This is a genomic window from Streptomyces sparsogenes subsp. cuspidosporus, from assembly GCF_039532705.1.
Classification (GTDB): domain Bacteria; phylum Actinomycetota; class Actinomycetes; order Streptomycetales; family Streptomycetaceae; genus Streptomyces; species Streptomyces sparsogenes.
Genome location: NZ_BAAASD010000019.1, coordinates 1 through 55933, shown reverse-complemented (window position 1 = coordinate 55933; position 55933 = coordinate 1). Strand labels below are relative to the sequence as shown.

Genomic DNA, 55933 nt, shown 5'->3' with positions numbered 1-55933 from the left:
CCGCCGCCAGCCGGTCCCGTACGGAGGTGTCCGGCTCCTCCTCACCGGGCTGTTCCTCCGCCACCGCCAGCCGCTCGGCCAGCTCCTCGGCCTCCTCGGTGGCCCTGGCCAGCGCCTCCTCCGCCTTGGCCACGGCCGCGGCCATCCGCTCGGCCTCGCCCGCCGCGGCCCGCGCCTGACCGCCCAGCCGCCCCAGCGACTGGGCGACCTGCGACTTCTCCCGGTCGGCCGCGCTGCGCCGGGCCGCCAGCTCCTCGACCCGCGCCGCGCACTCCGTCCGCCGCTCCGCCGCCGCCCGCTGCGCGCCGGTCAGCTCCTCGCACCGCACGGCGAGCTCCTCCAGCTCCGCCGCCGCCTCGTCGACCGAGGCCTGCACCTCCAGCAGGCTGGGCGCCCCGGCGGACCCGCCCTGGGCAAAATGCGCCCCCAGCAGATCCCCCTCGGCGGTCACGGCCGTCAACTCCGGCCTCTGCTCGACCAGTTCCTCGGCGTCCTCCAGCGTGGTGACCACCACCACGTCCCGCAGCAGCCACCGCACGGCCGACACCAGCCCCGGGGGGCCGCTCACCAGGTCCGCCGCGCGCGGCGCCGCCGGCCCCCCGGCCGCCCCGGCCGCCCCGGCCGCCGCCCGGCCCCCGCCCGGGCCGCCGGCCGCCGCCGGCGCGCCGAGCAGGAGGGCCGCGCGGCCCGCGTCCTGTTTGCGGAGGAGGCGGATGGCGTCGGCCGCGGTCCGGGGGTCCGCGACGGCGATCGCGTCGGCCGCGGCGCCCAGGGCCGCGGCCACGGGGACCTCGAAGCCGGGGGTGACCGTCAGGAGTTCGGCGGCCGGGCCGAGGAGGCCGGTCAGGCGGTCGGCGGCGCCCAGGAGGGCGCCCGTGCCGTCCTTCCGGCGCAGGCCGAGGGCCAGCGCGTCATGGCGGGCGGCGGTCGCGGCGCGCTCGCGCTCGGCGGCGGTCAGGGCCTCGCGGGCCGCCCGGTGGGCGGTCTCCGCCTCGGCCAGCTCCCGCTTGGCGGCCTCGTGGCGGTCGGCCAATTCCGCGTCGCCCGCGTCCAGTCCGTCGACCTCGGCGCGCAGCGCTTCGTACTCCTCCTGCGCGGCGGCCGCCCGCTGCCGGGCCTCGTCGCGGGCGGAGGCCAGCCGGTCGATCTCGGCCCGCGCCGAACCCGCCCGGCCCCGGGCGGCGTTCACCTGCCCCTGCAGCCGGGCCAGCCCCTCACGGCGGTCGGCGATGGCGCGGGCGGCGTCCTTCAGCCGGCGCTCCTCCATCGCCAGCTCGCGCTCCAGTTCGGCACGGTGCGCGACGGTGTCGTCCAGCGCCCGGCTCGCCGCCTCCAGCGCGGCCTCCAGCTCCGCCTCCTGTTCGCGGATCCGGGCCGCCTCGCGCTCCATGTCCTCCGGGTCGCGTCCGCGCCGCTCCTCGCCGGGGGCGGAGGTGGCGCTCTTGACCCGGGCGTCGGCGAGGCTGATCGTGCCGCGCACCCGCTCGGCGAGCTGGGAGAGCTCGTACCAGGTCTGCTGGGCGTCCCGCAGCCGGGGCGCGAGCTGCCGGACCTGCTCCTCCAGGGCCGCCTCCCGCTGCTGCGCGGCGCGCAGCTCGGCCTCGGCCGCCTCCTTGCGCTGCTTGAGCGCGGCCTCGTCGGCGATCTCGGCGCGCAGCGCCTCGCGCAGGGTCACCAGGTCGTCGGCGAGCAGCCGCAGCCGGGCGTCGCGCAGATCGGCCTGGATGACCGCGGCCCGCCGGGCGACGGCGGCCTGCCGGCCGAGCGGTTTGAGCTGGCGTCGCAGCTCGTCGGTGAGGTCCTGGACGCGGGCCAGGTTGGCCTGCATGGCGTCGAGCTTCCGCAGCGCCTTCTCCTTGCGCTTGCGGTGCTTGAGCACCCCCGCGGCCTCCTCGATGAAGGCGCGGCGCCCGGTCGGGTCGGCGTGCAGGACGGAGTCGAGCTGGCCCTGGCCGACGATGACGTGCATCTCGCGGCCGATGCCGGAGTCGGAGAGGAGCTCCTGGATGTCCAGGAGCCGGCAGGTGTCGCCGTTGATCTGGTATTCGCTGCCGCCGTTGCGGAACATGATCCGCGTAATGGTCACTTCGGCGTATTCGATGGGCAGCGCGCCGTCGGAGTTGTCGATGGTGAGGGAGACCTCGGCGCGGCCGAGCGGGGGGCGGCCGGTGGTGCCGGCGAAGATGACGTCCTCCATCTTCCCGCCGCGCAGCGACTTGGCGCCCTGCTCCCCCATGACCCAGGAAAGCGCGTCCACCACATTGGACTTGCCCGAACCATTGGGGCCGACGACGCAGGTGATACCCGGCTCGAAGCGCAGCGTCGTGGCGGAGGCGAAGGATTTGAAGCCTCGGAGGGTCAGGCTCTTGAGATGCACGCCTTTGGACTTTACCTCCCGTGTCTCACCCGGCACCCTCGTTCGGCCGTGGCGCCACGCGGCGGTCCCCTCCGTGTTCTCCCCGGTAGTTCCCCCCGGCGATCTTCCCGGATTGCTTTCCTCGGTTTCACCGGTGAGGGGGAGGGGCACATCAGACGGTAAGGAAGCGCGGCCGGCCGCCGCGGAAACGACGAAGGGACGCCATCGGGCGTCCCTTGCAGATTCTCAAGCGGCTGACGGTGCAGCCCGACCGGCCCGGGGGCCGGGTCAGGCGAGCGCAGGCTCCGCCTGGGATACGTCGATGCTTTCGAGCAGCGAGTCGCCGTGGTGCGCGGCGGCGGACAGAGCGTCGTTCTCGGCCTGGATCCGGATGATCTCGGATTCGAGGTCCTGGACGCGCTGCTGAAGCCGTCGCATCTCGGCGAGGACTCGGGGGTCGGAGCCGCCGACGTAACCGAGAAGCGCCTTTGCCATGATGGATGGTCCTCCACATTGAGTGACCGACCGAAGCGGTGGTGGGTCGTGAGGGATTTTCGCACCCGCGATGCCTGCCGTTACTACCGTGCTGAGTGGCAAACAGTTAAGGTGCGCGGGGCTTCCAGCGTCTCACCAAATGGTTTGACGGTCAACACGATCACAGGCCGACGAGGCCCTGCGGCCGGGGGCTTACCGAGTGGCGAAAGGCGCCGAGCCCGCACAGATGAGGCCGCCGAGGCGAAGGGATCATCCCTTACGCCGCAGCCTTCCACGGACCGGCCGCATTGGCAACCATCAGCTTGTTTTCGCTCACAGGCGGTGCGAGAGGCGCGCCCGGCGAGGGTCCGGCGGGGCGGGTGCGGCGGGGTGCCTCAGCGGATCTCGAAGGTCTCGTAACCGCCCCGGGGTGTGTCCCAGATCTCGGTGACACCGTCGACGCGGCCGGGCGTGTCGTCGCCCCGCAGCCAGTCGAGCAGTTGTTCGCAGTTCGTACGTTCGCCTTCGGCGACGACCTGGACCCGGCCGTCGGACAGGTTGGAGGCGAACCCGGCCAGCCCTCCGATGCGCAGCGCGTTTGCCCTGGTGAACCAGCGAAAACCGACACCTTGGACTCGACCGCGGACCCACGCGGTGAGGCGCACTCTCTCGTTCATGGGTGGCACGCTAGCCGAGCAATTTGCTCCCCGGACACCTCGGCCGCCCCGTCATGGCGTACAGTCCCGGCTCAACGCACTACTCACCCGTACGAGTGACGCACGTGACCCCGATCTTGCAAGGAAGGCAGGAGATGGGCCGCCATCGACGATCCGCCCCCGGATCCGCGCCGACACCCCCCGCCCCCGGCGCCGGACGCCACCGGGGAGCCCGCCGAAGCCCTCTGGCTCCGGTGCGGACCGGGCTGCTGAGCGTGTCCGCCGCCGTCGCGGTGGGCGCGGTGGCCATGGCCACCGGGCTGCTGCCGGGAGGCCCGCCCCTTAGCGGAAGCAACGACCCGGCCGGAGGGGTGCGCGCCGACGCCCCGTCGGGCTCGGCCCTGGAGACACAGGGCACCCCCTCGGCGTCACCGGTGGACCGCGGCACGCCCCCCGCCGACCGGGGCGATGACCGTCCGCACGCGCCGTCCACCACCCCCTCGAAGACCCCGGGCGAGTCCTCCGCCACCCCCTCCACCACTCCCCCGAAGCAACCGGGCTCCTCCGGATCCGGCCACGGGAACGGAAACGAAGGCGGCAGCGGGAACGGGAAGGGCGACGGCCGGGGCAACGGGAACGGAGGCTCCTCCTCCGCCCACCGGCCCACCACGCCGCCGGGCCGGAGCACGGACCCCACGACCACCCCGGGGAACTCCGAGAGCGCCGCCGAGCGGCAGGTCCTGGCGCTGGTCAACCAGGAGCGGTCCAAGGTCGGCTGCGAGCCCGTGACCGCCGACCCGAAACTGGGGCAGCTGGCCCAGGACTTCAGCGACGACATGGCCCTGCGGGGCTTCTTCGACCACCTCGACCCGGACGGCGACACCCCCTGGGAGCGTGCGGAGCAGGCCGGCATCCTGAACCTGGGCGGGGAGAACATCGCGCGCGGCCAGGAGGACGCACAGGCCGTGATGGACTCCTGGATGGACAGCCCCGGCCACCGCGCCAACATCCTCAACTGCGGATACAAGACCCTGGGCGTCGGCGCGCACTTCGGCGAGGGCGGCCCCTGGTGGACCCAGGACTTCGGCTACTGAGCCGGCGCTGAGCCCCGGGCCACGGTCCTGAGCCCCGGGACAGGGCCCTGAGCCCGGGCCCGCCGCCCCTGGCCGTCAGCCGCGCCCCGCCGCCGCCCCGCCGCGCCCCCGCCGTCAGGCGGCGAGGGCGGCGCGGCCCGCCACGGCCACCTTGGCGCTCTCGGCGACCCGGCGGCCGAGGTGCTCGGCGGTGGCGATGTCGGCCTTGTGCACGCCCTCCGGGCCCTGGTCGTTGTTCGACTGGGCGGCGGCGCCGAGGAAGAAGCCGAGGCGGTTGAGGTCGTTCTCGGAGGCCTCGGAGCTGTTCCAGCCCGGGTGCAGTCCCAGGCTCACCCAGCTCATGCCGTGCTGGGCCGCGAGCACCGTGAAGAACTGGAGCGTGTGCAGCTTGTCGCCGCTCTTGGACGCCGAGTTGGTGAAGCCGGCCGCGAGCTTGTCCTTCCACGCCTGGGTGAACCAGCGCTTGGAGGACTCCTCGGCGAAGGCGTGGAAGGCGCCGGACGCGGTGCCCATGTAGGTGGGCGAGCCGAAGACGATCGCGTCCGAGGCGTCGAGCAGGGCCCACTGCTCGTCGGTGATCTCATCGACCTTGATCAGGTGGACGGTGGCGCCCTCGGCGGCCGCGCCGTCGCGGACGGCCTCGGCGAGGACGGAGGTGTGGCCGAAGCCGGAGTGGTAGGCGATGGCGATGACGGGGGTGGTCACGGTGGGCGCTCCTGAGGCGTCGTACACGGCGAAATGACTCCCCCAGAGAAGCACTAACTTATCGAAAGCGCAACCTAAGAGTTAGCGCTGCAGGGAGGTATGCTCATGTCATGGAGAGTGACTGCGTCGCGCCGACGAGCGCCGGAACGGCAGCGGACGACCTGGCCTTCGACGTGTTCGCCCGCGCCTGCCCCTCACGGGACACGCTGGAGCACATCACCGGCAAATGGGGCGGACTGACCCTGGGGGCCCTCAAGGAGGGCAGCCTCCGCTTCAACGAGCTGCGCCGCCGGGTCGACGGCGTCAGCGAGAAGATGCTGTCCCAGACGCTGCACGCGCTGGAGCGCGACGGCCTGGTGCACCGCGAGGCCCAGCCGGTCAACCCCCCGCGCGTGGACTACGAGCTGACCCCGCTGGGCCAGGCAGTCGCCGAGCGGCTGCTGGCCCTGATCGACCTCGTCGAGGACCGCATGCCGGAGGTGCTGACCGCCCGGGCGCGCTACGACGAGGAGCGCGACGCCACGGCGCGGGGCGCGGCCACCACCGGGCGCGGCGGTCGCTGACAGCGCGGGCAGAAGTAGCTGGAGCGGTTCATCCACGGGCGGCGCCGCAGCGGCGTGGCGCAGCGGCGGCAGGGCTCGTTCTCCCGGCCGTACGCGTCCAGGGAGCGCTCGAAGTACCCCGACTCGCCGTTCACGTTCACGTACAGGGAGTCGAAGCTGGTGCCGCCGACCGCCAGGGCGGCGCTCATGACCTCGCGCACATGGTCGAGGAGTTCGGCGCTGCGCGAGCGGGTGAGGGTGGCCGTCGGCCGGTCGTAGTGCAGCCGGGCGCGCCACAGCGCCTCGTCGGCGTAGATGTTGCCGACCCCGCTGATCAGCGACTGGTCGAGCAGCGCCCGCTTGAGGGTGGTGCGGCGGCGGCGCAGCGCGGCGTGGAAGGCGGCCTCGTCGAAGGCGGGGTCCAGCGGGTCGCGGGCGATGTGCGCGATGGCGGCCGGCAGCCCGTCGGCCGCGCCGGGGACGGCCTCGTGCAGCGAGAGGCCGCCGAAGGTGCGCTGGTCGACGAAGCGCAGTTCGGTGCCGACGGAGTCGGCGAAGCGCACCCGGATGCGCAGGTGCTTCTCGTCCGGGGCGTCGTGCGGCTGGACCAGCAGCTGGCCGCTCATCCCGAGGTGGGCCAGCACCGACTCCTCGCCGTCCTCCAGCGGCAGCCACAGGTACTTGCCGCGGCGGCGGGCCACCCCGGGGCGGCGGCCGCCCAGGCGGGCGGCGAAGTCCTCGCCGCCGCCGAGGTGGCGGCGCACCGCGCGCGGGTGCAGCACCTGCACCTCGGCGATCGTCCGGCCGCTGATCCAGCGCTCCAGACCGCGGCGGACCACCTCGACCTCGGGCAGCTCGGGCAACGGGGGCCTCCCTGTACGACGAAGACCTCGCCCTCCCCGCGGCCGTCGCGGCCGGGCCGCGCTCGGTCACGGGGAGGGCGAGGAGGGTTGGTTCAGTGTGCCGCGCCGGCCGGGTCGGCGGCCTCGCCGTCCGAGGCCACGGCGGTGCCCTCGGCCGCGGCCGCCTCGGCCTTGGCCTTCGCCTCGTCCGCCGCGGCGCGGATCGCGCGCCAGGCGGCCTCGGCCGCCTGCTGCTCGGCTTCCTTCTTGCTGCGGCCGGTGCCGGTGCCGTACGCGACACCACCGACGCGGGCGGCAGCCGTGAAGGTCTTCTCGTGGTCGGGTCCGGTCTCGGAGACCAGGTACTCGGGGACTCCGAGCCCCTCGGTGGCGGTCAGCTCCTGGAGGCTGGTCTTCCAGTCCAGGCCCGCGCCCAGGTTGGAGGACTTCTCGATCAGCGGGTCGAAGAGCCGGTGCACCAGCTCGGCGGCGGCGTCGAGCCCCTTGTCGAGGTAGACGGCGCCGATCACCGCCTCGAGGGTGTCCGCGAGGATGGATGCCTTGTCCCGGCCCCCGGTGCCCTCTTCGCCCCGGCCGAGCCGGATGAAGGCGCCGAGGTCGAGGCCGCGGCCCACCTCCGCCAGCGCGCGCGAGTTGACCACGGCCGCCCGCAACTTGGCCAGCTGGCCTTCCGGCAGGTCGGGGTGGATGCGGTACAGCGTGTCGGTGACCACCAGGCCGAGCACGGAGTCCCCGAGGAACTCCAGGCGCTCGTTGGTGGGCAGCCCGCCGTTCTCGTACGCGAAGGAGCGGTGGGTGAGCGCACGCACCAGAAGGGCGGACTCGAGCTGGTACCCGAGCCGCCCTTCCAGAATCGTGTGGGACGAGGCCGTGTCCGCCTTGGCCGGTTCTCCCGCGCGCTTGCGGGGAGTCGTGTGGGCGTCCGACATAGAGCCTGTCACCCGCCGATCAGACCTCGAGGACCTGGCGGCGGTTGTAGGTGCCGCAGCTCGGGCACGCGATGTGCTGCAGCTTCGGCTCGTGGCAGCGCTCGCACGCCACCAGGGTGGGGACCGCAGCCTTCCACTGCGACCGGCGGTGGCGCGTGTTGCTGCGCGACATCTTCCGCTTCGGAACAGCCACGGCTACTTCTCCTGTGGGTCGTCCCCGCGCTCGCGGGGTGCGTTGTCCTTCTCGCCGTCCGACATGGCCTCGGCGAGTCCCTGCAGTGCCGCCCAACGGATGTCGGCGGCGTCGTGATGGTGGTCCGGGTCATCCGCGAGCCGCGCGCCGCATTCGGCGCACAGCCCGGGGCAGTCCTCCCGGCACACCGGCTGCAGCGGCAGTGACAGCACCACCGCGTCGCGCAGCACGGGCTCGAGGTCGAGCAGGTCGCCCTCGAGGAAGAGAGTGTCCTCGTCTTCGGCGTCGTCGCCGGTGTCCGCGAAGCGGCTCCGGTCGTCGGCGTCGGGGTAGGAGTACATCTCCTGGAAATCCGCTTCGAGCTCCCGCTCCAGCGGCTCCAGACACCTTACGCACTCCCCTGTCAGCGGCGCACGGGCGGTGCCTGTGACAAGCACCCCTTCCATGACCGACTCCAGGCGGAGGTCGAGCTCGACGGTCACGCCCTCCCGGACCCCGATGACCTCGATGCCGAGATCCTTGGAGGCCGGGACCGAGCGGGAGAGCTTTTTGAGCGCACCGGGACGACGGCCCAGCTCGCGTGTGTCGAACACGAGAGGGGCGCGGTGGTCGAGGCGGGCGTTCAGGGCTTCCTGCTTTCTACGGCTGTGGCGGGCCACCCGATGCTGGTATGAAGCGGGCAGCCGAGATCGCGGACGTAGCGCGACCGAACAGCCAGGATACTGGACCGGCCGCCGTAGACCCAATCCGCCTCCGGAGCGGGGGCTCTCCGGGGCGGGGATCCCCGGGGCGGGCGGGGGTCAGCGGCCCTGCTCGTACTGACGCAGCTGATCGAGGTCGATCATGCTGGTGTCGAACAGGCTGGTCTCGTCGAGGGCCGCGGCCGGCTGCTGGTGCTGCTGCTGATGCGACTCGTGGTGCTGGTGCTGGTGCTGCGGCTCGTGGTGCTGCGGCTCGGGGGCGTAGCCGCTCGGGTCGTACTGGGGCTGCTGCTGCCAGCCGTACGCGTCCTGCTGCTGATAGCCGCCCTGGGCCGCGTACGGGTCCTGCTGCTGCACATAGCCCTGCTGCTGGTAGCCGTACGCCTCCTGCTGCTGGTATCCGGCCGTGGCCGCGTAGTACGAGGCGTCTGGCGCCGGCTCGGGGCGCGCCACGGGCACCTGCGCCTGGGACTGGGCCAGGTCCGCGAGGTAGTCGTCGTCGCTGGTGCGGTGGCCGAGCGGGGCGGAGGCATCCTGGGCGGCCAGGTGCGCGCCCAGCTCGTCGATCGCCCGCGCCCCGAGCAGCTTCTGCCGGCCCCGGCCGACCGCCTCCAGCGTCTTGCTGAGCACCGCCGAGACCGCGCCGAGCTTGGCGTCCACGTACTCGTCGGCGCGCTGCCGCAACGTCTGGGGGTCGGCGCTGCGCTCCGGCCCGTCCTCCAGGCCCTGGGCCCCGTCCTGCTCCCCGCCCGGGGAGGCGTGGCCCAGCAGCTTCTCGCGGCCCCGGTCGACCGAGCCGATGGTCTTGGTCAGCACGACCTCGAAGTTGGCGAGCTTGCTGTCGACGTAGTCGTCGGCCTCGGCGCGGATCTCCTCGGCCTCCCGGCGGGCCTCCTCCAGGATCCGGTCGGCCTCCTCCTGGGACTTCCTGGCCACCTCGGTGTCCGAGACCAGCGAGCCGCGCTGGGCGTGCGCGGACTCGATGATCCGCTGGGCCTCCTGGTGGGCCTCCTCGACCATCCGGTCCCGGCCGCCGATCAACTCCTGGGCCTGGGCCAGGGAGTCCGGAAGCGCGGCGCGCACCTCTTCGAGCATGGCGAGCAGCTCGGCGCGGTTGATCACGCACGAGGCCGACATGGGCATGGACCGGGCGTTGCCGACGGTCTCGACGATCTCGTCGAGCTTCTTCTGCACGTCCACCTTGGGTGCTCGCCACTCTCTCTTGACGGAACTTGCCGGGGGGGCCTGACGGAACTCGCCGCCGGAGCCCGAGGGAACTCGCCGGGGCCTGACGGAACTTGCCGGCGCTTGACGGAACGAACGGGAACGGACGGGAACGACCGGGGACGACTGTACGGCCAGCGGGCCCCGCCCGACACCCGCCGGCCCGGCCGTCAGCCGATCAGCGCCGGCCCAGCCGCTCGGTCAGGGCCTGGAGCACCACCGGGGGCACCAGGTGGGAGACGTCGCCGCCCCAGGCCGCGACCTCCTTGACCAGGCTGGAGGAGAGGAAGCTGTAGGTGGGGTTGGTGGGCACGAACAGCGTCTCCACCCCCGACAGACCGTTGTTCATCTGGGCCATCTGCAGCTCGTAGTCGAAGTCGCTGACCGCCCGCAGGCCCTTGACGATGGCGGGGATCTCACGCTCCTTGCAGAAGTCGACGAGAAGCCCGTGGAAGGACTCCACCTGGACGTTCCCGTACTCGGCGGTGACCTGGCGGAGCAGGTCCATCCGCTCGTCGACCGTGAACAGGCCCTGCTTGGACTTGTTGATCATCACGGCGACGTGGACGACGTCGTACAGCTTGGACGCTCGGGCGATGATGTCGAGGTGCCCATTGGTGACGGGGTCGAAGGACCCCGGACAGACTGCGCGGCGCACTGGTGGTTCCTCGCTCTCGGGTCCGGTCATGACGCGTTGTCGCACGTCGAGGCGGCGCGACCGTACCAAAGCGTGCCCTCGCCGTACCGACGGGCCCGCAAGCCCTCGAAACCGGCAGGCCACCCGAATTCCCCGCCTCGTGTGCTCCGCTCCACCGTGGCCAGCGCGTCGGGCGCGAGCCACCGGTTACCGGCGAGTGTGAGGAGTATCTCGCGGAGTTCCTCGTCGGTGACGGCGTACGGCGGGTCGAGGAACACCACGTCGTACGGGCCCGTCCCGGGGGCCGGGCCGGCGATCGCCTGCTCGGCCCGGCCGGTGCGCAGCTCGGCGCCGGGCAGGCCGAGCGCCCGGATGTTCGCGCGGATCGTGCGGGCGGCGCGCGGGTCGGACTCCACCAGCAGCACATGCTCGGCGCCGCGCGAGAGCGCCTCCAGGCCGACCGCGCCCGAGCCGCCGTACAGGTCGAGCACCCGGGCGCCGCGCAGCGAGCCGAGCAGCGACTCCCAGGTGGAGAAGAGGCCTTCGCGCGCCCGGTCCGAGGTCGGTCGGGTGCCGTTTCCCGGCGGCACTGCCAGGCGGCGGCCGCCGGCGGCTCCGGCGATCACGCGGGTCATCGGTGACGCAGTCCTTCGCGGTGGGAGGGCAGCGGCGGACCGTGTGGTGGCCGCCGCCCCTCCACGATATGGCGTCCCGGGCACTGGTCACGGCCCCCGGGTCCGTCCGGCTCCCGGTCGCGGCTTCCGGCGCCGGCCGGGCGGTCAGCCCTTGTCCAGGTACTCCTCGCGCTCCTCGTCCAGGAACGCGTCAAGCGCGGTGCGCAGCTCCGGATACCCGGTCAGCTCGGGGTCGGCGGCGACGAGGGCCGTGGCCTCCTCCCGGGCGGCGGCGATGACCTCCTCGTCGTCGATGACCGCGAGCACCCGCAGCGAGGAGCGCGCCCCGGACTGGGCCTGGCCCAGCACATCGCCCTCGCGCCGCTGCTCCAGGTCGATCCGCGACAGCTCAAAGCCGTCCAGCGTGGCCGCGACCGCGCCGAGCCGGGCCCGGGCCGGGCTCCCCTCCGGCATCTCGGTCACCAGCAGGCACAGCCCGGGGGCGGAGCCGCGGCCGACGCGGCCGCGCAGCTGGTGCAGTTGCGAGACGCCGAAGCGGTCCGCGTCCATGATCACCATCGCGGTGGCGTTGGGGACGTTGACGCCGACCTCGATGACGGTCGTGGCGACCAGCACGTCCACCTCGCCCGCGGCGAAGCGGCGCATCACGTCGTCCTTGGCCTCGGGCTGCATCCGGCCGTGCAGCACCTCCACGCGCAGGTCGCGCAGCGGGCCCCTGGCGAGCTGCTCGGCGATGTCGAGGACCGCGAGCGGCGGCCGCTTCTCGGCCTCGTCCTCGGGGGACTCGGCGGCGGACTTGTCGGGCGACCTGTCGGCGGACCTGGCGGAGGCCGAGGACGGGGCCGACGCGCGGGCCGCGTCCTTGGGTTCGTCCGCCTCCTCGCCCGTCTCGTCGCCGATCCGCGGGCACACCACGTACGCCTGGTGGCCGGCCGCCACCTCCTCGCGCACCCGCTCCCAGGCCCGCGCCAGGAAGTGCGGCTTGTCCTTCGCGGGGACCACATGGGAGGCGATCGGGGAGCGCCCGGCCGGCAGCTGGTCCAGTACGGAGGTCTCCAGGTCGCCGAAGACGGTCATGGCGACGGTCCGCGGGATGGGGGTGGCCGTCATCACCAGCAGGTGCGGCGGCTGCTTGCCCTTGGAGCGCAGCGCGTCGCGCTGCTCGACGCCGAAGCGGTGCTGCTCGTCGACCACGACCAGGCCCAGGTCGTGGAACTGGACCTTGTCCTCGATCAGCGCATGGGTCCCGACCACGATCCCGGCCTCGCCGGTGACCAGGTCGAGCAGCGCCTGGCGGCGGGCCGCGGCGCCCATGGAGCCGGTCAGCAGCACGACCTTGGTGCCCAGCTCGGCGCCGCCCAGCATGCCGCCCTCGGCCAGGTCGCCCATCATCTCGGTGATCGAGCGGTGGTGCTGCTGGGCGAGCACCTCGGTGGGCGCGAGCATCGCGGCCTGTCCCCCGCTGTCCACGACGCCCAGCATCGCGCGCAGCGCCACCAGGGTCTTTCCCGAGCCGACCTCGCCCTGCAGCAGCCGGTGCATGGGGTGCTCGGTGGCCAGGTCGGCGAAGATCTCGCGGCTGACGTCGCGCTGGCCGTCGGTGAGGGTGAACGGCAGCCGGGCGTCGAAGGCGCCCAGCAGGCCGCCCTCGGCGGGCGCGCGCGGCACCGCGGGCAGCTGGGCGTCGGTGTGGCGGCGGCGGGCGAGGGCCACCTGGAGCACGAAGGCCTCGTCCCACTTCAGGCGGTCCCGGGCGGCGGCGATGTCCGCCTTGGTGCGCGGCCGGTGGATCTTCAGCAGCGCCTCGGGGAGCTCGGCCAGCCCGCGGCCCAGGCGCAGGCTCTCGGGCAGCGGATCGACCAGGCCCTCCCAGCCGGTGGCCTCCAGGGTGTCGAGCAGCGCCCCGACGGCCTTCTCGATCTTCCAGGACTCGAGCTGGGCGCAGGCGGGATACAGCGGGCGCAGCTGGTTGGCCCACGCCTCGACGGCCGCCGCGCCGTCCTCCTTGCCGAGCATCTCGTACGCCGGGTGGGCCAGCTGGCGCACATTGCGGAAGACGCCGACCTTGCCCGCGAACATGCCGCGGCGGCCGGGGAGCAGCTCCTTCTGCGCCCCGTAGACCCCGCGGCCGAAGAAGACCAGCCGCAGCCGGCCGCTGCCGTCGGTGAGGGTGACCTCCAGGCGCTGTTTGGTGCCGCGGTCGAACTTGTGCACGCGGGCGTCGGCGACCTGCGCGACGACCGTCACATGCTCGTCCAGGGGGAGGTCGGCCAGCCGGGTCAGCTCGCCGCGCTCGGCGTAGCGGCGCGGGTAGTGGTGCAGCAGGTCGCCGACCGTGTGCAGGTCGAGGTGGTCGGCCATCACCTTCGCGGTGTTGCCGCCGAGCACTTTCTTCAGAGGTTCATCCAGCGCGGGCACGCAGTCCATTGCACACCACGGCACCGACAAGCGGGGCCGTGGAGCGAGGCTGTCGCCACGCCGCTGGGCTATTCGATGCCTATGATCAGCGGCACGCCCGGCTGGCCGCCGCGGTAGACGACCGTGTCGACCGCGAAGTGCCCCTCCCGTACGTGGCGCTCCAGCAGCTCGGCGACATCGCCGGGCACGTCCGCGCCGAGCACCAGGGTGACCAGCTCGCCGCCCGCGGCGAGCATCCGGTCCAGCACGGTCTGCGCGGTGCCCGCGAGGCCGTCGCCGATCACCGCGACGTCCCCGTCGATGAGCCCCAGCATGTCCCCCGCCTGGCACACCCCGGCCATGGTCCAGGCCTGGCGCTCGGCGACGGCCAGCTCGGCGTAGCGGGTGGCGCCGGCGGCGGAGGTCATGGCCACGACGTCCTCGTCGAAGCTGCGGCCCGGTTCGTGCACGGCGAGCGCGGCCAGGCCCTGGACCGGGGAGCGGGTGGGGATGACCGCCACCCGTACGCCCTCGGCGCGGGCCTGGGCGGCGGCGGCCGCGGCCGTGTGGCGCAGGTCGGCGTCGTTGGGCAGCAGGACGACCTCCGGGGCGCGGGCCCGCCGTACGGCCTGGGCCAGCTCCCCGGCGGCCGGGGGCTCCCCGGGGCGCGCGGTGACCACGGTCGCGCCGGCCTCGGCGCACAGGGCGGCCAGGCCCTCGCCTGGGACGACCGCGACCACGGCGCGCGGCGCGCGGTCCGCCCGGCCGGCGGGGGACTCGGGCGCGCCGCGGGCGTCCGGCCGCCGCCCGGTGTCGTCCGCCCGGGGGTGCGGGTGGGGCTGGTCGGCGTGGGCGCGGCGGGCGGCGGCCGTGCCGAAGTGGGTGATGCGGACGCGGTACGGGCGGCCCGCCTCGATGCCCGCCTCGACGGCCGCGCCCGCGTCGTCCACATGGACGTGCACGTTCCACAGCCCGTCGCCGCCGACGACCACCAGGGAGTCGCCGAGCGCGTCCAGCCGTTCCCGCAGCCGGACGACGGCCGTCTCCTCCGCCTCCAGCAGATAGATCACCTCGAAGGCGGGCCCGCCGTCGGGCCCGTCGCCGGAGGCGCCGTCGGCCGAGGTGCCGTCGGTCTGCGCCGGCCCGGCGGCCGGGCAGCCTCCCCGGGCGGCGACCGGGCCGGCGGCCGGGGCCCGGCCGGACACGGCCTGGGCGAGCGCGCCGAGGAACACCACCAGCCCGTAGCCGCCCGCGTCCACCACGCCCGCGCGGGCGAGCGCGCCGAGCTGGGCGGGGGTGGCCTCCAGGGCGGCGCGGGCGCCCTCGTAGGCGGCGCGGGCCACCGCGGCCGGGTCGCCCTCGGCGCGCTCGGCGGCGTCGGCCGCGGCCCGCGCCACGGTCAGCACGGTGCCCTCGACGGGGTGGGCCACGCCCCGGTACGCCAGCTCGGCCGCGCGCCGCAGCGCCCGCCGCAGACCGTCCGCGCCACCGTCCCGCTCGCCGTCCCCCTCGTCCCCCTGGTGGTCCCCGTAGCCGCCGTCGCCGTCCGGGGCGCCCTCGCCCTCCGCGAGGACGTCCGCCATCCCGCGCAGCAGCTGCGCCAGGATGGTGCCGGAGTTGCCGCGCGCGCCGATCAGGGCGCCGTGGGCCATGGCGCGCACCGCCTCGGACAGGCTGGGGCGGAGGGCGGTCCCGGGGGCGGCCGCGTGGCCGTCGAAGGCGGCGGCGACGGCCTGGGCGGCGGACTCGACGGTCAGATAGAGGTTGGTGCCGGTGTCCGCGTCCGCGACCGGATAGACGTTGATCGCGTCGATCTCCTCGCGGGCCCGGCCGAGCGCGTCCAGCGCCAGGGCGCACCAGCTGCGTACCGCATCGGCGTCGAGCGTGTGCGGCACGTACGTCCTCCTCGGGAGGGCAGGAGCGGGGGCGGTCATCGCAGGGTAGTCGGCACCCCGGGCATCGGTCCGGGGGGTCATGGTAATTTCGGGGTAGCGGATCGGCCGTTGTATGCTGCTCCGGTTGCCCGATGCGAATCGGGCCATTCCCCCGGCACCGCCGATCGTTTCACCGATCAGGGCGCGCCGGGCCCACCGTAAGTGTCTGTCTCCTCGCGCAAGCGGGGTTGACCCGTCTTTGGAGTAACCCGTGGCTGCCAACTGCGACGTCTGCGGCAAGGGGCCGGGCTTCGGCAACAACATCTCGCACTCGCACCGCCGCACCCGCCGTCGTTGGAACCCCAACATCCAGACGGTGCGCGCTGTGGTCGGTCGGACCCCGAAGCGGCTCAACGTCTGCACCTCGTGCATCAAGGCCGGCAAGGTCTCGCGCTGACTTCCCGCGTGGCCGGGGGCGACCCCGTTCGCGTGTCGAGTGCGACCCTTCCGGTTGCCGAGCCGGTCCACCTCGTGTGGACCGGCTTTTCGCATGCCCTTGAGCTCAGCGCCACCGCCAGCCGTGGTCGACCGGGCCGATGCCCCCGCCCAGCGGGAAGCCGGCCGCGATCGCGCCCGTGACGTACTCCTTGGCCGCCGCGACGGCCCCCGGCACCTCGGCTCCCAGGGCCAGGTACGAGGCAATGGCGGCGGCCAGCGTGCAGCCCGTGCCGTGCGTATGGCGGTTGGGGTGCCTGGCGGCCCGCAGCCAGTGCTCCTCGGTGCCGTCCGTGAGCAGGTCCACCGCGTCGCCGTCGAGGTGACCGCCCTTGATCAGCGCCCAGCGCGGGCCGAAGGCCAGGATCGCGTCGGCGGCCCGCCGCAGGTCCCGCTCCGCCGCCACCTTCACGCCCGCCAGCTGGGCGACCTCGTCCAGGTTGGGCGTGGCCACGGTCGCGACCGGCAGCAGCCGGGTGCGGACCGAGTCGAGGGCCTCCGCGGCCAGCAGGGCGTCACCGTGCTTGGAGACGCCGACCGGGTCGACCACGACCGGGGCCGGGAGGTCCGCGAGCAGCCCGGCGACGGTCTCGACCAGCTCGGCGGAGGCCAGCATCCCGGTCTTGACCGCCCCTACCCCGATGTCGTCGACGACATCGCGGAACTGGGCCCGTACGGCCTCGGCGGGCAGCTCCCACGCCCCGCTCACGCCCAGCGAGTTCTGTGCCGTCACGGCGGTGATCACGCTCATGCCGTGCACGCCGAGGGCCAGCATGGTCTTCAGGTCGGCCTGGATGCCGGCACCGCCGCCGGAGTCGGATCCGGCGACGGTGAGCACGCGGGGCGGGGTCGCGCGGGTACCGGGCGGGGGTGCGGGGGAAGTCGCCATGGCGCCGAATCTACTCGGCGCTCTTGTCCTTCCCGAAGTGGTCCCAGCCCGCGTGCGGCCAGGGCGCGCCGTCCACGGTGACCTGCGGCAGCGCCGAGGGGTTGAGCACCTCGCCGATCACCTTCCAGCGCGCGGGCAGCTTGGCGTCGGGCGGGAAGGTGGCCACGATCGCGTGGTCCTCGCCCCCGTTGAGCACCCACTGCAGCGGGTCGACGCCCACCGCCTGCCCGATGTCGGACATCTGGGAGGGGATGTCGATGTCCCCGGACCGCAGGTCGATACGGACCTTGCTGGCCTCCGCGATGTGACCGAGGTCGGCGACCAGCCCGTCGCTGACATCGGTCATGGCGGTGGCGCCGAGCCCGGCGGCCGCCGGGCCCGCGTGGTAGGGCGGCTCAGGGCGCCGGTGCGCCTCGACGAAGGCGCGCGGCGAGCGGAAGCCGCGGGAGAGCACCGCGTGTCCGGCGGCCGACCAGCCGAGCCAGCCGGTGACCGCGACCACGTCGCCCGGCTGGGCACCGGATCGGGTGACCGGTTCGTGGTTGCGCAGGTCGCCCAGAGCGGTGATCGCCACGGTGATGGTCTCGCCGCCCACCACATCGCCGCCCACCACGGCCGCGCCCGCCACCTGGCACTCGTCGCGGATGCCGTCCATCAGCTCGGTAGGCCAGGTCACCGGCAGTTCGGCGGGCACCACCAGGCCCAGCAGGAGCGCGGTCGGCACCGCGCCCATGGCCGCGATGTCCGCGAGGTTCTGGGCGGCGGCCTTGCGGCCGACGTCATAGGCGGTGGACCAGTCGCGGCGGAAATGCCGGCCTTCCAGCAGTAGGTCCGTACTGGCCACGACCCGCCGGTCCGGCGCGGCGACGACCGCGGCGTCATCGCCGGGCCCGAGCCGCACGGCCGGGGTGGTGGTGAGCCGGGAGGTGAGCTCTCTGATGAGCCCGAACTCCCCCAACTCGCCCACGGTGCCCTTCATCCCATTGCCCCTTCGCACTTGTCGCTCTCTGCCCGTCGCGCCGCGCACGCCGCGCGGGTCTCCCCGCGCCGCTCGGCGACGCGGTACCGTGGCGTCCCTTCTCCCCACATGATCCTCGTAGCCGCCCTGGAGGTTCCGTGGTACAGGCGTACATCCTGATCCAAACCGAGGTCGGAAAGGCGTCGACCGTGGCCGACGTCATCGCCAAGATCCCCGGAGTGATACAGGCCGAGGACGTCACCGGCCCCTATGACGTCATCGTGCGGGCTCAGGCCGAGACCGTCGATGAACTCGGCCGCATGGTGGTCGCCAAAGTCCAGCAAGTGGACGGCATCACCCGCACCCTGACCTGTCCGGTCGTCCATCTGTGACCCCCCGTATGCTCAAACCGTGAATTCCGCACACCGTAGCCGCCTCCGCCGCGGGGTCACCACGTCCGCGGCCGTGGCGCTGCTCGTGCTGTCGGCGGCGGGGTGCTCCCTCCTGGGCGGCTCCGACGGCTCGCTGTCCCTCGCGGTTCCCACGCCGTCGGCGAAGACGGCGGCGCTGTGCCGGGCGCTGCACAGGGAACTGCCCAAGACCGTGAACGGGCTGGAGCGGCGCGTCCCCGAGCCCGCCTCGGAGCTCACCGCCGCCTGGGGCGACCCCGCGGTGAAGCTGCGCTGCGGGGTCGACAAGCCCGCCGCTCTCACGGCCGGCACCGAGCGCTACGACCCCTACGCCGCGTCGGCCGAGATCGACGGTGTGCAGTGGCTTCCGGAGCGGCTGGACGACGGCTACCGCTTCACGACCGTGCTGCGGCAGGCGTACGTGGAGGTGACGGTGCCCGGCACGTACGCGCCGGAGGTCAACCCGCTTGTCGATCTGGCGAAAGCCGTCAAGAAGACTGTGCCCCCGGGCGTGGTCTGAGCCCCGCTCCAGGACAGCGCTCCCACAGCAGAGGGCCCCGGGCGCGCCGCCCGGGGCCCTTGTCATCGGTCAGCGCAGCCCCGTCGGGCGGCGCAGCGCGGCCTGGATGAGCCGGTCCACCAGCTCGGGATAGCTCACCCCGCTCGCCTCCCACATCCGCGGGTACATCGAGATGGGCGTGAAGCCGGGCATGGTGTTGATCTCGTTGATCACGAATTCGCCGCTGTCGAGCAGGAAGAAGTCGGCGCGGACCAGGCCCTCGCAGGACACCGCCTCGAACGCCCGCACCGCCAGCTCCCGCACCCGCGCGGTCTGCTCCTCGGTGAGCGGCGCGGGCACCACGCCGTCCGCCGCGTCGATGTACTTCGCCTCGAAGTCGTAGAAGTCGTGGGTGGAGACCGGCGGGATCTCGGCGGGCACGCTGGCCCGCGGGCCGTCCTCGAACTCCAGCACCCCGCATTCGATCTCGCGGCCGCGCAGCAGCGCCTCGACGAGGATCTTCGGGTCGTGGCGCCGCGCCTCCTCGATCGCCTCGTCGAGGCCGGCCAGGTTCTCGACCTTGGAGATGCCGATGGAGGAGCCCGCGCGCGCCGGCTTCACGAAGACCGGCCAGCCGTGGTCGCCGGCGAAGTCGACGATCTTCTTGCGCGCGGCGGCGGGGTCCTGCTCCCACTCGCGGGGGCGGATCACCTCGTACGGGCCGACCGGCAGCCCGAAGGAGGCGAACACCCGCTTCATGTAGTCCTTGTCCATGCCGACGGCGGAGGCGAGCACCCCCGCGCCCACATAGGGCACGCCGGACAGTTCGAGCAGCCCCTGAAGGGTGCCGTCCTCGCCGTAGGGGCCGTGCAGCATGGGGAAGACCACGTCGACCTCGCCGAGTGCCTTGGGCACCGCGCCCGGCTCGGCGTAGACGACCTCGCGGTTCCCCTGCTCGACCGGGAGCAGCACGGAGCCCTCGGCGGTCTCGGCGAGGCCCTCGACGCTGGGCAGCACCCGGTCCGCGATGGCCATCCGCTCGGGCTCGTCGGCGGTCAGGGCCCAACGCCCCTCGCTCGTGATCCCGATCGGCAGCACGTCGTACTTGTCGCGGTCGATGGCGCGCAGCACCGCGCCGGCGGTGACCACCGAGATGGTGTGCTCGGAGCTGCGGCCGCCGAAGACGACGGCCACGCGCGGCTTCCGCGGCTCCCCTCCGGAGGAGGGCGGGACAGGGCTGGGGGCGGGGCTCTGGCTGCTCATAACGCGTTGAGGTTACCTTGCGGTCCCGGGCGCGTCAGTGCCGCTCGGGCTTGGCGCTGCGGGACATCAACTCTTTCAGCGCCACCAACGGTGGTTTGCCGTCGTGCACGACGCTCACCACGGTTTCGGTGATCGGCATGTCGACGTCGTGCCGCCGGGCGAGGTCGAGCACCGACTCGCAGGACTTGACGCCCTCGGCGGTCTGCTTGGTGACCGCGATGGTCTGCTCCAGGGTCATGCCCCGGCCGAGGTTGGTGCCGAAGGTGTGGTTGCGGGACAGCGGCGAGGAGCAGGTGGCGACCAGGTCGCCCATGCCCGCCAGGCCCGCGAAGGTGTGGGCGTCGGCGCCCATGGCCAGCCCCAGCCGGGTCGTTTCGGCCAGGCCCCGGGTGATCAGCGACGCCTTGGCGTTGTCGCCGAGCCCCATGCCGTCGGCGATGCCCACGGCGAGCGCGATGACGTTCTTGACCGCGCCGCCGAGCTCGCAGCCGACCACGTCGGTGTTGGTGTACGGGCGGAAGTACGGGGTGTGGCAGGCGGCCTGGAGGCGGCGCGCCACGGCCTCGTCACGGCAGGCGACGACCGAGGCGGCGGGCTGGCGGGCGGCGATCTCCTTGGCCAGGTTGGGGCCGGTGAGCACGGCGACCCGCTCCGGGGACGCCTTGGCGACCTCCTCGACGACCTCGCTCATCCGCTTGGCGGTGCCCAGTTCCACGCCCTTCATCAGGGAGACGAGCACCGTGTCGGCGGGCAGCAGCGGCGCCCATGCGGCGAGGTTCCCGCGCAGCGTCTGGGAGGGCACGGCGAGGACGGTGAACTCGGCGCCGCGGGCCGCCAGGGCCGGGTCGGTGGTGGCCCGCACCGACCGCGGGAGCTCGGTGCCCGGCAGGTAGTCGGGGTTGGTGCGGGTGGTGTTGATGGCCTCCACCGGGCCGGGCCGACGGCCCCACAGCGTCACCTCGCAGCCCGCGTCGGCGAGCACCATCGCGAAGGCGGTGCCCCAGGAGCCGGTGCCGTAGACGGCGCAGCGCGTCACTTGCTCTCCTCATCGGCCACGGGGGGTTTCTCCGCGGCGCGGGGCTTGCCGGGGCGGTTCTCCGCGGCGCGGGACTTGCCGGGGCGGTAGTCGTAGCGCTCGGCGGGGGCGGGCTCCCCGCGCACCTCCGAGAGGAGTTCGGCGACCGCCGCCATGATGTCGTCGGTGGCCGCCCGCAGCACCTCGGCGGTGGGCTCCTTGCCGTAGTACGCGGAAAGGTCCACGGGCGGGCCCGCGTGCACGGTCAGCGTCTTGCGGGGGAAGAACCGCGGCCGCTTGGCGTAGGGCGGCAGCGCCTCGTTGGCCCCCCACTGCGCGACGGGGATCACGGGCGCCTTGGTGAGCAGCGCGACGCGCGCCGCGCCCGTCTTGCCGCGCATGGGCCACAGGTCGGGGTCGCGGGTGAGGGTGCCCTCGGGGTAGAAGGCCACGCACTCGCCCTGGTTGACCGCGTCCACGGCGGCCCGGAACGCGTTGGCCGCGTTGGTGGACTCCCGGTAGACGGGGATCTGCGCGGTGCCGCGCAGGAAGGCGCCCACGAAGCCGCCCTTGAAGACCCCGGCCTTGATGAGGAAGCGCGGCACCCGCCCGGTGTTGTACTGGAAGTGGGCGTACGAGAAGGGATCGAGATGTGAGTTGTGGTTGATCGCGGTGATAAATCCGCCCTCGGCGGGAATGTGCTCCATTCCACGCCAGTCCCGCTTGAAGAGGACCACCAGCGGTGGTTTCACCAGGACTGCCGCCATGCGGTACCAGAAGCCGATTCTGCGGCCGGACACTCGGAACATCCTCCTCTTGGACCCTGCTGACCTGCTGGCTTTGCTGCCGTCCGGGCAGCCGCACAAGTGTCGCCCCAGGTACCCGGTCTGTCGAGGACACCGTAACCCCGTCCGTCCCCGGCAGCCCCGGCAGCAGGCGAGAATGACGTTCGTGGGAAGCGATGGAGCCCGGGTGGCGTGGACGCTGGTGGTGCCGCTCAAGCCCCTGTCCCGGGCCAAGAGCAGGCTGGCCGACGCCGCGGCGGACCATGTGCGGCCGGGGCTCGCGCTCGCGTTCGCGCAGGACACGGTGGGTGCGGCGCTGGCGTGCCGGGCGGTGCGCGGGGTGACGGTCGTCACGGACGACCCGCTCGCGGCGCGGGAGCTGTCTGCCCTCGGTGCCCGCGTCCTCCCCGACCCGCCGGGCGGCGGTCTGAACGCGGCGCTGGCGCAGGGCGCCCTCGCCGTGCGCCGGCAGTCCCCCGCGGCCGCTGTGGCGGCTCTGAACGCCGATCTCCCCGCCCTGCGGCCGGCGGAGCTCGAGCAGGTGCTCGAGGCCGCCTCCGCGTTTCCACGGGCCTTCCTGGCGGACGCGGCGGGGGTGGGCACGACGCTGCTCACGGCGGCGGCGGGGGTGGAGCTGTCCCCCGCGTTCGGGGGGTCGTCCCGGGCCAGGCACCGGGCGTCGGGGGCGCGGGAGATACGGCTGCGGGGGGTCGACTCGGTGCGGCGCGACGTGGACACCGCCGAGGACCTGCGCGCCGCCCTGGCCCTGGGCGTGGGCCCCCACACGGCTCAGCACGCCCTTCTCTGAGGGCTCGGGGTCGGGCCGGGGGCGCGGCGGACTCTAGGCTGGCCCCATGCAGGCGACCGCGTACACGTACGACCCCGAGACCCGCGCCGGCAGCGTGCTGCTGGACGACGGGACCCCGTTGCCCTTCGACGCGGCGGCCTTCGACGCCGGGGGCCTGCGGCTGCTGCGGCCCGGGCAGCGGGTGCGGATCGAGGTGGAGCCCGCCGAAGGGGCTCCCGAGGGGCGGCGGGTCGTCCTGGTGACCCTGCAGACCTTCTGAACGCACCGCGGGCCGGGCTCCCCACAGGAGCCCGGCCCGGCGCGTGACGCCCGTCCTGGATGCCGCCGACCGGCGGATCAGCGCTTCCGGGCGGTGGTCTTCTTGGCGGTGGTCTTGCGCGCCGGAGCCTTCTTCGCCGGAGCCTTCTTGGCCGTCGCCTTCTTGGCGGGGGCGGCCTTCTTGGCCGTGGCCTTCTTCGCCGCCGCCTTCGCGGGCGCCTTCTTCGCCGTCGGGGCCGCCTTGGCGGGGGCCTTCTTGGCGGGCGCCGCCTTCTTGCCGGCGGGGGCGGCGGCCTTCTTCGCCGTGGCCTTCTTGGCGGCCGCCTTCTTCGCCGCGGCCTGGAGGCTGCCCTTGGGGGCCTTCTTCACGGCCACCTCGCCGCCCCGCGGGAGCTTCTTCGAGCCGCTCACCAGGTCCTTGAACCCCTGGCCCGCGCGGAAGCGGGGCACCGAGGTCTTCTTGACCCGGACGCGCTCCCCGGTCTGCGGGTTGCGGGCGTAACGAGCCGGACGCTCGACCTTCTCGAACGAGCCGAATCCGGTGACCGAAACTCGCTCCCCGGCGACGACCGCACGGACCATCGCGTCCAGTACCGCGTCGACCGCGTCGGCGGCCTGCTGCCGGCCGCCGAGCTTGTCGGCAATCGCTTCTACGAGCTGCGCCTTGTTCACGTCTTCCCCTTCGGAGACATTGCCGGAACGAATGTGTTCAAGCTTTTTCGCACGTTAGGCAGATATATACCGCAAATCAAACACGAAACGGGCTTATCACCCTTGTGCCGCAACGCACTCGGATGTCATGGACTTCCGTCGGAGTCGGGATCTTGGGGGAAACGTCCCTCGTCGAGGTCGTGCATCAACCGCTCCAGACGCCTTGCCGCGTCCGCGAGATCGTGTTTCGCCGCGGCCGTGATGACCAGCAGCTTCCGGGACAGCGCCATCCGTACGCCCTCCGGGACTTGCAGCGAGCGCACCCTTGTGTGCGCTTCCTTGAGCCGGTCCGCGACAAGCCCGTAGAGCTCGAGTTGGGCGTCGCGTTCCATGCACTGATTGTGCCATCTGCGGCGAGTTGTCGCTTCAGGGGGCCTCAACATGCCGATGCGCCGCCGGTCCGGGGACTGGCGACGCATCGTGTCAAACATGCTCTGTACAGGGAAGACCCGGGGGTCTCAGACCTCAACCGTGGTGGGCTTGAAGGTCGGCCGCCGCGCCTCGTACGCGGCGATGTCGGCCTCCTGCCGGAGGGTGAGACTGATGTCGTCCAGCCCCTTCAAGAGCCTCCACCGGGCGTTCTCGTCAAGCTCAAAATCAGCCGTGATTCCCTCGGCTCGAACCTGGCGGTCGACCAGGTCCACGGTGATCTCGGCCGACGGGTCGGACTCGATCAGCTTCCACAGCCGGTCCACGGTCTCCTGCGGCAGCACCACCGTCAGCAGGCCGTTCTTGAGGGAGTTGCCGCGGAAGATGTCGGCGAAGCGCGAGGAGATGACGGCCTTGAAGCCGTAGTTCTGCAGCGCCCACACCGCGTGCTCGCGCGAGGAGCCGGTGCCGAAGTCGGGGCCGGCCACCAGCACGGTCGCGCCCTTGTACTCGGGCCGGTTGAGCACGAAGTCCGCGTCCTTGCGCCAGGCCTCGAAGAGTCCGTCCTCGAAGCCGTCGCGGGTGACCTTCTTGAGCCAGTGCGCGGGAATGATCTGGTCGGTGTCCACATTGCTGCGGCGCAGCGGGACGGCCCGGCCGGTGTGCGTGGTGAATGCTTCCATGTCTGCTCAGGCCCCCACGGGAACGGTTGCGTCGGCGTCGGACAGGTCGGCGGGCGAGGCCAGATGGCCGAGGACCGCGGTGGCGGCGGCCACCTGCGGGGAGACCAGGTGGGTGCGGCCGCCCTTGCCCTGCCGACCCTCGAAGTTGCGGTTGGAGGTGGACGCCGACCGCTCGCCGGGGGCGAGCTGGTCGGGGTTCATCCCCAGGCACATCGAGCAGCCCGCGTGCCGCCACTCGGCGCCGGCCGCGGTGAACACCTTGTCCAGCCCCTCCTCGACGGCCTGGAGGGCGACCCGTACGGAGCCGGGGACGACCAGCATCCGCACCCCGTCGGCGACCGAACGGCCGGACAGGACCGAGGCAGCGGAGCGCAGGTCCTCGATGCGGCCGTTGGTGCAGGAGCCGACGAAGACGGTGTCGACCTTGATGTCCCGCAGCGCCTGACCGGCCGTCAGACCCATGTACTCCAGGGCCTTCTCGGCGGCGAGCTTCTCGCTGGCGTCCTCGAAGGAGGCGGGGTCGGGGACGCTGGCCGACAGCGGCGCGCCCTGGCCCGGGTTGGTGCCCCAGGTGACGAACGGCGCGAGCTCGGCGGCGTCGATGACCACCTCGCGGTCGAAGACCGCGTCGTCGTCGGTGCGCAGCGTGCGCCAGTACTCCACGGCGGCGTCCCAGTCGGCGCCGCGGGGGGCGTGGGGGCGGCCCTCGAGGTACGCGAAGGTGGTCTCGTCCGGGGCGATCATGCCCGCCCGGGCGCCGGCCTCGATGGACATGTTGCAGACGGTCATCCGGGCCTCCATCGAGAGCTTCTCGATGGCCGGGCCCCGGTACTCGATGACATAGCCCTGGCCGCCACCGGTGCCGATCCTGGCGATGATCGCCAGGATCAGGTCCTTGGCCGTGACGTCCTCCGGCAGCTCGCCCTCGACCGTGATCGCCATGGTCTTGAAGGGCGCGAGCGGCAGCGTCTGGGTGGCCAGCACATGCTCGACCTGGCTGGTGCCGATGCCGAACGCGAGCGCGCCGAAGGCGCCGTGGGTGGAGGTGTGGCTGTCACCGCAGACGACGGTGGTGCCGGGCTGGGTCAGTCCCAGCTGGGGGCCCACGACGTGGACGACGCCCTGCTCGACGTCGCCGAGCGGGTGCAGCCGTACGCCGAACTCGGCGCAGTTCTTGCGCAGCGTCTCCAACTGGGCCCGGGAGACGGGGTCCGCGATCGGCTTGTCGATGTCCAGGGTCGGGGTGTTGTGGTCCTCGGTCGCGATGGTGAGGTCGGTGCGACGGACCCGGCGACCTGCCTTGCGGAGGCCGTCGAAGGCCTGGGGGCTGGTCACCTCGTGCAGCAGGTGCAGATCGATGAAGAGGAGGTCGGGCTCGCCTTCGGCGCGCCGGACGACATGGTCGTCCCAGACCTTCTCCGCGAGTGTCCGTCCCATCGCTTTCCCTCCGGCCGGCAACGTCGCCGGCCCTGCTCGTGTGTACTGCGGGCCCTGGTCTGCGGGCCCGCCATTACAGAGTGGCGCGTCGCCTCGTAAATTGAACTTGCGTTTCACAGTGTGAGACGCGAATATCGTTTCATGGACAACTCTAGTGGCGTCGGCGTTCTCGACAAGGCGGCTCTGGTACTGAGCGCTCTGGAGTCCGGTCCGGCCACCCTCGCCGGGCTGGTCGGGGCCACCGGGCTCGCGCGCCCCACGGCGCACCGGCTCGCGGTAGCGCTCGAGCACCACCGCATGGTGGCGCGTGACATGCAAGGACGCTTCATCCTCGGCCCGCGCCTGGCCGAGCTGGCCGCTTCCGCGGGCGAGGACCGCCTGCTGGCCACCGCGGGGCCGGTGCTCACCCACCTGCGGGACGTGACCGGGGAGAGCGCGCAGCTCTACCGGCGCCAGGGCGACATGCGCATCTGCGTGGCGGCGGCCGAGCGGCTGTCCGGACTGCGGGACACCGTGCCGGTGGGCTCTACGCTGCCCATGAAGGCCGGCTCGGCCGCCCAGGTCCTGATGGCCTGGGAGGAGCCGGAGCGGCTGCACCGCGGGCTCCAGGGGGCCCGCTTCACGGCCACCGCGCTGTCGGGCGTGCGGCGGCGCGGCTGGGCCCAGTCGATCGGCGAGCGCGAGCCGGGCGTCGCCTCGGTCTCCGCGCCCGTACGGGGCCCGTCCAACCGCGTGGTCGCGGCCGTCTCGGTGTCCGGACCGATCGAGCGGCTGACCCGCCACCCGGGCCGCATGCACGCCCAGGCCGTCATCGACGCCGCCGCCCGCCTGACGGACGCCCTCCGCCGGGGGAACTGAGCGGCGGGCGGCCCCTCAGGCGCTCTTCAGGGCGAGCCGGTCGGCCGCCCCCTCGCCGCGGCGGCCGACCGGGACGACGGCCGTCGCCTTGGCCAGGCCGAACTCCGGCATGTTGATGTAGACGGACTCGTGCGCGCCGGCCGGGACGACGTACGTCTCGTGCCAGAAGCCGACCTTGCCCCGGCCCTCCCGCAGCCGCCGGTTGAACGCGGTCCAGGCCGGGCGGTGCTCCTTGCCCCGGTCCGTGGCGTACGCCAGCAGCTTCTCGTGGGAGTCCCAGTACTGGACGACGTAGATCAGCCGGGGCGAGCCGAACAGCAGCTGATAGCCGAGCATGCCGCCGTCCTTGTCCCGCGACAGCTCGCGCAGCATCCGCGGCATCGCCCGGAACACCGGCAGCCAGCTGCGCAGCGCGCGGAAGCGGTTGATCCGCATACCGATCATGAAGACGGTGACCCCGCCCTCGGCGTCGGCGGTCATGCGCCCCGTTATCGGCCTGGCACCCATGATGATCCCCTCGTTCCTCGCGTCCGCGATAGGCTTGGATAGTGGCACTACCCAATACTTGGATAGTGCCACTCTCCAACGAGGAAGGCAAGGGGATGCGTCTCAGGGAGCTGAGCGAGCGCAGCGGGGTGCCCACCGCGACGATCAAGTACTACCTGCGCGAGCGGCTGCTGCCGCCGGGCGAGCGCGTCAGCGCCACCCAGGCCGAGTACGGCGAGGAGCATCTGCGCAGGCTGCGGCTGGTGCGGGCGCTGATCCAGGTGGGCCGGGTGCCGGTGGCCACGGCCCGGGAGGTGCTGGAGACCGCAGAGGACGAGTCGCTGTCCCAGAACACCCGGATGGGAGCCGCGGTCTGGGCGCTGCCGCACGGCCCCGAGCCCGCCGAGGACGACCCCGAGACCGCGGAGGCGACCCGCCAGGTCGACGCCCTGCTGGAGCGGCTCGGCTGGACGTACGGCCGGCAGCTCGGCGCCACCTCCCCCGCGTACCGGATGCTGGTGGCGGCCATCGCCTCGCTGGAGCGGCTCGGCTATCCGCACGACACCGACCACCTGGCGCTGCACGCCCGCCTGGCCGCCGAACTGGCCGTCGCGGACCTGGATCTGGTCGAGAAGTACGGCGGCTCCCCGACGGAGCGGATCGAGGCGGTCGTCGCGCTGACGGTGCTGTACGAGCCCGTCCTGCTGGCCCTGCGGCGGCTGGCGGAGACCGAGGAGTCCGGCCGGCGTTTCAGGGACTCCCGGGACGATTCCCGAGACGGCTCATGACGCGGAAAAGCCCTCCGCGAGACGCGGAGGGCTTTTCCGTGAGGTACCCCCGACCGGATTCGAACCGGCGCTACCGCCTTGAGAGGGCGGCGTGCTAGGCCGCTACACAACGGGGGCCTGAGTACTGCGCTGGGCTACCAGGACTCGAACCTAGACTAAATGAACCAGAATCACTCGTGCTGCCAATTACACCATAGCCCATGGTATAGACCAGTACCCCCGACCGGATTCGAACCGGCGCTACCGCCTTGAGAGGGCGGCGTGCTAGGCCGCTACACAACGGGGGCCCTAGCGATCTCCGTCTCCGTGAAGAAGAGATCCGTACCCCCGACCGGATTCGAACCGGCGCTACTGCCTTGAGAGGGCAGCGTGCTAGGCCGCTACACAACGGGGGCTTGGTCCTGCTGGTCAAGGAATTTCCGGGAGAATTCCAGAGAAATCCCTTGCTGGGGTACCAGGACTCGAACCTAGACTAAGTGAACCAGAATCACTCGTGCTGCCAATTACACCATACCCCACCAAAACGCCGCCCCCTGGGGGGCTTTGTCTGGTTGTGCGCCCCGGTCCGGCCTCTCGGCCCGCCCGGGCGGCGCAGGAAGAACATTACCCGATGGTGGACGGGCCACCAAAACGAGTATCGACGCGCCACGGACGGCCAGGGCGGCCACCGGAGCCCGGTGGCCGCGTCCTCGCCTCGCGAGCAGCGCTTACGCCGTCAGCTTCGCCAGGGCCGCGTCGATCCGGGCCAGCGTGCGCTCGCGGCCCAGGACCTCCAGGGACTCGAACAGCGGCAGGCCGACCGTACGGCCGGTGACGGCGACGCGCACCGGAGCCTGGGCCTTGCCCAGCTTGAGGCCGTGCTCCTCGCCGGCCGCGAGGACCGCGGCCTTCAGGGTCTCGGCGTCCCAGTCGGCCTCGGCGAGCCGGGGGCGGACCGAGGCCAGCAGCGCGTCCGCGCCCGGCTTCATCGCCTTCGCCCAGGACGCCTCGTCCTCCACCGGCTCGTCGAGGAAGAGGAAGTCCACGTTCGCGGTGATGTCGGACAGGACCGTCAGCCGGGTCTGCGCCAGCGGGGCCAGCGCCGCGAAGGCGGCCGCGTCGAAGGACTCCGGGGCCCAGGGCGCGTGCGGCGCCTTCAGCCAGGGCTCGCAGGCCTCGATGAAGGCCTTCAGGTCCAGCCGCCGGATGTGGTCCGCGTTGATCGCCTCGGCCTTCTTGAGGTCGAAGCGCGCCGGGTTGGCGTTCACATCGCCGATCTCGAACGCGGCGACCATCTCGTCCAGCGTGAAGACGTCCCGGTCGGGCGCCAGCGACCAGCCCAGCAGGGAGAGGTAGTTGAGCAGGCCCTCGCGCAGGAAGCCGCGCTCCCGGTAGAGGTTCAGCGAGGACTGCGGGTCGCGCTTGGAGAGCTTCTTGTTGCCCTCGCCCATCACATACGGCAGGTGGCCGAAGGCGGGCACGGTGCCGTTTCCGACGCCGATCTCGGCGAGCGCGCGGTAGAGCGCGATCTGCCGGGGGGTGGAGGACAGCAGGTCCTCGCCGCGCAGCACGTGGGTGATCTCCATCAGCGCGTCGTCGACGGGGTTGACGAGCGTGTAGAGGGGGGCGCCGTTGGCCCGCACGATCCCGTAGTCGGTCACGTTCTCCGGCGTGAAGGTGAGCTCGCCGCGCACCAGGTCGGTGAAGGTGATCGGCTCGTCGGGCATCCGGAACCGCACGATCGAGGAGCGGCCCTCGGCCTCGTAGGCGGCGCGCTGCTCGTCGGTCAGGGTGCGGCACTTGCCGTCGTAGCCGGAGGGCCGGCCGGCCGCCCGGGCCTCCTCGCGGCGCTGCTCCAGCTCCTCGGCGGTGCAGTAGCACCGGTAGGCGTGGCCGCCCGCCAGGAGCCGGTCCGCGACGTCCCGGTAGAGGTCCATGCGCTGCGACTGGCGGTAGGGCGCGTGCGGGCCGCCGACCTCGGGGCCCTCGTCCCAGTCGAGGCCCAGCCAGCGCATCGCGTCCAGGAGCTGCCGGTAGGACTCCTCGGAGTCGCGGGCGGCGTCCGTGTCCTCGATACGGAAGACCAGGGTCCCGCCGTGGTGGCGGGCGAAGGCCCAGTTGAACAGGGCGGTACGGACCAGGCCGACATGGGGGTTGCCGGTCGGCGAGGGACAGAAACGTACCCGCACGGGAGCGGAGGGGGTTGCGCTAGCCACGCTTGATCACCTTGTTGGTGAGAGTGCCGATGCCTTCGATGGTGACGGCGACCTCGTCGCCGACGCTGAGCGGTCCGACGCCCGCCGGGGTGCCGGTGAGGACGACGTCGCCGGGGAGCAGCGTCATCGCCTCCGTGATGTGCACGATCAGGTCCTCGATCGGGCGGACCATCTCACTCGTGCGGCCGAGCTGGCGCTGTTGCCCGTTGACGGTGCAGCCGATGCCCAGGCCCTCGGTGATCTCGGCGGGGTCGATGCCGGTCTCCACCCAGGGGCCCAGCGGGCAGGAGGTGTCGAAGCCCTTGGCCCGCGCCCACTGCTTCTCGCGCTTCTGGACATCGCGCGCGGTGACGTCGTTGGCGCAGGTGTAGCCGAGGATCACGTCCTTGACGCGCTCCCGGGGCACCTCCTTGCACATCCGGCCGATGACCACGGCCAGCTCGGCCTCGTGGTGCACCTCCTGGGAGAAGGAGGGGTAGACGATGGGGTCGCCGGGGCCGACCACGGAGGTGGACGGCTTGAAGAAGGCGACCGGGACGTCGGGGACCTCGTTGCCCAGCTCGGCGGCGTGCTCCGCGTAGTTGCGGCCGATCGCGACGATCTTGTTGGGCAGGACGGGCGGCAGCAGCCGGACCTCGCTCAGCGGGATTTTCCGGCCCGAACGCTCGAACTCGGCGAAGGGGTGGCCCTTGATGATGTCGATCACGGGACCGTCCTGGGCGGACGGTCCGTCCTCGACCACGCCGAAGGCGACGCTGCCGTCGATGGAGAACCTGGCGATGCGCACGGGAAGCTGCTGCCTCTTCACTGGACTCGCTGGAGACTGACGCTCCAGGCTATCGCTCCGCGTCCGGCGCGCCCCCGAGGTGCCTTGTCCGGCGCCCGGCTCAGCTGTTGGGAGCCTTGGTCAGGATGGTGCGCTTGGGGTTCGCCGTCTGCGTCGGGAGGTCGACGGGGTGTTCCGGGCGCTCCTCGGCCCCGGTCCGCAGCTCGTCGGCGTCCTTCAGATGCGCCAGGGTGGTGCGACGCGGGTTGGCTATGGTGCGGAACATCATCGTCGTCTTCACGTGAGTCATGCCTCGTGTTGTTGTCGTTTTGACCAGGTGTGTAAAGCGTCAGGCTAGAGGCCCCTTTGCCCATGGATCCGGCGAAGAAGTCGCGATCTGCTTGTGAGTTTCCTCACGAGCCACCGGGCAAATGCCGCATTAAAGGCACTCGCCCGGACTCCCCGAAAGCGACATAGCAACACCGAAGCTGACGTTCCGATGTTGATCATCGCCACCCGGACACTCGCCGCTTGCGGGCAACTCATGGAAAAAAGTCCGTTATCGCCGAGATGACTTTCTACGTCCCGTAATAAAACCCGTACTGAGCGTCACGCGCGTCACAGCCTTTTCCGTTGCCCTTGTTGCAGCATCCGGCACTGTGCTGGAATTCCCGGGACCGCCGCGGACACAGCCGGCGCGCAGGGGGCGCAAGGAGAGGGAGGCGCCGAGCGGCGGTGGCTCCTCTTCTCGACACGGAAGGAAGCGCGCCGGTCGCTCACGACCACCCGGGGGGCCCGACCGTCCCCCACAACTCGACACCGCTTCACCGCACTACCGGTGAAGCGCCTGGTCCAGAGGTTGCGACACTCGTGCAGGGACGTTTCAAGAGGGAAGGTAAGGGGTCTCCCCAGGCCCACCAGGGCCGAGGGGAAGCTTCGGCGGACCCGGAGCCGCGTGGTGAGACCGACCACGGCTCCTCCCCCCAGCGTGCCCAGGGCACCGGACGGGCCCCGACGACCGACCCGAGCCCGGAGTCCGGGACGCAGACCGGCGCCCCGGGCGGCGCGGCTCCCGCCGACCGGCCCAGGGCGAAGGGCCCCAGCGGGCCGGGAACCCGCCTGGCCCTGCGCAACTGGCGCATCAGCACCCGTCTGGTCTCCCTGCTGGCCCTCCCCGTGGTCGCCGCGACGACCCTGGGCGCGCTGCGCATCAACAGCTCGCTGGACAACATCGAGCAGCTCGACCGGATGAAGCTGCTGACCGAGATGACGCAGCAGGCGACCCAGCTGGCCAGCGCCCTCCAGGAGGAGCGCGACAAGTCGGCGGCGCCGCTGGCGGGCAAGGGCAACGCCAAGGACGACCGCGTCGTCGCGACCCGCGAGAAGACCGACCGCGAGATCACCGCCTTCAACGCGGCCACCCAGGACCTCGACCCGGGCGACACCGCGCTGGCGGGCGTGCAGTCCACGCTCGTCGACATCAGCAAACAGCTCGGCAAGATCGGTGAGATCCGGGACGCCGCCTACCGGGACCACCAGTACTACTCGCTGACCGTCCAGGACTACAACGAGCTGATCAACTCCCTGCTGCTGCTGTCTCAGGACATGGCCCAGGCCACCAGCAACAGCGACATGATCAACAATACTCGTGCGCTGGCCACCTTCGCCTCGGCCAAGGAGTACGCCTCGATCCAGCGCGCGCTGATCAGCGCCGCGCTCGCCGACCCCAAGAGCCCCGACTTCTCCGCGAACGACCGCCGCTACGCCAAGACGGCGGTCGACAAGGAGGAGGAGGCGCTGCGGCGGTTCAACCAGATCCGCGACGGCGACTCCTCCGACGACCTGCTGGAGCCGCTGGACAGCCGGGCGGACATCAAGGCGGCGACCCTGTACGCCGACCGCGCGGTGCGCGACCCCAACGGGCTCCAGGCCGAGAAGCGCACCGCCATCGACTGGTACGACCAGGACACCATCAAGATCGATGAGATGTCCCGGATCGAGCAGACGCTGCTCGGCGAGATGCAGGAGAAGGCCCGCGATCTACGCGCGGAAGCCCAGCAGGAGGCGATCCTCAACGGCGCCCTGATCCTGCTGGTCCTCGGCGTCACTCTGGTCGGCGCGTTCGTCGTCGCCCGCTCCATGGTCCGCTCGCTGCGCCGGCTCCAGGACACCGCCCAGGACGTGGCCCAGAAGCGGCTGCCGGAGCTGGTCAAGCAGCTGTCGGAGTCCGACCCGCAGGACGTGGACACCTCCGTCGAGTCCGTCGGTGTGCACAGCCGGGACGAGATCGGCAAGGTGGCCGCGGCCTTCGACGACGTGCACCGCGAGGCGGTCCGGCTGGCCGCCGAGCAGGCCCTGCTGCGGGGCAACGTCAACGCGATGTTCACCAACCTCTCGCGCCGCAGCCAGGGCCTCATCCAGCGCCAGCTGTCGCTGATCTCCGAGCTGGAGAGCCGCGAGGCCGACCCGGACCAGCTGTCCTCGCTGTTCAAGCTCGACCACCTCGCGACCCGCATGCGCCGCAACGGCGAGAACCTGCTGGTCCTCGCCGGCGAGGAGCCCGGCCGCCGGTGGACCCGACCGGTCCCGCTGGTCGACGTGTTGCGCGCGGCGGCGTCCGAGGTGGAGCAGTACGAGCGCATCGAGCTGAGCTCCGTCCCCACCAACGAGGTGGCCGGCCGGGTCGTCAACGACCTGGTGCACCTGCTCGCCGAGCTGCTGGAGAACGCCACCTCCTTCTCCTCGCCGCAGACCAAGGTCAAGGTCACCGGTCACGCCCTGCCCGACGGCCGGGTGCTGGTCGAGATCCACGACACCGGCATCGGGCTGTCGCCCGAGGACCTGGCGGCGATCAACGAGCGTCTGGCCAGCCCGCCCACCGTCGATGTGTCGGTCTCCCGGCGCATGGGTCTGTTCGTGGTCGGCCGGCTGTCGCTGCGCCACGGCATCCGCATCCAGCTGCGCCCGTCCGACTCGGGCGGCACCACGGCGCTGGTCATGCTGCCGGTGGACGTCGCTCAGGGCGGGCGCAAGCCGGGCGCTCCGACGCCCGGCGCCGCGGGTCAGGGCGGGCCCGGCGGGGGCGGCGCCCCCGAGGGCGGCTCGGCCGGGATGCTCGGCTCGCTGCCCTCCCGGCGGCAGGTCCCCGGCTCCGGCTCCCGGGCCGCGCTGCCCGGCAGCGGGCTGCCGAACCGTCCGGCCGGCGCGGGCGCGGGTGCCCCGGGCGGCGCCCCCTCCACTCCCAACTTCTTCGCGGGCGGCAACCGGCCCCCGAGCCACAGGGGCGCACCGGCGGGCCCGTCCGGCGACTTCGCCGGCCGCCCCCCGCTGCCCACGCGCGGCGACGCCCGCCCCGACGGGCGGGGCGAGAGCCCGACCGTGGCCCCGCCGACCGGCGCCCCGACGCGCGGGGACTCCCCCGGCGACCAGGGCGGACGCCCGCAACTTCCGACGCGCGGCGCCGCGCCCGAGCTCCCCGGACCGCAGCAGCCCGGCACCAGCTGGGGCGCGCGCCGGGCGGGCGACGACGACTGGCCGACCGGGCGCGAGGCGCTGGACGCGCCGCGCGGTCACGAGGAGGCCGACTCCACCGGCTCGTTGACCCGGCCGCAGCCGGGCCGGGACCAGGGCCGGGGCATGTTCGAGCCGCGGCGCGGCCCCGGGGACACGGGCGAGTTCGCGCTGCCCGGCCAGGGCGGTGGCCGTACGCCGTCGTCCGACCGCGGCCCGGCGGACACGGGCCAGTTCGCCCGCCCCGAGTTCGGCCAGGGCCCCGGCGACACCGGGCAGTTCGCCCGTCCCGAGCTGGGCCAGAGCCCGGCGGACACGGGACAGTTCACCCGCCCGGAGTTCGGCCAGGGCCCCGGCGACACCGGGCAGTTCGCCCGCCCCGAGTTCGGCCAGGGCCCCGGCGACACCGGGCAGTTCGCCCGCCCCGAGCTGGGCCAGAGCCCGGCGGACACGGGCCAGTTCGCCCGCCCGGACTTCGGCCAGGGCCCCGGCGACACGGGACAGTTCGCCCGTCCCGAGCTGGGCCAGGGCCCCGGCGACACCGGCGAGTACCCGCGGCCCCGGTTCGGCGAGCCCGCCGGGCAGGGTGGCCGTGGGCCCGGCGACACCGCCGAGTTCTCCCGGCCGGACTTCGACGCCCCGCGTCCTGAGGCCGGCGCCGGCTCGTACGGCCAGGCCGGACCGGGTGCCGGGCGCGACCAGAACTCCGGCACCGGGGAGTTCCCGCTGCCGCAGGGCCCGGGCGACCGTGGCCTCGACGAGGCCGGCCTGCTCCCGCCCGCGGGGCCCGGCGACGGCCGTACGCCGATCTTCGACACGATCGAGTCCGACTGGTTCCGCTCCCAGGGCGGAAATCAGGGCGGCCCCCAGGACGAGGCGCCGGGCGGGACATCGGGCGGGGGGACCCTCGGCAGCGGCCGACGGCTCACCACCGAGCCTCCGGGCGCGGGCCGTCCCGCGTCCGCCGTGCCCCCCATCCCGCGCCGCGAGCCGCAGCGGGAGTCCCGGGGCGCCGGGGACGACCTCGGAATCGGTGGCGGAACGAACGGCTCCGGCCCCGGGGCCGTCGGTTTCGGGCCGGGCGCGAACGGCAGCGGCCCGGCGTCCAACTGGCGTACGTCGCCGAACGACGAGCGCTGGCGCCGCGCCGAACAGCTCCGCGAGCCCGCGGCGGGCGGTGTGACGTCTTCCGGGTTGCCACGCCGCGTGCCCCGCGCGAATCTCGTGGAAGGCGCCGCGCAGCAACAGCAGACCCGGCCGGCCGGACCGCAGGTGTCACGCGCGCCCGACGATGTGCGCGGGAGACTGACCAACCTTCGCCGAGGGATCCAGCAGGGCCGACGGGCCGGAACCGGCCCGGACGGCAACCAGGATCGCGGCGTAGGCCCGACTTACCAGCAGGAGCGTTAGTTGAGCCCGATGAGCCAGGCGGCGCAGAATCTGAACTGGTTGATCACGAATTTCGTGGACAACACCCCCGGGGTGTCGCACACGGTGGTGGTCTCCGCCGACGGACTCCTTCTGGCGATGTCCGAAGGCTTCCCCCGTGACCGAGCCGACCAGCTGGCGGCGGTCGCCTCCGGCCTGACCTCGCTGACCGCCGGAGCCTCCCGCATCTTCGAAGGCGGCCCGGTGAACCAGACCGTCGTGGAGATGGAACGGGGCTTCCTGTTCATCATGTCCATCTCCGACGGATCCTCCCTGGCCGTCCTCGCCCACCCGGAGTGCGACATCGGCCTCGTCGGCTACGAGATGGCCCTCCTGGTCGACCGCGCGGGCAACGTCCTCACCCCGGACCTCCGCGCGGAACTGCAAGGCAGCCTGCTGAACTGACCACCCGCCCGCCGCCCGCCCGCTCGGCTGACAGGCCGAACGCCCCCCAAACGGCACCGACCGACGGCGACACCGTCACCTTCCTGTCCCGACCGGAGGACCCATGACCCCGCCCCCTGCCTCGCCCGGCCCGTACGGCGGCCATCACCATTCGCCGTACGGGGGTGAAGGCGATCAGCCGTTGGTGCGCCCGTACGCCATGACCGGTGGCCGGACCCGGCCCCGCTACCAGCTCGCCATCGAGGCGCTGGTGTCCACCACGGCGGACCCCGTCCATCTGCAGGGGTTGCTCCCGGAGCACCAGCGGATCTGCCACCTGTGCCGCGAGGTCAAGTCGGTCGCCGAGGTGTCCGCGCTGCTCAACATGCCGCTGGGGGTGGCCAGGATCCTGGTCGCCGACCTGGCCGAGGCGGGCATGGTGGCGATCCATCAGCCGGGCGGTACCGCGGACGCGGCCGGGACCCCGGATGTGACACTGCTCGAAAGGGTGCTCAGTGGACTTCGCAAGCTCTAGCGGCGCTCCGTCCGCCCGGGCCACCACCTCGGCCAAGATCGTGGTGGCGGGCGGCTTCGGCGTGGGCAAGACCACGTTCGTCGGCGCGGTCTCGGAGATCAACCCGCTGCGCACCGAAGCCGTGATGACCTCCGCCTCGGCCGGGATCGACGATCTGAGTCATGTGCAGGACAAGACCACGACGACCGTGGCCATGGACTTCGGCCGCATCACGCTGGACGACGACCTGATTCTGTACCTGTTCGGCACGCCCGGGCAGGACCGGTTCTGGTTCATGTGGGACGACCTGGTCCGCGGCGCCATCGGCGCCGTCGTCCTCGTCGACACCCGCCGGCTGGCGGACTGCTTCCCGGCGGTCGACTACTTCGAGAACTCCGGGCTCCCCTTCGTCATCGCCCTCAACGGCTTCGAGGGGCACCAGCCCTACACCCCCGAAGAGGTCCGCGAAGCACTGCAGATCGGCCCGGACACCCCCATCATCACCACCGACGCCCGCCACCGCAGCGAGGCCAAGAGCGCGCTTATCACGCTGGTGGAGCATGCGCTGATGGCTCGTCTGAAGTAGGCGAAAAATCCCGTAAGTTGTCCGGAAGGCGATGACCGGAGCGGGCTGTGTCCTGGGACACGGCCCGCTCGGACGTTCATAACGTTTCGACAGAGAAAAACCCGGGAGTGAATACGGAGAGCGTTCACCCGGCTCCGTTGTGCGCTCAATTGGTTCGCCGTTTGACATGTCTCACCCGTAACGCCCGTTTTATCTCTGGTCCAGACAACCGGCCGGGTGCTTTGCTGACTGTTTGGAAAGCACCGACGCGCCATGCTGGAATTCGCTGAACTGGGCGGTACGGGCTCAGCTGGGAACGGCACGACACAGGTGCCGACGCCGAGAGGTTGTTGGTCGAGTGAGGCGAAGCATGCCGGACTCCGCGAAACAGGTGCGGGGGAACTTCACCCCGCCGCCGCGCACAGCGGCGTCACCCGCGGACGTGACGGAGCCCCCCGTCGCGGCCGGCGGGCGCCTGTCGCCGCGGAACTGGCGGGTGCCGGCCCGCCTGAACGCCATCCTGCTCATCCCCGTCCTCGTCGCCCTGGTCTTCGGCGGCTTCCGTGTCCAGTCCTCCGTCTCCACCTGGAACGAGGCCGAAGACGCCGAGCGCACCGCCCGCTTGGTCCGCGCGGCCCTGTCCTACGGCCACGCCCTGGTCGACGAGCGGGACCGCACCGCCGTGCCGCTGCTCACCGGCTCCGCCGACGACGAGGTGAAGAAGGCGCGGGCGGCGACCGACGCCGCGAAGGCCGAGTTCGACAAGTACGCCAAGGACATACCGAACACCGGCAGCCTCAAGCGCCGTCTCGCCGCGTTCCAGGCCGTGGAGCCGCAGCTCGCCAATCTGCGCCGGTACGCCTACACCGACCGGCTGAACGGGGTGAAGACCGAGGAGGGCTATGTCGCCGTCGAGCACTCACTGTTGGAGTTCGCAAACGAACTCGGTCTGGGCACCGGCAACATCACCTCCTACGGCCGCACCGTCTACGCGGTCGCACTGGCCAAAGGAGCCGAGTCGCTGGAGCGCTCCATCGGCAGCCATCTGCTGGTGAAACCCGGCCCCTCGGCCGCCGACCGCAAGACCCAGCTCACCGCCTTCGGCTCGTATGTCTACCTGGAGAAGATCGCTCTCGCCGAGTTCCAGTCCGCCGGCCTCCCCGAGGACGTGACCCGCCTGAAGCGGGCCATGGCGGCGGCACGGAAGAAGAGCGAGGAGCAGGTCAGACAGGCCCGGCAGAAGGCCGCGGACGAGAACCGGCAGTTCGTCGTCCCGCCGTCCCTGGACCAGATGATCGAGGCCATCGGTGACGGCACCAAGCCGGCCGACCTCAAGGAGCGCGGCATCACCGCGGCATCGTGGTTCGGCGCCGCCACCGCCAAGTTCGACGCCTACCGCGAGGTCGAGAAGGACCTCGCCGACCACGCGGTGAACGAGGCCGCGCAAATCTCCGCAGACGCAAAGCGCGACGCGTTTGTGAACTCCGCGATCGTGCTGCTCGCCCTCCTCCTGGCGTTCGTCGTGGCGGGCCGGATGGCCCGCTCCATGAGCCGCTCCATGCGTCAGCTGCGCAACGCCGCCTTCGAGGTCGCCGAGCAGCGGCTGCCGCGCCTGGTGGACCAGTTGTCCAGAGCCCACCCGGGCCGGGTCGACACCCGGGTGACCCCGATCCCGATCACCACGCGGGACGAGATCGGCGAGGTGGCCCGCGCCTTCGACCAGGTGCACCGCGAGGCCACCCGGCTCGCCGCCGAGCAGGCGATGCTCCGCGGCAACGTCAACGCGATCTTCACCAACCTCTCCAGCCGCAACCAGGGCCTCATCGAGCGCCAGCTCTCGCTGATCTCCGAGCTGGAGAACCGCGAGGCCGACCCGGACCAGCTCGAGCACCTCTTCCGGCTGGACCACCTGGCCACCCGTATGCGGCGCAACGGCGAGAACCTGCTGATCCTCGCGGGCGAGGAGCCCGGCCGCCGCTGGAACCAGCCGGTGCCGCTGATCGACGTGCTGCGCGCCGCCTCCTCCGAGGTGGAGTCGTACGAGCGCATCGAGCTGGCCGGCGTCCCGGAGACCGAGATCCACGGCACCGCCGTGACCGACCTGGTGCACCTGCTGGCCGAGCTGCTGGAGAACGCCACCACCTTCTCCTCTCCGCACACCAAGGTGCGGGTGACCGCGACCCGGCTACCCGACGGCCGGGTCATGATCGAGATCCATGACAAGGGCATCGGCCTGACCGCGGAGGACTTCGCGGACATCAACCACAAGCTGGCCAATCCGCCCACCATCGACGCCGCGGTCTCCCAGCGCATGGGCCTGTACGTGGTCGGCCGCCTCGCCGACCGGCACCACATCCGGGTCCAGCTGCGGCCGTCGGGCGAGCAGGCGGGCACCACCTCACTGGTGATGCTGCCGGACGCGATCACCCACGGCGGGGGTGGCGAGGAGCTGCCCGGGGACCAGGACTTCACGGTCTCCCGGATCGTCCCCGACCAGGCCCCGCAGGTGCCCCAGGCCCCGCAGGTGCCCCAGGCCCCGCAGGTGCCCCAGGCCCCGCAGGTGCCTCGGATCCAGCAGGCAGCCGACTCGGCGTACGGCGCCGATCCGCTGCTCGGGACGCCGCCGGGCGCGGCCGGGACCGCCGGCACGCCGGGCTCGCCGACTCCCCCTCCCCTGCCGACCGGACCGGCCTCACCCTTCCCGCCCTCGGCGCCGTATTCCGAAGCGGAATCGGAATACGGCGCTCCGGCAGAGTCCGCGGCCCAGTCGTACGCCGACTACAGCGCCCCTTCCAACCAGGGGAATTGGAGCGATACCGGCGCGTACGAGTCGCCTTTCGGGTCTCCTTACGGAGCACATTCCGGGGAACAAACGGAATCTGCGTCAAGCATTCCCGAAGTCGCCCGGGAAAGCGTAGAGTTCCACCGTCCGGGACCCTCCCCGAGCAACATCCACTCCCTGACCGACGCCGGTCTCCCCCGCCGCGACAAGCAGTGGCAGCCGGCGGAGGACTCAAGGGGCCGGCAGCCGGCCGCGGAACCGGCGCCCACGGCGCCGGAGCCGTCCGGGGCGGGTTCGCGGGAGAGCGGCTTCCCGGACACCTTCACGTGGCACGCGGAGAACGACCAGCGCTGGCACCGGGCCGAGCAGCTGCGTGAGCCGAAGGCCGGCGGGATCACCTCTTCCGGCCTGCCCCGGCGAGTGCCCAAGGCCAACCTGGTCGAGGGCTCCGCGGAGGCGACCGGAGCGGGCGGCCCCCAGGTCTCCCGTGCCCCGGAGGACATCCGCGGCAGGTTGAGCAACCTGCGCCGCGGCGTCCAGCAGGGGCGCCAACAGCGTGACCAGCATGACCAACAGGGCTACGGCCCCGGCAGCACCTACGATCAGGAGCGTTAGTGTGAGCCCGATGAGCCAGGCGGCGCAGAACCTGAACTGGTTGATCACCAACTTCGTGGACAACACCCCCGGGGTGTCGCACACGGTGGTGGTCTCCGCCGACGGACTCCTTCTGGCGATGTCCGAAGGCTTCCCCCGTGACCGAGCCGACCAGCTGGCGGCGGTCGCCTCCGGCCTGACCTCGCTGACCGCCGGAGCCTCCCGCATCTTCGAAGGCGGCCTGGTCAACCAGACCGTCGTGGAGATGGAACGGGGCTTCCTGTTCATCATGTCCATCTCCGACGGATCCTCCCTGGCCGTCCTCGCCCACCCGGAGTGCGACATCGGCCTCGTCGGCTACGAGATGGCCCTCCTGGTCGACCGCGCGGGCAACGTCCTCACCCCCGACCTCCGCGCGGAACTGCAGGGGAGTCTTCTCAACTAGCAAACACAAAGATGCGTTTCGCGCCACCGCGCCGTTAGGGTGCGGTGGCGCGACCGGCAGACAGGCGAGTTGGAGGAGGACACGTGGCAACGCCCCCCAGTGGATATCCGTACGGCCATGGGCATCAGGCCGAGCCGCACGGCGACGCCCCGTTGAAGCGCTTCAACTTCCCCTCCGCGCCCAGCCGCCAGGCCCGCACGCCGCAGCAGCCCGCCGCGGCACCCCAGGAGCCCGTTCAGCAGCCTCCGGAGGCCCTGCCCCCGCAGGGGCCCGCACGGCCCTTCCAGCAGCCGTACGCGCCCTCCTACGCCCCGCAGACCGGCCCCGCGGGCCTGTCGTCGGACCTGCCGCCGCACCAGCCGCACCACACGTACGAGACGCACCAGCAGCACGGCCGGCCCGCGCCGCCGCCCGTGCGCCACACGCCGGAGCCGTCCTCCCCGGCCACCGGCCACAACCCGCTGGTGCGTCCGTACGCCATGACCGGTGGCCGGACCCGGCCCCGCTACCAGCTCGCCATCGAGGCGCTGGTGGCCACCACGGCGGACCCCGCCCAGCTCCAGGGCCAGCTGCCCGAGCACCAGCGGATCTGCCAACTGTGCCGCGAGATCAAGTCGGTCGCCGAGATCTCCGCACTCCTGACCATTCCGCTCGGCGTCGCCCGGATCCTCGTAGCCGACCTGGCCGAGGCCGGGCTCGTCGCCATCCATCAGCCCGGCGGCGACGAGTCCGCCGGCGGCCAGCCTGACGTGACACTGCTCGAAAGGGTGCTCAGTGGACTTCGCAAGCTCTAGCGGTGCAGCCCGCTCCACCACCTCCGCGAAAATCGTGGTGGCGGGCGGCTTCGGCGTGGGCAAGACCACGTTCGTCGGCGCGGTCTCGGAGATCAACCCGCTGCGCACCGAAGCCGTGATGACCTCCGCCTCGGCGGGGATCGACGATCTCACCCACGCGCCGGACAAGACCACCACCACGGTGGCCATGGACTTCGGCCGCATCACGCTCGACCAGGACCTGATCCTGTACCTGTTCGGCACGCCCGGCCAGGACCGGTTCTGGTTCATGTGGGACGACCTGGTCCGCGGCGCCATCGGCGCCGTCGTCCTCGTCGACACCCGCCGCCTGGCGGACTGCTTCCCCGCCGTCGACTACTTCGAGAACTCCGGACTGCCCTTCGTCATCGCCCTCAACGGCTTCGACGGACACCAGCCCTACAGCCCCGAGGAAGTCCGCGAAGCGCTCCAGATCGGCCCGGACGCGCCCATCATCACCACCGACGCCCGCCACCGGAGCGAGGCCAAGAGCGCGCTCATCACGCTCGTGGAGCACGCGCTGATGGCGCGTTTGCGATAGCGACGGAAAGCGTCGGCGGCGTCGGCCGCCGAACGCACAAATCCCCCGCTCTCCGGGAGAGCGGGGGATTTGTGCGCTTCTTGGCCGTGGAGGCTACGGAACCTCAGCCCTGCCAGCTGTGCGGGGCGCGGAAGCCGAGCTGCCGCTCCAGGCGGCGCCAGCCGGCGGCGGTGCGGCCGGTGCGGCCCGAGGAGGGCCGGTGGGCGGCGCCCGCGGCCGCGCGGGCCAGGAGGACCGCGGTGACCGCGGCGAGCTCCTCGGCGTCGGCGTGGCCCTTCTCGACGCGGACGAGAGTGGCGGCGCCGACGGCGGTATCGGCGGGAGTGCCGGCGATGTCCGGTGCGGTGGTCATGGTGGCTTCGTCTCCAATGCTCGCGTTACTGCGGCGGGTTGCCGTGCTTGCGGGACGGCAGGTCGGCGTGCTTGTTGCGCAGCATCGCCAGGGACCGGATGAGGACCTCGCGGGTCTCCACCGGGTCGATGACGTCGTCGACCAGGCCGCGCTCGGCGGCGTAGTACGGGTGCATCAGCTCGGACTTGTACTCCTTGACCATGCGGGCGCGCATGGCCTCGGGGTCGTCGGCGTCGGCGATCTGCCGACGGAAGATCACGTTGGCCGCGCCCTCGGCGCCCATCACCGCGATCTCGTTGGTCGGCCAGGCGTAGGTCAGGTCCGCGCCGATGGACTGGGAGTCCATGACGATGTAGGCGCCGCCGTACGCCTTGCGCAGGATGACCGAGATGCGCGGCACCGTGGCGTTGCAGTAGGCGTAGAGCATCTTGGCGCCGTGGCGGATGATCCCGCCGTGCTCCTGGTCCACGCCGGGCAGGAAGCCGGGCACGTCCAGCAGCGTGATCAGCGGGATGTTGAAGGCGTCGCACATCTGGATGAAGCGGGCGGACTTTTCCGACGCCTCGATGTCCAGCACCCCGGCCAGCGACTGCGGCTGGTTGGCGATGATGCCCACCACCTGGCCGTCCAGCCGGGTCAGGGCGCAGATGATGTTGGTCGCCCAGCGCTCGTGGACCTCCAGGTACTCGCCGTCGTCGACGATCTCCTCGATGACCTTGCGCATGTCGTACGGGCGGTTGCCGTCGGCCGGGACGAGGTCGAGCAGCACCTCGCCGCGGCGGTCGGCCGGGTCGTCGGACTCGACGACCGGCGGGTTCTCGCGGTTGTTCTGCGGCAGCAGCGACAGGAGGTAGCGCACCTCCTCCAGGCAGCTCTCCTCGTCGTCGTAGGCGAAGTGGCACACGCCCGAGGTCTCGGCGTGCACATCCGCGCCGCCCAGCCCGTTCTGGGTGACCTTCTCGCCGGTCACCGCCTGGACCACGTCGGGTCCGGTGATGAACATCTGTGAGGTCTCGCGGACCATGAAGACGAAGTCGGTGAGCGCCGGCGAGTAGGCGGCCCCGCCCGCGCACGGGCCGAGCATCACGCTGATCTGCGGGATGACGCCGGACGCCTTGGTGTTGCGCTGGAAGATGCCGCCGTAGCCGGCGAGCGCCGAGACGCCCTCCTGGATGCGGGCGCCGGCGCCGTCGTTGAGGGACACCAGCGGCGCCCCGGCCGCGATGGCCATGTCCATGATCTTGTGGATCTTGGTGGCGTGGGCTTCCCCGAGCGCCCCGCCGAAGATCCGGAAGTCGTGCGCGTACACGAACACCGTCCGCCCGTGTACGGTCCCCCAGCCCGTGACGACACCGTCGGTGTAGGGCCGCTTCGCCTCGAGCCCGAACCCGCTCGCGCGGTGCCGCCGCAGCGGCTCGACCTCGTTGAAGGACCCCTCGTCCAGGAGCAGATCGATCCGTTCGCGGGCCGTCAGCTTCCCCTTGGCCTTCTGGGCCTCGGTCGCCCGCTCGCTCGGGCCGCGCCGAGCCTGCTCGCGGATCGCGTGCAGCTCGGCGACACGCCCGCGGACGTCACTCGCCTCATCGGGCGCACCTTCGAGATTGGTCATGGAAAGACGGTACGTTCCCGGACCCTCCGAGACGCATGTCAATTCCATACAACGTCGCGCGCGTTTTGGTGGGTAGGCAGAACAGAACTGGACAGCGGATTTCCCGCCACCGCATACCGCACAGGTGAATAGGCGCTGTCGGCACCCCACAAACCCCGATGTGGCAGGCCGTGCGGCGGCGTCCACGACCACCCGTATGGGCGCGCCCGGCCGGGGACCGGCCGGGCGCGGAGGCGGGGCGAGCCCCGAGGACCCGGGGCGTCCGGGTCAGCAGCCGCCGCAGTTGTAGTAGACGACGTCCCAGTGGTTGCCCTCGAGGGCGTAGATGTTGCCGGAGCCGGCCTGGTACTGCTTGGCGCCGTCACCGCGCACGCCGATGTAGGTGAAGTGGCCGGTGACGTAGTTGGTGACGCAGCTGTTGAGGGCGTAGTCGAGCTTGTAGCCGTTCCAGTGGCTGTAGGTGCCGCCGGCGTGCCCGGTCTCGGTGCCGCCGGTGATGTTCAGGGCGCAGCCGCTGGCGCTCTTGAGGGTCTGGGCGCCCTGCGCGGTGGCCAGATTGAGCTGTTCGAACGAGGTGCAGGTGGGGTTGTTCCGGTCCGAGCAGCCTCCGGAGGAGGACCAGGTGATGCCGCTGGCCCGGAACATCGACGTGGCCTGGGAGTGGCTGATCTTGGTGACCGCGAACGCCTCGCCGGCGCCGCTGATCACCCCGACTCCGGGGGCGAAGAGCACACCGAGGACGAGGACGAGGGTCGTGACGGCGGCGCTGCCGACGGAGCGGAGCTTCATGGGACCTCCTGCTGGGGACCGTGGGACCGTGCTGGGACCGTGCGGCTGTGCAGCTGGGGGGTGACAGCAGGATGATGGCGGACTTCTACGCGCGTCGCCACCCTTCGCGGTGAACGTCGGGGGCGAATGTCCGGAGATTTTGTGTACGCCGGGAATGAGGTTAAGGTAGGTGACGTTGAAGGTTCAACAGAACCCGGCCCCGGCGAAGCTACACCCCCAACGGCTCCGCCGGGGCCGCGGTCACCAACGGTGACCGACGGCCGGGGCGCGACTGGCTTCGGCCCTACCCCTGCGGCTCCACGCCGGCCCGCAGCAGCCCGTAGGCGTACGCGTCGTCCAGCGCCTGCCACGAGGCCGCGATCACGTTCTCCCCGACGCCCACCGTCGACCACTCGCCCTTGCCGTCCGTCGTCGAGACCAGCACCCGCGTCGTGGACTCCGTGCCGTGCTTGCCCTCCAGGATCCGCACCTTGTAGTCCACCAGCTCCATCGTGGCCAGCTGCGGGTAGAAGCGCTCGAGCCCCAGCCGCAGCGCCCGGTCCAGGGCGTTGACCGGGCCGTTGCCCTCCGCCGTGGAGACGATGCGCTCGCCCTTGGCCCAGAGTTTGACCGTCGCCTCGTTGGCGTGGGTGCCGTCGGGGCGGTCCTCGACGATGGCCCGCCAGGACTCGACGCGGAAGTAGCGGCGGGGCCGCCCCTCGACCTCCTCGCGCAGCAGCAGTTCGAAGGAGGCGTCGGCGGCCTCGTAGGTGTAGCCCGCGAGCTCGCGCTCCTTGACCCGCTCGACGACCCGGCCGACCAGCTCCCGGTCGCCGCTGAGGTCGATGCCCAGCTCCTTGCCTTTGAGCTCGATCGACGCCCGACCCGCCATGTCGGACACCAGCATGCGCATGGTGTTGCCGACCAGCTCCGGGTCGATGTGCTGGTAGAGGTCGGGGTCCACCTTGATGGCGGAGGCGTGCAGCCCGGCCTTGTGCGCGAAGGCCGAGACGCCGACGTAGGGCTGGTGGGTCGAGGGGGTGAGGTTGACCACCTCGGCGATGGCGTGCGAGATGCGGGTCATCTCGGCGAGCGCGCCCTTGGGCAGGACCGTGCGGCCGTACTTGAGCTCCAGGGCGGCGGCCACCGGGAAGAGGTTGGCGTTGCCGACCCGCTCGCCGTAGCCGTTGGCGGTGCACTGGACGTGGGTGGCGCCCGCGTCCACGGCGGCCAGGGTGTTGGCCACGGCGCAGCCGGTGTCGTCCTGGGCGTGGATGCCCAGTCGGGCCCCGGTGTCGGCGAGGACCGTGCGGACCACCGCGTCGATCTGGGCGGGGAGCATGCCGCCGTTGGTGTCGCACAGCACCACCACGTCGGCGCCCGCCTCGTGGGCGGCGCTGACGACCTGCTTGGCGTAGCCGGGGTTGGCGCGGTAGCCGTCGAAGAAGTGCTCGCAGTCGACGAAGACCCGGCGGCCCTGGGCGCGCAGATGGGCGACGGTGTCCCGGACCATCGCCAGGTTCTCCTCCAGCGTGGTGCGCAGGGCGAGTTCCACATGGCGGTCGTGGGACTTGGCCACCAGTGTGATCACCGGGGCCTGGGAGTCCAGGAGCGCCTGGACCTGCGGGTCGTCCTCGGCCCGTACGCCGGCCTTGCGGGTGGCGCCGAAGGCGACGAGCTGGGCGTGGGTGAAGTCGATCTCGGCGCGGGCCCGGGCGAAGAACTCCGTGTCGCGCGGGTTGGCGCCGGGCCAGCCGCCCTCGATGAAGCCCACGCCGAAGTCGTCGAGGTGACGGGCGATGGTCAGCTTGTCCGCGACGGTGAGGTTGATGCCCTCGCGCTGCGCGCCGTCGCGCAGCGTGGTGTCGAAGACGTGGAAGCTGTCGTCGGGCTGGTCCTTCATGGTGGTCTGGCTCCTGTGGGATCGATCTCGGTCTACCGGAATAACCGGTTCCGCGCCCTCCTATGATCCCTCGCGCTCCGCGTCCGGCGGGGTGGTCCGGAAAACGAAAAGACCCCTCGCGGGTGCGAGAGGTCTGCGCGCGGGTCTGGGGCACGGTGTCCGCGCCGTACCTGGTCGTACGGGGCGGTCACTGCGGACCGGCGCGCCTGCTGCCAATAATCATGGCGAACGAGAGCACGGGGGCAGTGTGGCACACTCCGCCCCCGCGCTCCGCTCCGTCTCAGGATGCGGGCCGCCGGGCCCGGCCCGGAATCACGTTCGAAGGGGGACCCGGCGTCAGCCCAGGCGGTGCATCCAGCCGTGGGTGTCGGGGGCCGCGCCGGTCTGGATGTCCAGCAGCGCCTTGCGCAGCTTCATCGTGACCTCGCCCGGCCGGCCGTCCGCCACCGTCCAGCTCGCGCGGGCGGACTTGACCGAGCCGACCGGGGTGATCACGGCGGCCGTGCCGCAGGCGAAGACCTCGGTGAGGCTGCCGTCCGCGTTGCCCTGGCGCCAGTCGTCGACGGAGATGCGCCCCTCAGAGACCTCGTAGCCCAGGTCGGCGGCGATCCGCAGCAGCGAGGCGCGGGTGATGCCCGGCAGCAGCGAGCCGGACAGCTCGGGGGTCACGATGCGGTTCCCGTACACGAAGTACAGGTTCATGCCGCCCATCTCCTCGATCCAGCGGCGCTCGATCGCGTCCAGCCAGACCACCTGGTCGCAGCCCTGCTCGGCGGCCTGCGCCTGGGCGACCAGCGAAGCGGCGTAGTTGCCGCCCGTCTTGGCGGCGCCGGTGCCGCCGGGCGCGGCGCGCACGTACTCCTCGGACAGCCACACCGAGACCGGCTTCACCCCGCCGGGGAAGTAGGCCCCGGCCGGGGAGGCGATGACGACGAAGAGGTATTCGTTGGCGGGCCGCACGCCGAGGCCGACCTCGGTCGCGAACATGAAGGGCCGCAGGTAGAGGGACTCCTCACCGCTGCCGGGCACCCACGCCTTGTCCTGGGTGACCAGCGCGTCGCAGGCCGCGATGAAAGTCTCGACCGGCAGCTCGGGCATGCCCATGCGACGCGCGGAGGCGCGGAACCGCTCGGCGTTCTGCTCGGGGCGGAAGGTGGCCACGCCGCCGTCGGGCTGCCGGTAGGCCTTGAGCCCCTCGAAGATCGTCTGGGCGTAGTGGAGGGTCATGTTCGCCGGGTCGAGCGAGAGGGGCGCGTACGGCACGAGCTGCGCGTCGTGCCAGCCTCGGCCCTCGGTCCACTTGATGGTCACCATGTGGTCGGTGAAGTGGCGGCCGAAGCCGGGGTTGGCCAGGATCCGCTCCCGCTCCTCGTCGGCGAGGGGGTGGGAGGAGGGCTTGAGCTCGATCGTGGGCGTCGTCATGAGTGGTAGTCCTTCACCGTTGGTTGTAGCGGACCGCGCTCGCGCCGCCCCGGCACCCGACGGGTACTAGGACGTCCGAGCTTCCTCTCATGCGACGGCCCCACGTCCGATTATCACCCGGAGTGGGGCCGTGGAAGAGATGCGTGCGTCTGCGCGGCCCAGGTCGATGGTCGCACCCAGCCGCGCGTCGGCACAGGCTGGGGTCAGCCGGATACTCGTGCGGCGAGCGCGTCGCCGATCTCGTCGGTGGTGCGCGGCACCTCGCCGCTCCGCTCCGCGAGGTCCTCCGCGACGGCCGTCTCGATGCGGGCCGCCTCGGCCTCGTATCCGAGGTGGCGGAGCAGCAGGGCCACCGACAGCACGGTCGCGGTCGGGTCGGCCTTGCCGGTGCCCGCGATGTCCGGCGCGGAGCCGTGGACCGGCTCGAACATCGACGGGAAGGCGCCGGAGGGGTTGATGTTGCCGCTCGCGGCGAGCCCGATGCCACCGGTGACGGCGGCGGCCAGGTCGGTGAGGATGTCACCGAAGAGGTTGTCGGTCACGATGACGTCGAACCGCTCGGGCTGGGTGACGAAGAAGATCGTCGCGGCGTCGACATGCAGATAGTCGGTGGTGACCTCGGGGTACTCCGCGCCGACCTTGTCGAAGATGTTCTTCCACAGGTGGCCCGCGTGCACCAGGACGTTGTTCTTGTGCACGAGGGTGAGCTTCTTGCGCGGCCGGGCGGCGGCGCGGGCGTAGGCGTCGCGCACCACGCGCTCGACGCCGTAGGCGGTGTTCAGGCTGACCTCGGTGGCCACCTCGGCCGGGGTGCCGGTGCGCAGCGAGCCGCCGTTGCCCACGTACGGGCCCTCGGTGCCCTCGCGGACGACGACGAAGTCGATGTCGGGCCGTCCGGCGAGCGGGGTGGCGGTGTTCGGGAACAGCTTCGAGGGGCGCAGATTGACGTAGTGGTCGAAGGCGAAGCGCAGCTTGAGCAGCAGCCCGCGCTCCAGCACGCCCGACGGCACCGACGGGTCGCCGATGGCGCCGAGCAGGATCGCGTCGTGGTTCTTCAGCGACTCGAGCTCCGCGTCCGGCAGGGTCTCGCCGGTCGCGTGCCAGCGCCGGGCGCCGAGGTCGTACTCCTGGGTCTCCAGCTTCACGTCCTGCGGCAGGACGGCCGTGAGGACCTTGAGGCCCTGGGCCACGACTTCCTTGCCGATACCGTCACCGGGGATCACTGCGAGGCGAATGCTGCGAGACATACCGGGACCCTACCCCTCGTCCCACTGAATGACATTGCCCGTCCGCCATATGGACAGAGCTTCGTCCGGACGGCTCACGTTCACCCGGTGTACGGCGTGCTGTCGCCTTCCAGGGGCAGATTCCGGCACATGGCTGACTTCTCCCGGGGCACCCCCCGCGCCTCCTCCCCCGATGTCCCACGGGTCGGCATTCCCGAGCGGCTGGCCCGCCGGATGACGATGGCCGAGCAGCACGAGTATCTGCGGGCCAGGCTCTCCCGGCGCGGCGTGCTGCGCGGCGGGGTGGCCGGGGTGGGCACGGTGGCGGGGGCGGGCCTGCTCACCGGTTCGGCGAGCGCCGTGGAGGCCAGGCCGTCGCCGAGCCTGCTCACCGGCCCGGTCTCCCGGCGAGTGGACGGCTCGCTGGTGGCGCCCTTCGGCCGGCACCTCGCGTTCGGCGCCGACCCCGGGACCCAGATGCGGATCTCCTGGCAGGTCCCGCTCGCCGTCAAGGCGCCGTACGTGCGGATCGGCCTCCAGCCCTGGGACCTGAGCCGGAAGATCGAGGCCGAGGTCCGCCCGCTGCACACCCCCGCCCTCGGGGAGAAGGTCCCGGCCGTCGACCAGTACTACCTGCACGCCGCGCTGGACGGGCTGAGCCCCGGCGTCACCTATTACTACGGCGTCGGCCACGACGGCTTCGACCCGGCCGACCCGCGCCGCTTCTCCTCCCTGGGGACCTTCCGCACGGCCCCCGCGAAGGCCGAGTCCTTCGTCTTCACCGCCTTCGGCGACCAGGGCGTCAGCTATCACGCGCTCGCCAACGACCAGCTGCTGCTCGGCCAGGACCCCGCCTTCCATCTGCACGCCGGGGACCTGTGCTACGCGGACACCACCGGCCACGGCGGGGCGTCGGACGTCTACGACGCCCGGGTGTGGGACTCCTTCCTGGCCCAGACCGACTCGGTGGCGGCGAGCGTGCCGTGGATGGTGACCTGCGGCAACCACGACATGGAGGCCTGGTACTCCCCCGACGGCTACGGCGGCCAGCTGGCCCGCTGGTCCCTCCCCGGCAACGGCCCCGACCCGCGCAAGGCGCCCGGCGTCTACTCCTTCACCTACGGCAACGTGGGGATCGTCGCGCTGGACGCCAACGACGTCAGCTACGAGATCACCGCCAACACCGGCTACACCGGCGGCGAGCAGACGCGCTGGCTCGACCGGCGGCTCGGGGAGCTGCGGGCGCGGCCCGGCATCGACTTCGTGGTGGTCTTCTTCCACCACTGCGCCTTCTCGACCACCAGCGCCCACGCCTCGGACGGCGGGGTGCGCGAGGCGTGGGTGCCGCTCTTCGAGAAGCACCAGGTGGACCTGGTGATCAACGGCCACAACCACGTCTACGAGCGCACCGACGCCATCCGGGGCGGCAAGGCCGCCAGGAAGGTCCCGGTCGGCGGCAGCGCCGACGCGGTGCGCGACGGCATCGTCTACGCCACGGCGGGCGGGGCCGGGGCCCATCTGTACGAGTTCCCGGTGCCCGACAGCTACGAGGGCCATGTCAAGGACCTCGACGAGGTGCGGACCTTCCACTGGACGAAGGACGGCAGGAAGAGCGCCGACACGGTGGAGTGGTCGCGGGTGCGCTACACCGGGTTCTCGTTCCTCGTGGTGGAGGCGCGGCCGGGCCCGGACCCGAAGCTGGTGGTCACGGCGCTGGCCGAGTCGGGCGAGCGCGTGGACCACTTCGAGGTGGTGCGCACGCCCAAGCGCTGACGGGCGCCGGCCGCCGAAGTGGCCGTGGCGTCAAGCGGCCGTGGTGCTCGAGCGACCGTGGTGTCAGTGGCCGTGGTGCTCGAGCGACCGTGGTGTCAGTGGCCGGTCGCGCCGCCGTTGTCGCGGCGGTCGAGCGCGCGCTGCAGCGCGGCGGCGGCGTTCTTGCGGTCGGTGTCGTCGGTCTTGCGGCGGGTCCTGCGGACAACCGTGATGGCCATGATCGCGTCTCCCTGTGTCCTCGTGGCGTGGCGTGCGCGCGCTTCCCCGTCGCTGGTACGTCGCTGGAACCGCGAGAAGGCGCAGCCGCGGAAGAGATGCCGGAAGGGGCGGGGGGCAGGGTGCGGCAGGGGTCACCTGCGCATGCGCACCGGCCACATCCGCCGTCGCTTGATGGAGCGAGACGTTCGGCTTCCACAAAAATACGACGCCTGAGCCGGGCTGTCCGCACAATTAGTCGGACGTCCTACTATCTGAGACGGGGAAGGGCCCATCGCGGGAGGTTCCGGGATGAAGGGGGTGGCGCCGGGACAGGGCCGCGGCAGGAGATCCGGCGGAGGCATTCGGCTGGTCGAGGCCAACCCCCGTTCGGCCTCGACCAACCAGTATTCGCGCCGTTCAGAAGGTGCTTACTCGTTGGTTTACTTCGTAAACTGCCGTGAATAACGGCTACTTGGCTGTCAGACGCTAGCACCGCCGCGCCCCCGCCGTCCATGACTTTTCCGCTTGCCACACGGCGACGGCCGCCACCCGCGAGAGGCGCGGACGGCGGCCGTCGGGGCGGGCCGTGGGTCAGCCCATGTGGGGGTAGCGGTAGTCGGTCGGCGGGACCAGGGTCTCCTTGATGGAGCGGGTGGAGGTCCAGCGCATCAGGTTCTGCTTGGCGCCCGCCTTGTCGTTGGTGCCGGAGGCCCGGCCGCCGCCGAAGGGCTGCTGGCCGACCACGGCCCCGGTGGGCTTGTCGTTGATGTAGAAGTTGCCGGCCGCGAAGCGCAGCGCCTCGCAGGTGGCGGCGGCCGCGGCGCGGTCCTGGGCGATGACGGAGCCGGTCAGCCCGTACGGCGACGCCGACTCCATCTGCTTCAGCATCGCGTCGTACTCGGCGTCCTCGTAGACGAAGACCCCGAGGATCGGGCCGAAGTACTCGTCCCTGAAGATCTCGTTGTCCGCGTCGGTGGAGACCAGGACCGTCGGCCGGACGAAGTAGCCCTCGCTGTCGTCATAGGTGCCGCCCGCCACGACCTCGATGGTCGGGTCGGACTTCGCCCGGTCGATGGCAGCCTTGTTCTTGGCGAAGGCGCGCTCGTCGATGACGGCGCCGATGAAGTTGGACAGGTCGGTCACATCGCCCATCGTGAGGCTCTCCACCTCGGCGACGAGCTCCTCCTTGAGGCCGCCCTCCCACAGCGAGCGCGGCACATAGGCGCGCGAGGCGGCGGAGCACTTCTGGCCCTGGTACTCGAAGGCGCCGCGGGTCATCGCCGTCTTCAGCACCTTGGGGTCGGCGGAGGGGTGGGCGACGATGAAGTCCTTGCCGCCGGTCTCGCCGACCAGACGGGGGTAGGTCTTGTACTTCTCGATGTTGGCGCCGACGGTCTTCCACAGGTACTGGAAGGTGCGGGTCGAGCCGGTGAAGTGGATGCCCGCGAGGTCCGGGTGGGCCAGGGCCACCTCGGAGACGTCCTTGCCGTCGCCGGTGACCAGGTTGATCACGCCCTTCGGCAGGCCCGCCTCCTCCAGCAGCTCCATCAGCAGCACGGCCGCGTGGGTCTGCGTCGGGGACGGCTTCCAGACGACGACATTGCCCATGAGGGCGGGGGCGGTCGGCAGGTTGCCCGCGATGGCGGTGAAGTTGAAGGGCGTGATCGCGTAGACGAAGCCCTCCAGCGGCCGGTGGTCGGTGCGGTTCCAGACCCCCGGGGAGTTGGTGACCGGCTGCTCGGCGAGGATCTGGCGGGCGAAGTGGACGTTGAAGCGCCAGAAGTCGACCAGCTCGCAGGGGGTGTCGATCTCGGCCTGCTGCGCGGTCTTGGACTGGCCGAGCATGGTGGACGCGGCCAGGGTCTCCCGCCACGGGCCGGCGAGCAGCTCGGCGGCCCTGAGGATGATCGCGGCCCGGTCGTCGAAGCTCAGCGCGCGCCAGGCGGGGGCGGCGGCCAGGGCGGCGTCGATCGCGTCCCGCGCGTCGTCCTGGGTGGCGTTGGCGTAGGTGCCCAGGCGGGCCGCGTGGTTGTGCGGCTGGACGACGTCGAAGCGCTCGCCCCCGCCCATCCGCTTCTCGCCGCCGATGGTCATCGGCAGGTCGATGGGGTTCTGGGCGAGCTCCTTGAGCTTGGTCTCGAGACGGGCGCGCTCCGGGGTGCCGGGGGCGTAGGTGTGCACCGGCTCGTTCACCGGCACGGGGACCTGGGTCACGGCGTCCATGGTGGTCCGTTTCTCCTTCGAGCGTCGGGTTCGATCGGGGGTCTGCGATCGTCGGGGCGGGTCTGCGGGGGCGGGGCTGCGGGGCGGGGGCGCGGGTGCCGGTCAGCCCCGGCTGACCAGCGAGCGCAGGAAGAACGCCAGGTTCGCGGGGCGCTCCGCGAGGCGCCGCATGAAGTACCCGTACCAGTCTGTTCCATACGGGACGTAAACCCGCATACGGTGCCCCTCGGCAGCGAGCCGCTCCTGCTCGGCCTCGCGGATCCCGTAGAGCATCTGGAACTCGTACTCGTCGAGCTTGCGGCCGAAGCGGCGCGCCAGCTCCTGCGCGATGGCGACCATGCGCGGGTCGTGCGAGCCGATCATCGGATAGCCCTCGCCCGCCATGAGGATCTTCAGACAGCGCACATAGGCCAGGTCCACGTCGCGCTTGTTCTGGTACGCGACGCTCGCCGGCTCCTTGTACGCGCCCTTCACCAGCCGTACCCGCGAGCCTTCCCCGGCCAGCGCCCGGCAGTCGTCCTCGGTGCGGAAGAGGTACGACTGCAGGACCGCGCCGGTCCGCGGGAACCGCCGGCGCAGCTCGGCGAGGATCGCGAGGGTGGAGTCCACGGTGGTGTGGTCCTCCATGTCGAGGGTGACGGTGGTGCCCGCCGCGTCCGCCGCCTCCACCACCGGGGTGACATTGGCCAGGGCCAGGTCGTGGCCGCCCGGCAGGGCCTGCCCGAAGGCCGACAGCTTCACCGACATCTCCGCGCGCCCGGCCAGGCCCTCGGTGGCCAGGGCCTCGGTCAGCGCGAGATAGGCGTCGCGGTTGCGCAGCGCCTCCGCCGGGTCGGTGATGTCCTCGCCGAGGTGGTCGAGGGTCACCTCGAGGCCGCGATCGGTCAGGGACCGTACGCACGTGACGGCCTCGGCCAGGCGCTCGCCGGCGACGAACCGGTCCACCGTGGGGCGGGTGACCGGGGCGGCCGAGACGAGGCGGCGGATGGCGGCACTGCGCGAAGCGGCGAGCAGCACGGGACCCAGCACGGGGCACCTCCACGATGACGGATGAAGGCCGCGGAACGGCTTCTACAACTCACCGTGAAACTTAAGGATCGCTCCGATTCCCGGCCATCGACAGCTGTCACGCATCCGTGTCCGGGATCTCAGACATCTGTATGAGAATGGGAGGACAGCCGGGAAGAGGGAGGCGGGAAGCCGGTGCTCGACGACTATCAGCAGCTCGTGGACGAGATCTCGGCGGCGCTCGGCGCGCCCGCGACGCTCGAGAACCGCGACTTCGGGCTGATCGCCTTCGGCGCCCACGACAGCGGCGACGACCCCGAGGGGGCCGACGAGCCGGCGCTCGACCCGGTGCGCACCCGCTCCATCCTGCGGCGCCGGTCCACAGCCGCGGTGCGGGCCTGGTTCGAGGGGTTCGGCATCGCCCGGGCCCAGGCGCCGCTGCGAATCCCGCCCGACCCGGCGGCGGGGGTCTTCATGGGCCGGATCTGTCTGCCGGTGCGCCACCGGGGCGTGGTGCACGGCTATGTGTGGCTGCTCGACGACGGCCACCTGTCCGACCTGGAGCTCGGCGGCCCGGCCGGCCCGCCGGACCCCCGGCTCGCGCGCGCCATGGAGACGGCGGCGCGGATCGGGGCGCTGATGGCGGCGGAGGCCCGGGCGGACGAGGAGCTCGGCAGGCTGCTGCGCGACCTGCTGACCGGGCCGCCGGACGGCCGCGACACCGCGCGCACGGCCCTGCGCGCCGCCCTGCGCGGGGCGGCCGAGGGGCCGCTGGCGCTCGTCGCGGTGACCCCCTGGGCCCCGGAGGACGCCGAGGGCGGGGGCCCCGCCGGGCTGCCCAACCCGCCCGGGGTGGCCGCCGTCTGCGCCGTCCCGCCCGCGCCCGGCCCCGCCAAGTCGGAGGGCCAAGCGGTCTTAGGAAG

53 protein-coding genes and 5 tRNA genes (1 of these 58 cut by a window edge) are annotated in these 55933 nt (G+C 72.1%); 18 read left to right on the top strand and 40 right to left on the bottom strand.

What is annotated here, in order from left to right; translation table 11 throughout:
- From smc to ABFY07_RS22555, 3 genes are all read right to left on the bottom strand, one after another.
- A protein-coding gene (gene smc, locus ABFY07_RS22565) for a chromosome segregation protein SMC (protein WP_346176235.1) crosses the window boundary here: on the bottom strand, positions 1 to 2377 show its 5' portion. Its footprint begins 1211 nt before the window's first position; 2377 of the gene's 3588 nt are visible here — the first part of the coding sequence; the start codon lies at positions 2375 to 2377; its stop codon lies off the left edge, out of view.
- A gap of 267 nt (positions 2378 to 2644) precedes the next feature.
- Positions 2645 to 2851, bottom strand: coding sequence for a hypothetical protein (locus tag ABFY07_RS22560; RefSeq protein WP_065965149.1), 207 nt, complete (start codon positions 2849 to 2851; stop codon positions 2645 to 2647).
- A 374-nt stretch (positions 2852 to 3225) separates the two neighbouring features.
- Positions 3226 to 3507, bottom strand: coding sequence for an acylphosphatase (locus tag ABFY07_RS22555; protein WP_065965147.1), 282 nt, complete (start codon positions 3505 to 3507; stop codon positions 3226 to 3228).
- Positions 3508 to 3740: 233 nt separating this feature from the next.
- Here ABFY07_RS22555 and ABFY07_RS22550 point away from each other — a divergent pair, with 233 nt between their 5' ends.
- Positions 3741 to 4580: a CAP domain-containing protein gene (locus ABFY07_RS22550; RefSeq protein WP_428836988.1), complete on the top strand. Its 840-nt coding sequence runs from the start codon at positions 3741 to 3743 to the stop codon at positions 4578 to 4580.
- A gap of 114 nt (positions 4581 to 4694) precedes the next feature.
- Here the strand turns inward: ABFY07_RS22550 and ABFY07_RS22545 are convergent, their stop codons facing one another.
- Positions 4695 to 5285 carry a flavodoxin family protein gene (locus ABFY07_RS22545; protein WP_346176233.1) on the bottom strand — a complete coding sequence of 197 codons (591 nt, stop codon included), beginning with the start codon at positions 5283 to 5285 and terminating at the stop codon, positions 4695 to 4697.
- A gap of 110 nt (positions 5286 to 5395) precedes the next feature.
- Here ABFY07_RS22545 and ABFY07_RS22540 point away from each other — a divergent pair, with 110 nt between their 5' ends.
- Positions 5396 to 5848 carry a winged helix-turn-helix transcriptional regulator gene (locus tag ABFY07_RS22540; protein ID WP_065965142.1) on the top strand — a complete coding sequence of 151 codons (453 nt, stop codon included), beginning with the start codon at positions 5396 to 5398 and terminating at the stop codon, positions 5846 to 5848.
- Here ABFY07_RS22540 and mutM read toward each other — a convergent pair.
- From mutM to ABFY07_RS22495, 9 genes are all read right to left on the bottom strand, one after another.
- A complete protein-coding gene (gene mutM / locus ABFY07_RS22535; RefSeq protein ID WP_346176232.1) occupies positions 5785 to 6690 on the bottom strand; it encodes a bifunctional DNA-formamidopyrimidine glycosylase/DNA-(apurinic or apyrimidinic site) lyase in 906 nt (301 codons plus the stop codon). The genes ABFY07_RS22540 and mutM overlap by 64 nt on opposite strands.
- A 92-nt stretch (positions 6691 to 6782) precedes the next feature.
- Positions 6783 to 7619, bottom strand: a complete 837-nt coding sequence (gene rnc, locus ABFY07_RS22530) for a ribonuclease III (RefSeq protein ID WP_346176231.1) — start codon at positions 7617 to 7619, stop codon at positions 6783 to 6785.
- 19 nt (positions 7620 to 7638) lie between these two features.
- Positions 7639 to 7812 (bottom strand): 50S ribosomal protein L32, encoded by a 174-nt coding sequence (gene rpmF, locus ABFY07_RS22525; RefSeq protein WP_065965136.1) that lies wholly within the window; start codon positions 7810 to 7812, stop codon positions 7639 to 7641.
- Positions 7813 to 7814: 2 nt separating this feature from the next.
- Complete coding sequence (locus ABFY07_RS22520) at positions 7815 to 8438, bottom strand: YceD family protein (protein WP_346176288.1); 624 nt, start codon at positions 8436 to 8438, stop codon at positions 7815 to 7817.
- A gap of 174 nt (positions 8439 to 8612) precedes the next feature.
- Positions 8613 to 9713, bottom strand: coding sequence for a cell division initiation protein (locus ABFY07_RS22515; protein ID WP_346176230.1), 1101 nt, complete (start codon positions 9711 to 9713; stop codon positions 8613 to 8615).
- A gap of 202 nt (positions 9714 to 9915) precedes the next feature.
- Positions 9916 to 10395 (bottom strand): pantetheine-phosphate adenylyltransferase, encoded by a 480-nt coding sequence (gene coaD / locus ABFY07_RS22510; RefSeq protein WP_065965134.1) that lies wholly within the window; start codon positions 10393 to 10395, stop codon positions 9916 to 9918.
- Positions 10396 to 10421: 26 nt separating this feature from the next.
- Positions 10422 to 11009: a 16S rRNA (guanine(966)-N(2))-methyltransferase RsmD gene (gene rsmD, locus ABFY07_RS22505; RefSeq protein ID WP_346176229.1), complete on the bottom strand. Its 588-nt coding sequence runs from the start codon at positions 11007 to 11009 to the stop codon at positions 10422 to 10424.
- Between the two features lie 144 nt (positions 11010 to 11153).
- Positions 11154 to 13436 carry an ATP-dependent DNA helicase RecG gene (recG, locus tag ABFY07_RS22500; protein ID WP_346176228.1) on the bottom strand — a complete coding sequence of 761 codons (2283 nt, stop codon included), beginning with the start codon at positions 13434 to 13436 and terminating at the stop codon, positions 11154 to 11156.
- Between the two features lie 59 nt (positions 13437 to 13495).
- Positions 13496 to 15301 (bottom strand): DAK2 domain-containing protein, encoded by a 1806-nt coding sequence (locus ABFY07_RS22495; RefSeq protein WP_428836987.1) that lies wholly within the window; start codon positions 15299 to 15301, stop codon positions 13496 to 13498.
- Between the two features lie 250 nt (positions 15302 to 15551).
- On the opposite strand from ABFY07_RS22495, the gene rpmB reads away from it, so the two are divergent.
- Positions 15552 to 15737 (top strand): 50S ribosomal protein L28, encoded by a 186-nt coding sequence (gene rpmB / locus ABFY07_RS22490; protein ID WP_009714771.1) that lies wholly within the window; start codon positions 15552 to 15554, stop codon positions 15735 to 15737.
- A 105-nt stretch (positions 15738 to 15842) separates the two neighbouring features.
- Here rpmB and thiD read toward each other — a convergent pair whose 3' ends face one another.
- Both thiD and ABFY07_RS22480 read right to left on the bottom strand, forming a co-directional pair.
- The gene (gene thiD / locus ABFY07_RS22485) at positions 15843 to 16664 is read right to left on the bottom strand and encodes a bifunctional hydroxymethylpyrimidine kinase/phosphomethylpyrimidine kinase (protein WP_346176226.1); all 822 of its coding nucleotides are present in this window, start codon (positions 16662 to 16664) and stop codon (positions 15843 to 15845) included.
- A 10-nt stretch (positions 16665 to 16674) separates the two neighbouring features.
- Complete coding sequence (locus tag ABFY07_RS22480) at positions 16675 to 17643, bottom strand: thiamine-phosphate kinase (protein WP_065965125.1); 969 nt, start codon at positions 17641 to 17643, stop codon at positions 16675 to 16677.
- Positions 17644 to 17780: 137 nt separating this feature from the next.
- On the opposite strand from ABFY07_RS22480, the gene ABFY07_RS22475 reads away from it, so the two are divergent.
- Positions 17781 to 18014: an Lrp/AsnC family transcriptional regulator gene (locus tag ABFY07_RS22475; RefSeq protein ID WP_014176096.1), complete on the top strand. Its 234-nt coding sequence runs from the start codon at positions 17781 to 17783 to the stop codon at positions 18012 to 18014.
- Between the two features lie 19 nt (positions 18015 to 18033).
- Positions 18034 to 18552, top strand: coding sequence for a DUF3515 domain-containing protein (locus ABFY07_RS22470; RefSeq protein WP_346176225.1), 519 nt, complete (start codon positions 18034 to 18036; stop codon positions 18550 to 18552).
- 69 nt (positions 18553 to 18621) lie between these two features.
- On the opposite strand, the gene ABFY07_RS22465 is transcribed toward ABFY07_RS22470, so the two are convergent.
- From ABFY07_RS22465 to ABFY07_RS22455, 3 genes are read right to left on the bottom strand one after another with little or no spacing between them, the layout of a single operon-like run.
- A complete protein-coding gene (locus ABFY07_RS22465) occupies positions 18622 to 19794 on the bottom strand; it encodes a D-alanine--D-alanine ligase family protein (protein ID WP_346176224.1) in 1173 nt (390 codons plus the stop codon).
- A 34-nt stretch (positions 19795 to 19828) separates the two neighbouring features.
- Positions 19829 to 20830, bottom strand: coding sequence for an NAD(P)H-dependent glycerol-3-phosphate dehydrogenase (locus tag ABFY07_RS22460; protein ID WP_065965117.1), 1002 nt, complete (start codon positions 20828 to 20830; stop codon positions 19829 to 19831).
- On the bottom strand, positions 20827 to 21609 hold the full coding sequence (locus tag ABFY07_RS22455; protein ID WP_346176223.1) for a lysophospholipid acyltransferase family protein: 783 nt from the start codon (positions 21607 to 21609) through the stop codon (positions 20827 to 20829). Before ABFY07_RS22455 ends, ABFY07_RS22460 begins: the two co-directional genes overlap by 4 nt.
- Positions 21610 to 21781: 172 nt before the next feature.
- Here ABFY07_RS22455 and cofC point away from each other — a divergent pair, with 172 nt between their 5' ends.
- Positions 21782 to 22402: a 2-phospho-L-lactate guanylyltransferase gene (gene cofC, locus ABFY07_RS22450; protein ID WP_346176287.1), complete on the top strand. Its 621-nt coding sequence runs from the start codon at positions 21782 to 21784 to the stop codon at positions 22400 to 22402.
- 46 nt (positions 22403 to 22448) lie between these two features.
- Positions 22449 to 22661, top strand: a complete 213-nt coding sequence (locus tag ABFY07_RS22445) for a hypothetical protein (protein WP_346176222.1) — start codon at positions 22449 to 22451, stop codon at positions 22659 to 22661.
- Positions 22662 to 22738: 77 nt separating this feature from the next.
- On the opposite strand, the gene ABFY07_RS22440 is transcribed toward ABFY07_RS22445, so the two are convergent.
- The 4 genes from ABFY07_RS22440 to leuC form a co-directional block, all read right to left on the bottom strand.
- Entirely contained in the window at positions 22739 to 23332 is a 594-nt protein-coding gene (locus ABFY07_RS22440; protein WP_065965111.1) for an HU family DNA-binding protein, read from the bottom strand.
- Positions 23333 to 23457: 125 nt separating this feature from the next.
- A complete protein-coding gene (locus tag ABFY07_RS22435; protein ID WP_346176221.1) occupies positions 23458 to 23703 on the bottom strand; it encodes an SCO5555 family protein in 246 nt (81 codons plus the stop codon).
- Positions 23704 to 23829: 126 nt separating this feature from the next.
- Complete coding sequence (gene leuD, locus ABFY07_RS22430; RefSeq protein ID WP_346176220.1) at positions 23830 to 24423, bottom strand: 3-isopropylmalate dehydratase small subunit; 594 nt, start codon at positions 24421 to 24423, stop codon at positions 23830 to 23832.
- 6 nt (positions 24424 to 24429) lie between these two features.
- Complete coding sequence (gene leuC / locus ABFY07_RS22425; protein WP_346176219.1) at positions 24430 to 25860, bottom strand: 3-isopropylmalate dehydratase large subunit; 1431 nt, start codon at positions 25858 to 25860, stop codon at positions 24430 to 24432.
- A 141-nt stretch (positions 25861 to 26001) separates the two neighbouring features.
- Between leuC and ndgR the strand changes: the two genes are divergently transcribed.
- Complete coding sequence (gene ndgR / locus ABFY07_RS22420) at positions 26002 to 26718, top strand: IclR family transcriptional regulator NdgR (RefSeq protein WP_065965103.1); 717 nt, start codon at positions 26002 to 26004, stop codon at positions 26716 to 26718.
- A gap of 15 nt (positions 26719 to 26733) precedes the next feature.
- On the opposite strand, the gene ABFY07_RS22415 is transcribed toward ndgR, so the two are convergent.
- Positions 26734 to 27198 (bottom strand): DUF4188 domain-containing protein, encoded by a 465-nt coding sequence (locus ABFY07_RS22415; RefSeq protein WP_428836986.1) that lies wholly within the window; start codon positions 27196 to 27198, stop codon positions 26734 to 26736.
- Between the two features lie 122 nt (positions 27199 to 27320).
- Here ABFY07_RS22415 and ABFY07_RS22410 point away from each other — a divergent pair, with 122 nt between their 5' ends.
- Entirely contained in the window at positions 27321 to 27992 is a 672-nt protein-coding gene (locus ABFY07_RS22410) for a MerR family transcriptional regulator (protein ID WP_346176217.1), read from the top strand.
- 44 nt (positions 27993 to 28036) lie between these two features.
- On the opposite strand, the gene ABFY07_RS22405 is transcribed toward ABFY07_RS22410, so the two are convergent.
- The 8 genes from ABFY07_RS22405 to ABFY07_RS22370 all read right to left on the bottom strand — a co-directional run bounded on the left by ABFY07_RS22405 (position 28037) and on the right by ABFY07_RS22370 (position 31254).
- Positions 28037 to 28109: transfer RNA gene (locus ABFY07_RS22405), tRNA-Glu, on the bottom strand.
- A 12-nt stretch (positions 28110 to 28121) separates the two neighbouring features.
- Positions 28122 to 28193 (bottom strand) — tRNA-Gln (locus ABFY07_RS22400).
- Positions 28194 to 28206: 13 nt separating this feature from the next.
- A tRNA-Glu gene (locus ABFY07_RS22395) sits at positions 28207 to 28279 on the bottom strand.
- A 35-nt stretch (positions 28280 to 28314) separates the two neighbouring features.
- Positions 28315 to 28387: transfer RNA gene (locus ABFY07_RS22390), tRNA-Glu, on the bottom strand.
- Positions 28388 to 28438: 51 nt separating this feature from the next.
- Positions 28439 to 28510 (bottom strand) — tRNA-Gln (locus ABFY07_RS22385).
- Positions 28511 to 28699: 189 nt separating this feature from the next.
- On the bottom strand, positions 28700 to 30187 hold the full coding sequence (gene gltX, locus ABFY07_RS22380; protein ID WP_346176216.1) for a glutamate--tRNA ligase: 1488 nt from the start codon (positions 30185 to 30187) through the stop codon (positions 28700 to 28702).
- A complete protein-coding gene (locus ABFY07_RS22375; protein ID WP_346176215.1) occupies positions 30180 to 30974 on the bottom strand; it encodes a fumarylacetoacetate hydrolase family protein in 795 nt (264 codons plus the stop codon). The genes gltX and ABFY07_RS22375 overlap by 8 nt, the downstream gene beginning before the upstream one ends.
- A gap of 100 nt (positions 30975 to 31074) precedes the next feature.
- Complete coding sequence (locus ABFY07_RS22370) at positions 31075 to 31254, bottom strand: hypothetical protein (protein ID WP_346176286.1); 180 nt, start codon at positions 31252 to 31254, stop codon at positions 31075 to 31077.
- A 569-nt stretch (positions 31255 to 31823) separates the two neighbouring features.
- Here ABFY07_RS22370 and ABFY07_RS22365 point away from each other — a divergent pair.
- The 8 genes from ABFY07_RS22365 to ABFY07_RS22330 all read left to right on the top strand — a co-directional run bounded on the left by ABFY07_RS22365 (position 31824) and on the right by ABFY07_RS22330 (position 42528).
- The gene (locus ABFY07_RS22365) at positions 31824 to 35873 is read left to right on the top strand and encodes a sensor histidine kinase (protein WP_346176214.1); all 4050 of its coding nucleotides are present in this window, start codon (positions 31824 to 31826) and stop codon (positions 35871 to 35873) included.
- 9 nt (positions 35874 to 35882) lie between these two features.
- Positions 35883 to 36296, top strand: coding sequence for a roadblock/LC7 domain-containing protein (locus ABFY07_RS22360; protein ID WP_076970721.1), 414 nt, complete (start codon positions 35883 to 35885; stop codon positions 36294 to 36296).
- A 103-nt stretch (positions 36297 to 36399) separates the two neighbouring features.
- On the top strand, positions 36400 to 36810 hold the full coding sequence (locus tag ABFY07_RS22355) for a DUF742 domain-containing protein (RefSeq protein ID WP_065965093.1): 411 nt from the start codon (positions 36400 to 36402) through the stop codon (positions 36808 to 36810).
- Positions 36791 to 37375 carry a GTP-binding protein gene (locus ABFY07_RS22350; protein WP_346176213.1) on the top strand — a complete coding sequence of 195 codons (585 nt, stop codon included), beginning with the start codon at positions 36791 to 36793 and terminating at the stop codon, positions 37373 to 37375. Before ABFY07_RS22355 ends, ABFY07_RS22350 begins: the two co-directional genes overlap by 20 nt.
- A gap of 349 nt (positions 37376 to 37724) precedes the next feature.
- On the top strand, positions 37725 to 40751 hold the full coding sequence (locus ABFY07_RS22345; RefSeq protein WP_346176212.1) for a nitrate- and nitrite sensing domain-containing protein: 3027 nt from the start codon (positions 37725 to 37727) through the stop codon (positions 40749 to 40751).
- Between the two features lie 10 nt (positions 40752 to 40761).
- Positions 40762 to 41175, top strand: coding sequence for a roadblock/LC7 domain-containing protein (locus ABFY07_RS22340; RefSeq protein ID WP_065965094.1), 414 nt, complete (start codon positions 40762 to 40764; stop codon positions 41173 to 41175).
- Between the two features lie 83 nt (positions 41176 to 41258).
- Positions 41259 to 41969 (top strand): DUF742 domain-containing protein, encoded by a 711-nt coding sequence (locus ABFY07_RS22335; protein ID WP_346176211.1) that lies wholly within the window; start codon positions 41259 to 41261, stop codon positions 41967 to 41969.
- Positions 41950 to 42528 (top strand): GTP-binding protein, encoded by a 579-nt coding sequence (locus tag ABFY07_RS22330; protein ID WP_076970722.1) that lies wholly within the window; start codon positions 41950 to 41952, stop codon positions 42526 to 42528. Before ABFY07_RS22335 ends, ABFY07_RS22330 begins: the two co-directional genes overlap by 20 nt.
- 103 nt (positions 42529 to 42631) lie before the next feature.
- Here ABFY07_RS22330 and ABFY07_RS22325 read toward each other — a convergent pair whose 3' ends face one another.
- The 6 genes from ABFY07_RS22325 to ABFY07_RS22300 form a co-directional block, all read right to left on the bottom strand.
- The gene (locus tag ABFY07_RS22325; protein ID WP_346176210.1) at positions 42632 to 42880 is read right to left on the bottom strand and encodes an acyl-CoA carboxylase subunit epsilon; all 249 of its coding nucleotides are present in this window, start codon (positions 42878 to 42880) and stop codon (positions 42632 to 42634) included.
- Between the two features lie 25 nt (positions 42881 to 42905).
- Positions 42906 to 44489: an acyl-CoA carboxylase subunit beta gene (locus ABFY07_RS22320; protein WP_346176209.1), complete on the bottom strand. Its 1584-nt coding sequence runs from the start codon at positions 44487 to 44489 to the stop codon at positions 42906 to 42908.
- Between the two features lie 267 nt (positions 44490 to 44756).
- On the bottom strand, positions 44757 to 45278 hold the full coding sequence (locus ABFY07_RS22315) for a hypothetical protein (protein ID WP_065965054.1): 522 nt from the start codon (positions 45276 to 45278) through the stop codon (positions 44757 to 44759).
- Between the two features lie 283 nt (positions 45279 to 45561).
- Positions 45562 to 47160, bottom strand: a complete 1599-nt coding sequence (cimA, locus tag ABFY07_RS22310; protein WP_346176208.1) for a citramalate synthase — start codon at positions 47158 to 47160, stop codon at positions 45562 to 45564.
- Between the two features lie 336 nt (positions 47161 to 47496).
- On the bottom strand, positions 47497 to 48582 hold the full coding sequence (locus ABFY07_RS22305) for a branched-chain amino acid aminotransferase (protein WP_065965051.1): 1086 nt from the start codon (positions 48580 to 48582) through the stop codon (positions 47497 to 47499).
- A 203-nt stretch (positions 48583 to 48785) separates the two neighbouring features.
- On the bottom strand, positions 48786 to 49829 hold the full coding sequence (locus tag ABFY07_RS22300; protein ID WP_346176207.1) for a 3-isopropylmalate dehydrogenase: 1044 nt from the start codon (positions 49827 to 49829) through the stop codon (positions 48786 to 48788).
- A 129-nt stretch (positions 49830 to 49958) separates the two neighbouring features.
- Between ABFY07_RS22300 and ABFY07_RS22295 the strand changes: the two genes are divergently transcribed.
- The gene (locus tag ABFY07_RS22295) at positions 49959 to 51581 is read left to right on the top strand and encodes a purple acid phosphatase family protein (RefSeq protein WP_346176206.1); all 1623 of its coding nucleotides are present in this window, start codon (positions 49959 to 49961) and stop codon (positions 51579 to 51581) included.
- 95 nt (positions 51582 to 51676) lie between these two features.
- Here the strand turns inward: ABFY07_RS22295 and ABFY07_RS22290 are convergent, their stop codons facing one another.
- The 3 genes from ABFY07_RS22290 to ABFY07_RS22280 all read right to left on the bottom strand — a co-directional run bounded on the left by ABFY07_RS22290 (position 51677) and on the right by ABFY07_RS22280 (position 55031).
- Positions 51677 to 51799, bottom strand: coding sequence for a hypothetical protein (locus tag ABFY07_RS22290; RefSeq protein ID WP_104531368.1), 123 nt, complete (start codon positions 51797 to 51799; stop codon positions 51677 to 51679).
- A gap of 571 nt (positions 51800 to 52370) precedes the next feature.
- Positions 52371 to 54002, bottom strand: coding sequence for an L-glutamate gamma-semialdehyde dehydrogenase (gene pruA, locus ABFY07_RS22285; protein ID WP_346176205.1), 1632 nt, complete (start codon positions 54000 to 54002; stop codon positions 52371 to 52373).
- 102 nt (positions 54003 to 54104) lie between these two features.
- Positions 54105 to 55031, bottom strand: coding sequence for a proline dehydrogenase family protein (locus ABFY07_RS22280; protein ID WP_065965044.1), 927 nt, complete (start codon positions 55029 to 55031; stop codon positions 54105 to 54107).
- Positions 55032 to 55933: the final 902 nt, after the last annotated feature.

Bases quoted from the DNA above. Each gene is read 5' to 3' on its own strand.
- ABFY07_RS22560 (WP_065965149.1), bottom strand. From the start codon at position 2,851: ATGGCAAAGGCGCTTCTCGGTTACGTCGGCGGCTCCGACCCCCGAGTC.
- ABFY07_RS22555 (WP_065965147.1), bottom strand. From the start codon at position 3,507: ATGAACGAGAGAGTGCGCCTCACCGCGTGGGTCCGCGGTCGAGTCCAA.
- ABFY07_RS22540 (WP_065965142.1), top strand. From the start codon at position 5,396: ATGGAGAGTGACTGCGTCGCGCCGACGAGCGCCGGAACGGCAGCGGAC.
- rnc (WP_346176231.1), bottom strand. From the start codon at position 7,619: ATGTCGGACGCCCACACGACTCCCCGCAAGCGCGCGGGAGAACCGGCC.
- rsmD (WP_346176229.1), bottom strand. From the start codon at position 11,009: ATGACCCGCGTGATCGCCGGAGCCGCCGGCGGCCGCCGCCTGGCAGTG.
- recG (WP_346176228.1), bottom strand. From the start codon at position 13,436: ATGGACTGCGTGCCCGCGCTGGATGAACCTCTGAAGAAAGTGCTCGGC.
- thiD (WP_346176226.1), bottom strand. From the start codon at position 16,664: ATGGCGACTTCCCCCGCACCCCCGCCCGGTACCCGCGCGACCCCGCCC.
- ABFY07_RS22480 (WP_065965125.1), bottom strand. From the start codon at position 17,643: ATGAAGGGCACCGTGGGCGAGTTGGGGGAGTTCGGGCTCATCAGAGAG.
- ABFY07_RS22465 (WP_346176224.1), bottom strand. From the start codon at position 19,794: ATGAGCAGCCAGAGCCCCGCCCCCAGCCCTGTCCCGCCCTCCTCCGGA.
- ABFY07_RS22445 (WP_346176222.1), top strand. From the start codon at position 22,449: ATGCAGGCGACCGCGTACACGTACGACCCCGAGACCCGCGCCGGCAGC.
- ABFY07_RS22435 (WP_346176221.1), bottom strand. From the start codon at position 23,703: ATGGAACGCGACGCCCAACTCGAGCTCTACGGGCTTGTCGCGGACCGG.
- leuD (WP_346176220.1), bottom strand. From the start codon at position 24,423: ATGGAAGCATTCACCACGCACACCGGCCGGGCCGTCCCGCTGCGCCGC.
- leuC (WP_346176219.1), bottom strand. From the start codon at position 25,860: ATGGGACGGACACTCGCGGAGAAGGTCTGGGACGACCATGTCGTCCGG.
- ndgR (WP_065965103.1), top strand. From the start codon at position 26,002: ATGGACAACTCTAGTGGCGTCGGCGTTCTCGACAAGGCGGCTCTGGTA.
- ABFY07_RS22415 (WP_428836986.1), bottom strand. From the start codon at position 27,198: ATGACCGCCGACGCCGAGGGCGGGGTCACCGTCTTCATGATCGGTATG.
- ABFY07_RS22410 (WP_346176217.1), top strand. From the start codon at position 27,321: ATGCGTCTCAGGGAGCTGAGCGAGCGCAGCGGGGTGCCCACCGCGACG.
- ABFY07_RS22360 (WP_076970721.1), top strand. From the start codon at position 35,883: ATGAGCCAGGCGGCGCAGAATCTGAACTGGTTGATCACGAATTTCGTG.
- ABFY07_RS22355 (WP_065965093.1), top strand. From the start codon at position 36,400: ATGACCCCGCCCCCTGCCTCGCCCGGCCCGTACGGCGGCCATCACCAT.
- ABFY07_RS22345 (WP_346176212.1), top strand. From the start codon at position 37,725: ATGCCGGACTCCGCGAAACAGGTGCGGGGGAACTTCACCCCGCCGCCG.
- ABFY07_RS22340 (WP_065965094.1), top strand. From the start codon at position 40,762: ATGAGCCAGGCGGCGCAGAACCTGAACTGGTTGATCACCAACTTCGTG.
- ABFY07_RS22325 (WP_346176210.1), bottom strand. From the start codon at position 42,880: ATGACCACCGCACCGGACATCGCCGGCACTCCCGCCGATACCGCCGTC.
- ABFY07_RS22320 (WP_346176209.1), bottom strand. From the start codon at position 44,489: ATGACCAATCTCGAAGGTGCGCCCGATGAGGCGAGTGACGTCCGCGGG.
- ABFY07_RS22315 (WP_065965054.1), bottom strand. From the start codon at position 45,278: ATGAAGCTCCGCTCCGTCGGCAGCGCCGCCGTCACGACCCTCGTCCTC.
- cimA (WP_346176208.1), bottom strand. From the start codon at position 47,160: ATGAAGGACCAGCCCGACGACAGCTTCCACGTCTTCGACACCACGCTG.
- ABFY07_RS22305 (WP_065965051.1), bottom strand. From the start codon at position 48,582: ATGACGACGCCCACGATCGAGCTCAAGCCCTCCTCCCACCCCCTCGCC.
- ABFY07_RS22300 (WP_346176207.1), bottom strand. From the start codon at position 49,829: ATGTCTCGCAGCATTCGCCTCGCAGTGATCCCCGGTGACGGTATCGGC.
- ABFY07_RS22295 (WP_346176206.1), top strand. From the start codon at position 49,959: ATGGCTGACTTCTCCCGGGGCACCCCCCGCGCCTCCTCCCCCGATGTC.
- ABFY07_RS22290 (WP_104531368.1), bottom strand. From the start codon at position 51,799: ATGGCCATCACGGTTGTCCGCAGGACCCGCCGCAAGACCGACGACACC.
- pruA (WP_346176205.1), bottom strand. From the start codon at position 54,002: ATGGACGCCGTGACCCAGGTCCCCGTGCCGGTGAACGAGCCGGTGCAC.